Annotated in this window: 51 protein-coding genes (2 of these 51 running past the window's edge); 32 read left to right on the top strand and 19 right to left on the bottom strand. The window is 66.1% G+C overall.

The annotated features are described in order from the left end of the window. From JYP50_RS03210 to JYP50_RS03170, 9 genes are all read right to left on the bottom strand, one after another. Positions 1 to 261, bottom strand: partial view of a carboxylesterase/lipase family protein gene (locus tag JYP50_RS03210; protein WP_206559028.1) — the beginning only. It extends 1293 nt beyond the left edge of the window; only the first 261 of its 1554 coding nucleotides appear in the window; it begins with the start codon at positions 259 to 261; its stop codon lies off the left edge, out of view. Between the two features lie 163 nt (positions 262 to 424). Then, positions 425 to 832 carry a RidA family protein gene (locus tag JYP50_RS03205; RefSeq protein ID WP_206559027.1) on the bottom strand — a complete coding sequence of 136 codons (408 nt, stop codon included), beginning with the start codon at positions 830 to 832 and terminating at the stop codon, positions 425 to 427. A 20-nt stretch (positions 833 to 852) separates the two neighbouring features. Next, on the bottom strand, positions 853 to 3042 hold the full coding sequence (locus tag JYP50_RS03200) for a S9 family peptidase (protein ID WP_206559026.1): 2190 nt from the start codon (positions 3040 to 3042) through the stop codon (positions 853 to 855). Between the two features lie 16 nt (positions 3043 to 3058). Continuing rightward, a complete protein-coding gene (locus JYP50_RS03195) occupies positions 3059 to 3553 on the bottom strand; it encodes a VOC family protein (RefSeq protein WP_206559025.1) in 495 nt (164 codons plus the stop codon). Between the two features lie 20 nt (positions 3554 to 3573). Further along, a complete protein-coding gene (locus JYP50_RS03190) occupies positions 3574 to 4899 on the bottom strand; it encodes an NRAMP family divalent metal transporter (protein WP_241262774.1) in 1326 nt (441 codons plus the stop codon). A 363-nt stretch (positions 4900 to 5262) separates the two neighbouring features. After that, on the bottom strand, positions 5263 to 6834 hold the full coding sequence (locus tag JYP50_RS03185) for a GMC oxidoreductase (RefSeq protein ID WP_206559024.1): 1572 nt from the start codon (positions 6832 to 6834) through the stop codon (positions 5263 to 5265). Next, complete coding sequence (locus tag JYP50_RS03180) at positions 6828 to 7412, bottom strand: gluconate 2-dehydrogenase subunit 3 family protein (protein WP_206559023.1); 585 nt, start codon at positions 7410 to 7412, stop codon at positions 6828 to 6830. The genes JYP50_RS03185 and JYP50_RS03180 overlap by 7 nt, the downstream gene beginning before the upstream one ends. Next, positions 7402 to 9834: a TonB-dependent receptor gene (locus JYP50_RS03175; protein ID WP_206559022.1), complete on the bottom strand. Its 2433-nt coding sequence runs from the start codon at positions 9832 to 9834 to the stop codon at positions 7402 to 7404. Before JYP50_RS03175 ends, JYP50_RS03180 begins: the two co-directional genes overlap by 11 nt. Positions 9835 to 9836: 2 nt before the next feature. After that, a complete protein-coding gene (locus JYP50_RS03170; RefSeq protein WP_206559021.1) occupies positions 9837 to 10949 on the bottom strand; it encodes an LLM class flavin-dependent oxidoreductase in 1113 nt (370 codons plus the stop codon). Positions 10950 to 11121: 172 nt separating this feature from the next. Between JYP50_RS03170 and JYP50_RS03165 the strand changes: the two genes are divergently transcribed. The 5 genes from JYP50_RS03165 to JYP50_RS03145 all read left to right on the top strand — a co-directional run bounded on the left by JYP50_RS03165 (position 11122) and on the right by JYP50_RS03145 (position 14645). Next, positions 11122 to 11667: a winged helix DNA-binding protein gene (locus JYP50_RS03165; RefSeq protein ID WP_206559020.1), complete on the top strand. Its 546-nt coding sequence runs from the start codon at positions 11122 to 11124 to the stop codon at positions 11665 to 11667. Positions 11668 to 11730: 63 nt separating this feature from the next. Next, on the top strand, positions 11731 to 12195 hold the full coding sequence (locus tag JYP50_RS03160) for a MaoC family dehydratase (RefSeq protein ID WP_347136713.1): 465 nt from the start codon (positions 11731 to 11733) through the stop codon (positions 12193 to 12195). A 104-nt stretch (positions 12196 to 12299) separates the two neighbouring features. Next, complete coding sequence (locus JYP50_RS03155; protein ID WP_206559019.1) at positions 12300 to 12926, top strand: phosphoadenosine phosphosulfate reductase family protein; 627 nt, start codon at positions 12300 to 12302, stop codon at positions 12924 to 12926. Between the two features lie 7 nt (positions 12927 to 12933). Next, positions 12934 to 13386: a GAF domain-containing protein gene (locus JYP50_RS03150; protein ID WP_206559018.1), complete on the top strand. Its 453-nt coding sequence runs from the start codon at positions 12934 to 12936 to the stop codon at positions 13384 to 13386. A gap of 53 nt (positions 13387 to 13439) precedes the next feature. Further along, positions 13440 to 14645: a tetratricopeptide repeat protein gene (locus JYP50_RS03145; protein WP_206559017.1), complete on the top strand. Its 1206-nt coding sequence runs from the start codon at positions 13440 to 13442 to the stop codon at positions 14643 to 14645. Positions 14646 to 14649: 4 nt separating this feature from the next. Here JYP50_RS03145 and JYP50_RS03140 read toward each other — a convergent pair whose 3' ends face one another. Next, complete coding sequence (locus JYP50_RS03140) at positions 14650 to 15039, bottom strand: PPOX class F420-dependent oxidoreductase (RefSeq protein WP_206559016.1); 390 nt, start codon at positions 15037 to 15039, stop codon at positions 14650 to 14652. 198 nt (positions 15040 to 15237) lie between these two features. Here JYP50_RS03140 and JYP50_RS03135 point away from each other — a divergent pair, with 198 nt between their 5' ends. The 4 genes from JYP50_RS03135 (at position 15238) to JYP50_RS03120 (ending at position 19098) form a co-directional block, all read left to right on the top strand. Beyond that, positions 15238 to 16233 carry an SDR family NAD(P)-dependent oxidoreductase gene (locus JYP50_RS03135; RefSeq protein ID WP_206559015.1) on the top strand — a complete coding sequence of 332 codons (996 nt, stop codon included), beginning with the start codon at positions 15238 to 15240 and terminating at the stop codon, positions 16231 to 16233. Further along, positions 16233 to 16787: a hypothetical protein gene (locus JYP50_RS03130; RefSeq protein ID WP_206559014.1), complete on the top strand. Its 555-nt coding sequence runs from the start codon at positions 16233 to 16235 to the stop codon at positions 16785 to 16787. Before JYP50_RS03135 ends, JYP50_RS03130 begins: the two co-directional genes overlap by 1 nt. 147 nt (positions 16788 to 16934) lie before the next feature. Continuing rightward, entirely contained in the window at positions 16935 to 18332 is a 1398-nt protein-coding gene (asnS, locus tag JYP50_RS03125; RefSeq protein WP_206559013.1) for an asparagine--tRNA ligase, read from the top strand. A 454-nt stretch (positions 18333 to 18786) separates the two neighbouring features. Then, a complete protein-coding gene (locus tag JYP50_RS03120) occupies positions 18787 to 19098 on the top strand; it encodes a hypothetical protein (RefSeq protein ID WP_206559012.1) in 312 nt (103 codons plus the stop codon). 18 nt (positions 19099 to 19116) lie between these two features. On the opposite strand, the gene JYP50_RS03115 is transcribed toward JYP50_RS03120, so the two are convergent. Then, on the bottom strand, positions 19117 to 21141 hold the full coding sequence (locus JYP50_RS03115; RefSeq protein WP_206559011.1) for a ribonuclease R family protein: 2025 nt from the start codon (positions 21139 to 21141) through the stop codon (positions 19117 to 19119). Between the two features lie 436 nt (positions 21142 to 21577). On the opposite strand from JYP50_RS03115, the gene JYP50_RS03110 reads away from it, so the two are divergent. Both JYP50_RS03110 and asd read left to right on the top strand, forming a co-directional pair. Further along, the gene (locus JYP50_RS03110; protein ID WP_206559010.1) at positions 21578 to 23020 is read left to right on the top strand and encodes a PhoH family protein; all 1443 of its coding nucleotides are present in this window, start codon (positions 21578 to 21580) and stop codon (positions 23018 to 23020) included. 342 nt (positions 23021 to 23362) lie between these two features. Then, a complete protein-coding gene (asd, locus tag JYP50_RS03105; RefSeq protein WP_206559009.1) occupies positions 23363 to 24217 on the top strand; it encodes an archaetidylserine decarboxylase in 855 nt (284 codons plus the stop codon). A gap of 421 nt (positions 24218 to 24638) precedes the next feature. Here the strand turns inward: asd and rsgA are convergent, their stop codons facing one another. After that, positions 24639 to 25655: a small ribosomal subunit biogenesis GTPase RsgA gene (gene rsgA / locus JYP50_RS03100; RefSeq protein ID WP_206559008.1), complete on the bottom strand. Its 1017-nt coding sequence runs from the start codon at positions 25653 to 25655 to the stop codon at positions 24639 to 24641. A gap of 160 nt (positions 25656 to 25815) precedes the next feature. On the opposite strand from rsgA, the gene orn reads away from it, so the two are divergent. Continuing rightward, entirely contained in the window at positions 25816 to 26364 is a 549-nt protein-coding gene (gene orn / locus JYP50_RS03095; protein ID WP_206559007.1) for an oligoribonuclease, read from the top strand. Here the strand turns inward: orn and queG are convergent. After that, positions 26324 to 27475: a tRNA epoxyqueuosine(34) reductase QueG gene (gene queG / locus JYP50_RS03090; RefSeq protein ID WP_206559006.1), complete on the bottom strand. Its 1152-nt coding sequence runs from the start codon at positions 27473 to 27475 to the stop codon at positions 26324 to 26326. The genes orn and queG overlap by 41 nt on opposite strands. Positions 27476 to 27647: 172 nt before the next feature. Between queG and JYP50_RS03085 the strand changes: the two genes are divergently transcribed. The 14 genes from JYP50_RS03085 to JYP50_RS03020 all read left to right on the top strand — a co-directional run bounded on the left by JYP50_RS03085 (position 27648) and on the right by JYP50_RS03020 (position 43563). Next, positions 27648 to 29138, top strand: coding sequence for an NAD(P)H-hydrate dehydratase (locus JYP50_RS03085; RefSeq protein WP_206559005.1), 1491 nt, complete (start codon positions 27648 to 27650; stop codon positions 29136 to 29138). Beyond that, on the top strand, positions 29135 to 29617 hold the full coding sequence (gene tsaE, locus JYP50_RS03080; protein ID WP_206559004.1) for a tRNA (adenosine(37)-N6)-threonylcarbamoyltransferase complex ATPase subunit type 1 TsaE: 483 nt from the start codon (positions 29135 to 29137) through the stop codon (positions 29615 to 29617). Before JYP50_RS03085 ends, tsaE begins: the two co-directional genes overlap by 4 nt. Positions 29618 to 29703: 86 nt before the next feature. Further along, a complete protein-coding gene (locus JYP50_RS03075) occupies positions 29704 to 31017 on the top strand; it encodes an N-acetylmuramoyl-L-alanine amidase (protein ID WP_206559003.1) in 1314 nt (437 codons plus the stop codon). Positions 31018 to 31026: 9 nt separating this feature from the next. Further along, positions 31027 to 32937, top strand: a complete 1911-nt coding sequence (gene mutL, locus JYP50_RS03070; RefSeq protein WP_206559002.1) for a DNA mismatch repair endonuclease MutL — start codon at positions 31027 to 31029, stop codon at positions 32935 to 32937. A gap of 16 nt (positions 32938 to 32953) precedes the next feature. Continuing rightward, a complete protein-coding gene (gene miaA, locus JYP50_RS03065; RefSeq protein WP_206559001.1) occupies positions 32954 to 33931 on the top strand; it encodes a tRNA (adenosine(37)-N6)-dimethylallyltransferase MiaA in 978 nt (325 codons plus the stop codon). 152 nt (positions 33932 to 34083) lie between these two features. Further along, positions 34084 to 34335, top strand: a complete 252-nt coding sequence (hfq, locus tag JYP50_RS03060; protein ID WP_206559109.1) for an RNA chaperone Hfq — start codon at positions 34084 to 34086, stop codon at positions 34333 to 34335. 98 nt (positions 34336 to 34433) lie between these two features. Further along, positions 34434 to 35705: a ribosome rescue GTPase HflX gene (gene hflX, locus JYP50_RS03055; RefSeq protein ID WP_206559108.1), complete on the top strand. Its 1272-nt coding sequence runs from the start codon at positions 34434 to 34436 to the stop codon at positions 35703 to 35705. Positions 35706 to 35797: 92 nt separating this feature from the next. Beyond that, positions 35798 to 36955: an FtsH protease activity modulator HflK gene (gene hflK / locus JYP50_RS03050; protein ID WP_206559000.1), complete on the top strand. Its 1158-nt coding sequence runs from the start codon at positions 35798 to 35800 to the stop codon at positions 36953 to 36955. Position 36956: 1 nt separating this feature from the next. Next, positions 36957 to 37832, top strand: coding sequence for a protease modulator HflC (gene hflC, locus JYP50_RS03045; RefSeq protein ID WP_206558999.1), 876 nt, complete (start codon positions 36957 to 36959; stop codon positions 37830 to 37832). 91 nt (positions 37833 to 37923) lie between these two features. Then, entirely contained in the window at positions 37924 to 38190 is a 267-nt protein-coding gene (locus JYP50_RS03040; RefSeq protein ID WP_241262773.1) for a DUF2065 domain-containing protein, read from the top strand. Next, a complete protein-coding gene (locus JYP50_RS03035; RefSeq protein ID WP_206558998.1) occupies positions 38187 to 39356 on the top strand; it encodes an ATP phosphoribosyltransferase regulatory subunit in 1170 nt (389 codons plus the stop codon). Before JYP50_RS03040 ends, JYP50_RS03035 begins: the two co-directional genes overlap by 4 nt. A gap of 18 nt (positions 39357 to 39374) precedes the next feature. Further along, positions 39375 to 40682 (top strand): adenylosuccinate synthase, encoded by a 1308-nt coding sequence (locus tag JYP50_RS03030; protein WP_206558997.1) that lies wholly within the window; start codon positions 39375 to 39377, stop codon positions 40680 to 40682. A 178-nt stretch (positions 40683 to 40860) separates the two neighbouring features. Then, positions 40861 to 41631, top strand: coding sequence for an ElyC/SanA/YdcF family protein (locus JYP50_RS03025; RefSeq protein WP_206558996.1), 771 nt, complete (start codon positions 40861 to 40863; stop codon positions 41629 to 41631). 63 nt (positions 41632 to 41694) lie between these two features. Continuing rightward, the gene (locus tag JYP50_RS03020) at positions 41695 to 43563 is read left to right on the top strand and encodes a sensor domain-containing diguanylate cyclase (RefSeq protein ID WP_206558995.1); all 1869 of its coding nucleotides are present in this window, start codon (positions 41695 to 41697) and stop codon (positions 43561 to 43563) included. Positions 43564 to 43567: 4 nt separating this feature from the next. On the opposite strand, the gene JYP50_RS03015 is transcribed toward JYP50_RS03020, so the two are convergent. The 4 genes from JYP50_RS03015 to JYP50_RS03000 all read right to left on the bottom strand — a co-directional run bounded on the left by JYP50_RS03015 (position 43568) and on the right by JYP50_RS03000 (position 49006). Further along, positions 43568 to 43984 (bottom strand): helix-turn-helix domain-containing protein, encoded by a 417-nt coding sequence (locus JYP50_RS03015; protein WP_206558994.1) that lies wholly within the window; start codon positions 43982 to 43984, stop codon positions 43568 to 43570. A 125-nt stretch (positions 43985 to 44109) separates the two neighbouring features. Then, on the bottom strand, positions 44110 to 46122 hold the full coding sequence (locus JYP50_RS21950) for a M48 family metallopeptidase (protein WP_206558993.1): 2013 nt from the start codon (positions 46120 to 46122) through the stop codon (positions 44110 to 44112). A 50-nt stretch (positions 46123 to 46172) separates the two neighbouring features. After that, the gene (locus tag JYP50_RS03005; RefSeq protein ID WP_206558992.1) at positions 46173 to 46769 is read right to left on the bottom strand and encodes a LemA family protein; all 597 of its coding nucleotides are present in this window, start codon (positions 46767 to 46769) and stop codon (positions 46173 to 46175) included. An 89-nt stretch (positions 46770 to 46858) separates the two neighbouring features. Then, positions 46859 to 49006, bottom strand: coding sequence for a molybdopterin-dependent oxidoreductase (locus JYP50_RS03000; protein WP_206558991.1), 2148 nt, complete (start codon positions 49004 to 49006; stop codon positions 46859 to 46861). 171 nt (positions 49007 to 49177) lie between these two features. Between JYP50_RS03000 and JYP50_RS02995 the strand changes: the two genes are divergently transcribed. From JYP50_RS02995 to JYP50_RS02980, 4 genes are all read left to right on the top strand, one after another. Then, positions 49178 to 50626: a circularly permuted type 2 ATP-grasp protein gene (locus JYP50_RS02995; RefSeq protein ID WP_206558990.1), complete on the top strand. Its 1449-nt coding sequence runs from the start codon at positions 49178 to 49180 to the stop codon at positions 50624 to 50626. Beyond that, positions 50623 to 51561 carry an alpha-E domain-containing protein gene (locus tag JYP50_RS02990; protein WP_206558989.1) on the top strand — a complete coding sequence of 313 codons (939 nt, stop codon included), beginning with the start codon at positions 50623 to 50625 and terminating at the stop codon, positions 51559 to 51561. Before JYP50_RS02995 ends, JYP50_RS02990 begins: the two co-directional genes overlap by 4 nt. Next, a complete protein-coding gene (locus JYP50_RS02985) occupies positions 51558 to 52580 on the top strand; it encodes a putative zinc-binding metallopeptidase (protein WP_206558988.1) in 1023 nt (340 codons plus the stop codon). The genes JYP50_RS02990 and JYP50_RS02985 overlap by 4 nt, the downstream gene beginning before the upstream one ends. A 187-nt stretch (positions 52581 to 52767) precedes the next feature. Further along, the gene (locus tag JYP50_RS02980; RefSeq protein WP_206558987.1) at positions 52768 to 53841 is read left to right on the top strand and encodes a tetratricopeptide repeat-containing glycosyltransferase; all 1074 of its coding nucleotides are present in this window, start codon (positions 52768 to 52770) and stop codon (positions 53839 to 53841) included. Here the strand turns inward: JYP50_RS02980 and JYP50_RS02975 are convergent, their stop codons facing one another. After that, complete coding sequence (locus JYP50_RS02975) at positions 53842 to 54606, bottom strand: proteasome-type protease (RefSeq protein WP_206558986.1); 765 nt, start codon at positions 54604 to 54606, stop codon at positions 53842 to 53844. Positions 54607 to 54897: 291 nt separating this feature from the next. Between JYP50_RS02975 and JYP50_RS02970 the strand changes: the two genes are divergently transcribed. Continuing rightward, on the top strand, positions 54898 to 55263 hold the full coding sequence (locus tag JYP50_RS02970; protein WP_206558985.1) for a DUF454 family protein: 366 nt from the start codon (positions 54898 to 54900) through the stop codon (positions 55261 to 55263). A 74-nt stretch (positions 55264 to 55337) separates the two neighbouring features. Here the strand turns inward: JYP50_RS02970 and JYP50_RS02965 are convergent, their stop codons facing one another. Further along, positions 55338 to 56549 (bottom strand): helix-turn-helix domain-containing protein, encoded by a 1212-nt coding sequence (locus JYP50_RS02965; RefSeq protein WP_206558984.1) that lies wholly within the window; start codon positions 56547 to 56549, stop codon positions 55338 to 55340. 232 nt (positions 56550 to 56781) lie between these two features. Here JYP50_RS02965 and JYP50_RS02960 point away from each other — a divergent pair, with 232 nt between their 5' ends. Continuing rightward, positions 56782 to 57059, top strand: partial view of a TonB-dependent receptor gene (locus tag JYP50_RS02960; protein WP_206558983.1) — the 5' portion only. It continues 1951 nt past the right edge of the window; 278 of the gene's 2229 nt are visible here — the first part of the coding sequence; it begins with the start codon at positions 56782 to 56784; the stop codon falls past the right edge of the window.

Genomic DNA, 57059 nt, shown 5'->3' with positions numbered 1-57059 from the left:
GAAATTGGACGCCCTCAGTGGCCCACGGCGCGGAGGCGGTTCCTGCGGCCCACGAAAACGCAGTTTTCCCACGGGTGGGGCGGCAAAAGGGATGCCGTAGAAGGCGAAGCTGTCCGAAAGTTCGACTCCGATCACCGGGCCTTGGGCCGTGAGCCGCTGCAGTGGGGATTGTGCGGTAGCGCGAAATCCGGTGACGGAGATCAATGCCGTGGCTGCACCCAATTGCAACAGGCGGCGTCGGTTCACCTGTAGTGTGGCCATCATACTCCTTCGTCGCGGCGGTAGTTCTACTGTCGTTCAGAAGCCCAGGTAAAGCGGCTTTGTCGCAAACTCTCTATCCATTAATTGATGTCGGCGTCACTGGAATACGGCCGGTGTCGTATTGGAATACAGAGCTTGCGACAGAAGCAGATAGGAGGCGGGCTTATTCGTTTATTTCGGCCGTGGCCTCGATTTCAATCAGGAACTCCGGCATCGCCAGGGACTGCACGCCGATCCAGGTGTTGGCCGCCGGCGTGGTGTCGCCGTAGAACTCCGCCAGGGCCATGCCCACGGGTTCCAGGTATTCGGGCTTGTGGTTGACCACGTAGGTGCGCAGCCGCACGATGTCGTCGATACTCGCGCCAGCGTCCGCCAGCACGGTTTTGAGGTTGGACAGCGCCTGCCGCGCCTGCGCCGCGATATCGTCGCCGCCCACGATATTGTAGTCCTTGTCCCAGGCCACCTGGCCGGAGCAATGGACAGTGGTGGCGCGGCTGGATTTCACGGCGTGGGAAAAGCCGAACTGGGTGCTGCCGTACAGGGTCTCGGGGTTGATGGTTGCTTTACTCATGGGGCAAGGTCTCGTGCGGGTTAAAGGTTGTCGTTGAAGTAGCGCGTCATGGTGCTGAACACGTGCCGCCTGGCATCGGTAATGGTGTGCCGGCTGTTGGGGTAGACCACCATATCGAACTGCTTGTTCGCTTTGATCAGCGCGTCGGCGAACTGCAATGTAAAGGCAAACTTGACGTTTTCGTCGCCGGTGCCGTGCATCAACAGCAACTTGCCCTGCAGGCGGTCGGCGACATTCATCAGGTTGACGGCGGCGTAGCCTTCGGGGTTTTCCTCCGGCGTGCCCATCCAGCGCTCGACGCCCACCGCCTGGTAGCGGGTGAGGTCGATGACCGGCGCCACGCTCACCGCGGCCTTGAAGTGCGGGGCGCCCTTGGTCATCAGCGCCGCGGCGAGGTAGCCGCCGCCGCTCCAGCCCCAGAAGCCGATGCGCTCTTTGTCGACCCAGGGCAGGGTCTTGAGGTATTCCACCCCCTGCAGTTCGTCGAGTACGGCGTATTTGCCGTAGTGGCCGTAGGTCAGGTTCTTGGCGGCCTTGCCGCGCCCGGTGGTGGTGCGGTTGTCCATGGCGAAGATGACGTAGCCCTGCTGCGCCATGTAGCGGTGCCACAGGTCCTGGTTGGGGCCGCGCTGGGTGCCCCAGCGGTTGACCACGATCTGCGAGCCGGCGTTGCCGTAGGCGTAGCCAATCACCGGGTACTTTTTGGCCGGGTCGAAATCCACCGGTTTGATGAAGTAGCCGTTCAGCGTAACGCCATCGCCGGTCTCGAACTGGATGAATTCGGTTTGCGGCAGGATGTAGTCGCGCATGCCGGCGATGCGGTTGTCGGCCAGTGTCTCGCTAGCGCCGTCGGCGAGGTTTCTGACCCGGACCACGCGGGGACGGTTGGCCGTGGAGTGGGTGGCGACGGCGTGGCCGCCGTCCGGCGACAGTTGCCACTCGTGCCAGCCCGGTTGCTCGGTGACCCGGGTGACCTCGCCGCCGCCCAGGGGTACGCGGTACACGTGCTGGTCGATCAGCGAGTCTTTCTTGGCGTAGAAGTAGACCGCCCGCTCGCTGGCGGCGACGCCGACAATGGCATCGACGGACCAGTCGCCCCCGGTCAAGGGGCTGAGCCTGCCACCGCTGTAGCGGTAGATATGGCGATAACCGCTGCGTTCCGATGTCCACAGGAAATCACCCCGGGTTCCGGCCAGGGCGGTAAAATCATCGGTAATGTCGATCCAGGCCGGGTCGCTGTCGGTGATCGGGACCTCGCGGCCGCCGTTCACGAGATCGAAGCGCAGCAGGCGCAACTGTTTGTGGTCGCGGGTGAGGTGCTGCACGAACAGGAAGCGGCCGCCGCGGCCCCAGTCTACCCGGGGCAGGTAGTCGTCGGTGTCGTGCCCGGTATCCAGCCAGCGGGTGCTGCGTTGCTCGATGTCATAAACGCCGACCCGGTTATTCGCGTGGCGCTCGCCGGTGTTGGGATAGTGGAAACGCCGGACCTCGCTGTAGTCGCCCAGCTCATCGATCAGGGGAAAGGTTGGTACGTCGCTGGCATCGAGTTGCCAGAAGGCGATCTGGGTCCCGTCCGGGGACCAGTGCCAGGCCTTGCGCTGGCCGAATTCGCTACTGCCGTAGTCGAAGATGCCGTTGAAGATGTGTTCGCCGCCATCGCTGGTTACCGCCACAGTGGACACGCCATCGACCTGGGCAACATACAGGTTGTTGTCCCACACGTAGGCCACGCGCCGGCCGTCGGGGGAGAGTTCCGCGTAGCGCACGGTGTTGCCGTCTGCCAGGGCGCGCAGTGTCCCGCTATCGCGCGTGTAGATGTAGTAGGTCCCCTCGCGGACGCCGTCCCAGGTAACGCGAGCGTTGGTTTCGATCAGGGCAAAGGCGAGGTCGGGACTCCAGCTGGCGTCGGTGGCGGTCAGCACTCTGTCGCCGTCTAGCAGCTTGTCGGGCGCCAGCAACAGGGTGGCTTGGTCGCCGTTGGCCGGGCGTGACAGCAGCGCGCCGGACTCAGTATCGATATAGGTCATCGCCGCCCCGTCCCTACGCCAGTGCAGGCTTTTCGGTAGCGGATTGGCGAAGGCGTCGCTGTCAAAAATGGTGTCCAGTGTCAGCGGGCGCTCCGCTGCCGGAGCCAATGCCGGGGCCAGCAGGGCGAGGGCGGCCGCCGCCAGCAGGGGGCCCCGCGAGGGCTTCAGGTGTTTGTCGCGCATCGTTCGTCGTCCGTGTTCAGGTGTATTGGACCAGTTCCAGCTGGTTGCCAAAGGGGTCCAGCACGTACCAGGACAGGGAATCCGGGGCCGGTCCGTCCTCGGAAACGATGGGGCCGGCGAGGGCCCGGCACTGGTGCCGTTGCAGGTAGTCCACCGCGGCCTGGACGTCGGCGACTTCCAGGCACAGGTGGCGGGCGCCGATATCGCAGTTGCGCGGCGGGGTTTTCGCGGTGTCGGCGGGCCGTTCGTACTGGAACAGCTCCATGCCCAGGTTGTCGGTCAGTTGCAGCATGGCGATGTTCAGGCGGGCGCCGGGGACGTTGACGTGGGCCTCGGTCCAGTCCCGGCCGTCGTCCATCGGCGGAATCTCGGCGGCGTCGAAGGGCCCCATGCGGTAGCGCAGCGAGGCGCCGAATACCTCGGTGTAAAAAGCGACGGCCGCGTCCAGGTCGGCCACGGTCAGCGACACATGGTCGGCGCGCTTGAACTGGGGGCGTTGGGTATCGTTCATGGCGGATTCTCCGGCGGGTTTCAGGGCAGCAAAAGCGAAAGGTAGTGGGGCACCTTGTCCACCGCCAGGGCGATGGAGGTGGCCAGTCCCGCCGCCAGCAGCGCGTTGCGCCACCACTCGGCGGTGTGGCCGCCGACCACGCTGCGGCGGTTGACCAGGTAGATGACGATGACGAACACCAGTGGTATGACCACCACGTTGATGCCCATCAGCAAAATGACCTTGAGTAGCGCGGGGAAGCTCCAGAAGGGCGCGAGTGCCGCGGCGCCCATGACAAAGGCGATCAGCACCCGGTGGTAGAGCCGGTTGTCGGTGGTGAAACGCCAGTTGCGGCCCAGCATGTCGAGGCTGAAGTACACGGACAATTGGGCGGCGACCACCAGCGTGGTAACCGCCGCCATGAACACGCCCAGAGAGAAAATCGTCGGGCCGGCGAAGGCGAGCGCCTCGGGGAAGGCGCCCTGCAGGACGCCGCTGGCCTGGTGGACGGCTTCGATCTCCGCGTGATTGGCCAGGGGGTGCAGCGCGAACCCGCCCGCGATAACGATGAAGATGGCGTAGGCGCCGAAAATCACCCCGAGATTCACCACCGAGTTGCGCAGGTCGCGACCGAGGTCGCGGTCGGGGCTGTCGTCGTCCGCCCGCAGGTAGGGCATGCCCAGCAGTGCCGCCGGGGCGATGGCCGCGCCGACCATGGCGATAATGGAGCTGGTGGCCACGCGGGGTTCGGCGCCCCCCGAGCGGGGCAGGTCGTCCGGCATTTGCGGGATGAACCCGGCGAGGATGTCGGGCAGTTCCGACAGGCCCCGCAGGGCCACGGTCAGGAAGCAGATGAACATCAATACCATGAGCAGGCTCATGGCCTTTTGCATGCGTTCATAGCCCTGGGCCAGGACCAGCCAGAGAATGGCGGCGCCGCACACCAGGCTGAGTACGATTTCCGCCACCCGGTAGCCCTGCACGTAGTCCGCGCCGGCCTCGACGCCCGGGGGATGGAAGCCAAAGACGGACATCAGCGCGGAGGTCATCACCGACATCTGGCCCATGACAATCAGGAAGTGTACCGGCACGTTCACCAGCAGCAGGAACCAGGCCACCCCGGGATGCACCTGGCGGCGGATCAGGGAGAACATGCCCTCGCGCGCGTTCAGAAAGCCGATGCGGGAGGCGGTGTCGGTGCTGACCACGAACACCGGCAGCATCAGCAGGATGACCCACAGCAGGTCGTAGCGGAACCAGGCCCCCGCCAGCAGGAAAGACGCCACGGCCCCGGCGCCCATGGTGCCCGCGGCGATCACCGCGGTGGGGCCGACAATGGTGCGCATCAGAGTGATCAGGCTGTTCATATAGTGATTGGGCCCCCGGGTGCCCGACTGGCACCTTGTTAGAATGAGTCGTGTGCAGGCAAACGTTAGGGCAGCATATCGCCCCACGGTGTTGATTCAATAACACCAAACAAAAAAGAACGTTGTCTCAAAGACAAACTCCGGAGATCGGGGGGACGGATACCTTTTCCGAAATGGGGGACGGATACCTATTTCACACGCGAAACAGGTATCCGTCCCGAATGGCAATTGCATCCGTCAAAAACAGGGTGTTTTGCCCTCTGTAGGGCCGATTTCATTCGACCAAATGCGGTGCTCACGGCATCAATGGCCGAATAAATTCGGCCCTACAACAGATCGGATAGCGCCATTCGTAACCGTCCCCTATTTTTGCAGCAGATGTTCGGCGGTGCGCAGCGCCAGGGCGTGAACGGTGAAGGTGGGGTTGACCGCACCGCTGCTGGGGAACACACCGGGTCCGGCGATGAACAGGTTGTCCAGCTCGTGGCAGCGCCCATAGCTGTCGGTGACCGAGGTCGCGCTGTCGCGTCCCATCACGGTGCCGCCCAGTATATGCATGCCGGCGGTGGGACCCGCCCAGGCCTCTTCCGCCCCGGCGGCCCGGAAGATGGCGAGCCCTTCCTCGGTGGCCGCCCGGGTCATGGCGGCGGTCTGCTCGCCAATATTGTGCGTGCAGTGGGCCAGGGGCATGCCATGGGCATCGCGCTGCCGGGACAGGCTCACCCGGTTGTCGGCCAGGGCAATGTCCTCGCCCACCGCCACCATGGTGCCGTAGTGCCGCGCGGCTCGTTGCATGAAGGGCTCGAGGGCCGCCCCGACCAGGTCCGGTCGCGAGTTGGCGATGCCCAACAGGTCGTTGGGTTTGACCGCGTTGGCGATCAGCCACTGGTAGGAGCCGAACCGTTCCGGCGCCGGGCGCTTGTCGGCATAGCGGTCGTGGCAGATTAGCTGCCCGCCGGTGATGCCCAGTGCCGGCTGGGTTTCCTCCTTGAACAGCCCGCTGATCGTGGTGGCGGGGTGGGTCATCAAATAGCGCCCCACCCGATCGTTGTGGTTGCCGAGGCCCGCCGGGTGCTGGTCGCTGCGGGAATTGAGCAGCAGGCGCGCGGTCTGCACGGCAAAGGCCGCCAGCACCACCTGATCCCCCCGCGCCTGCTGGCGCGCGCCGGCCGCGTCCACGTATTCCACCGCGGTCACGCGCCGCCCGCTGGCATCGTGCAACACCCGCAGTACCTCCGCCCGGTGGCGGATTTCGGCGCCGGCCTTCAGCGCGCGCGGCAGGTAGGTCACCAGGGGGTTGGCGAGGGCGCCGATGGGGCAGCCGGCGTCGCACCAGCCGTCGTACAGGCAGGCGCGGCGCTCACCGGAGGGGGTCGAATTGACGGCGACCGGAATGGGCGCCGTGTGCATCTCCAGGGCCTCGAAGCCCCGGCGAATGACCTCGCCCTGGGAGAACACCGGCAGCGGCGGCATGGGATAGGGCTCCCCCGGCGGACGCCAGGTTTCGGCCCGGGCGTCGCCGCTGATACCCACCTGCGCCTGGATGCGGTCGTAGAACGGTCTGAGGTCCGCGTAGCCGATGGGCCAGTCCAGGCCCACGCCGTAATCCGAGTGGACGCTGAAATCGTTTTCGTGCAGGCGCGGCCACACGGCGTAGTGGTGCAGCGCCGCGCCGCCGGTGCCGAAGCCGGCGTTGAAGTTGTGGCCCACCCGCAGGTTGCCCTCCTCGGTAACCGGTGCGCCGGACCACTTGAGCTTGCGCGCCCAGATCTGCGAGCTGTACAACTGCCCCAGTTCCCGCTCCGGCCCGGCTTCCAGGATCAACACCCGCTTGCCGGCTTCCGCGGCGACCGCGGCGACTACGCTGCCCGCCGCGCCCGCGCCGACAATCACCAGGTCATAGGATTTCGCGGATGCATTTGCTGTACCTACCATGGCGAGGGTGCCTCGATGTGGGTTATGGCCGGCATGCCCAGTGCGGTCATGCCGGCGGCGGTGCCGTAGACAACATCGACGCCGTCGGCGCGCAGGGCAAAGTGGCACAGGGAGGCCGGCGCCCCCGTCCAGTCCGGGATGTCATCCCCGGCCATGGCTGCCACCAGGCGCTCGGCCCGCTCCGGCGCCAGCCCTGCGGCGGGGCTGTCGAAATGCGCGCGACTGAAACGCTCGATATTGGACAGGGCCTCGCGGTAGAAACCGGCGTGCCCGGCGGGGTCGAAGCCCAGGTATTTGAGCATCAACAAGTTGTCTTCGGCGGCGGCGCCGAGTTGCTGGTCGACGAAATGGGCGATGCCAGCCTGGCGAGCACCGGGCACCAGGGCCTCGACGACCACCTCCAGCGCGGCGGCCTCCGCTTCGTCGAGCACGGTCAACGGCAGGCCCCGGGCCCGGGCCTCGGCCGGCGTGGCGACGATGCGCGCGCCGCCCGCCGCCACAAAGCCCAGTGCTAGGGCCGAGCCCTGCAGGAAGCGGCGGCGTGTCGCCGCCGCCGGAGCCCAGCCGCTAGAACTCATAGCGCAAGCCGACGCTGTAGAACCGCGGCGCCCGGTAGGAGACCTCGTTGCAGCCGCAGAGCGTGGCCAGGTCGAAGCCCTGGACGCCGGCGCGCTCGTCGGTGATATTGCGCACCGCGAGGGTGGTGGTCCAGGCCGCGCTCGGGCTCTGCCAGCTCAACTGGGCATTGACCATCGTATAACTGTCGAACTTGTCGGCGTCGAAGTTGCGCAGGTTGTAGTAGAACTCGTCGGAGTAGCTCAAGTCCCCCTGTAGCGCCATGGTGCCGCCGAACATGTCCCAGGCGTAGCGCGCCAGGGCCGTGGCCTGCAGTTCCGGCGCATAGGTGGGCTTGACGTCCCGCGGCGGCAGCGGCGAACCGAAGCGCAGGGGAATGTCCTTCACCGTGGCGTCGAAGTAGGCGGCGTTGAACATCAGGTCCAGACCGTCGATCGGGGAGGTGGTCAATTCCAGCTCGGCGCCGTAGGTTTCCGCATCGGCGTTGATCACCACGCCGCCGACCCCGACAAACAGGAAGGCCTGGTAGTCGGAATAGTCGTAGTAGAACACCGAGCCGTTGAGGCGGGTCAGGCCATCTCCCAGCGTCGCCTTGAAGCCGCCCTCGTAGGAAATCAGCACTTCTTCGTCATAGGCAATGGCGGAATTGCCGCCCGAGCCCAGGTAGGCGCCCAGCAGGGGGGCGTTGAAGCTGCCGGCCTTCACCCCGCGATTGACCCCGGCGTAGATCATCAGCGTGTCGCTGGGATGCCAGTCCAGTTGCAGTTTGCCGGTCCATAGCGGGTCGGAGGTTTCATCCTCGTAGAAGTAGGGAGAGCCGGCGCCGAAGGCGTTGGGAATGAAATCCCCGCGATTGACGCTGTAGTTGTCAAAGGAGGGGAAAACCCCCAGTGCCATGTCGTAGTCCTTCTCCTCCCGCATCAGCCGCAGGCCCGCGGTGGCGGTCAGGGTGGGCGTCAGGTCGTAATCGAGCTGGCCGAACACGCTGTAGGAGTTGGTTTCGAGTTCCGCCACGACGCCGATGTCGACCGGCGCGAAGGGAGCGCCGCCGGCGATGCTGTTGGCGGGCGCCTTGAGCCCGTTGTCGGACTGGTTGTCGATGTTGAGGTAGTAGAGCCCCGCGACCCAGCGCATGTTGTCGCTTTCCCCGGTCAGGCGCAGCTCCTGGCTGAAGCTGGTGGCGTCCACGCCGGCGTAGTTGGCGAGCTGGTTGGCCGGTGCCGAGTCGACGTCGATGAACAGCAGTTTTTCGTAGCGCTTCCAGTCGGTGATCGCGGTAAAGCTGGTGTTGGCACTGAGATCCCAGGCCACCCTGGCGTTGAGGCCGCTGCTTTCGGTATAGCCCTGGTCCTTGAAGGCGAAGTCACCGGAAAAGGTGAAGTCGTCGCCGTCGGGATCGAGGTAGCCGAAAAAGTCCGCCCCCGGCGCCAGTCGGCCGGGCAGGCCGATGCCGCCGCCGGGAAGGAACTGGTCACCATCGATGGCGTCGGCGCCGCCGTCACCATCGCCGTCGATGGTGAGTCGCGTCTCGCCCGGCGGGGTGTCGATGACGTTGACCAGTTCCCCGCCCTCGATCACGCCGATCGTTGATTTCGACTGGAACGGTCCGGTGCTTACCTCGGAATCGGCGTAGTTGGCGGACAGGTCGATTTGCAGGGTGTCCGTGGGCTGGAAGGCGAGGGACAGGCGGCCGGCGATGGTGTCGTCATCGCCCAGGTCCGCCCCCGCGCCCTCGCCCGGCGCCGGCAGGAAAGCCGTCTCGGGGTAGCGGTTTTCCAGGTAGGGATCCTGGCGGTTGTAACGCAGGGCCGCCCGCGCCGCCACCTTGTCGCCCAGGGGGCCGCTCAGCGCGGCCTCCAGGGTGTGGCGGTTGGCGTTGTTGGGGGTGTCGAACTGGCCCGTGGTGAGGTCGACGTAGCCGGTGGTTTCGTCGAAGGTCGGCTTGTTGGACACGTAGTGCACCAGGCCGCCAGTGGCGTTGCGTCCGAACAGCGTGCCCTGTGGGCCCTTGAGAATTTCCACCCGGGCGATGTCATAGACGGCAAATGTCTGCGCCTGGGCGACCGCGATATAGCCCTCGTCGAGATAGACCGCGTTGGGCGCCTCGATAATGTCGTTGAAATCGTTCTGGGTGACCCCGCGAATCGAGAACTGGGTGTTCTGCCCGGCGAGGTTGCCGCTGATGTGTACGCCGGGGCTGAAGGCCGCGATATCAAAGCTTTCCTGGACCCCGAGGGCAGACATCTGCTCGCCGGTAAAGGCGGTGACCGCAACCGGCACGTCCTGCAGGTTCTGCTCGCGCTTCTGCGCGGTCACAATCACTTCTTCGAGCAGGCTCTGCGCCGCGGCGGATTGGGCGATGGCGATGCCGATGGCGATGGCCAGCGGTCGCCGGATATTGCGTCTCTGATGTTTGGTTTTCATTATTATTCTCCTTGGTTGAATGACTGTCCGGTAAACGGTTGGCGCAGGCCCTTGCGCTCCAGGCGCGGCAGGACCTCGTCCCGGAAGTATGGAAACTCCTTGGCATAATCGACAAACGCAAGAGTTGTACCTGCAATGCCTGCCTTGCTCAGCAGTTCCAGTTGGTCCGCGACATGGTCGGGGGTCCCCACGAGCGGGAATCCGCCGTGGCCGGCGGCAAAGCGGTCGCGGAACCTGGCTAGTGCATCGGGGGTGAAGGACTGTGCGTGCATTCCTTGTAATTTCATCAGGTAATCCACGGCCTCCCAGTCGGCGTTCTGGTTGGCGTAGTAGTCCAAGTAGTCCTCCGCCTCTTTTTGTGTGGGGCGACAGACTACGGAACTAAAGGTGAAAACCCCGACGTCGCGCCCCTGCTCGCGTGACATTCCGCCTATGTCCTCGACGGTGGCGCGGGCTTGGTCGAAATCGAAAACCGGCGTGAACAAAAAGTCGGCATTGCGCATGGCAAATTGGCGGCCTTCTTTCGAGGCGGCGGCGTTCAGGACGGGTATGCGCGACTGGATGGGGCGCGGGTTGCTGTAGACGCCCGAGCCTTGGAAATAGTCACCATGCCAGTCAAACGCACGTTCTTCATGCCATAGCTTCTGAACGAAATCGAACCATTCTTGTGCCCTGGCGTAGCGCTCCACATGTTCCGTAGGTAGGTCTACACCGAAGGCGTCGTATTCAGGCTTGTTCCAGCCGGCAACGACATTCAGGCCTACCCGGCCCCCTCCCAGATGGTCAATTGAGGCCAGTTGTTTGGCGATAACGACGGGGTGATTAAAGGCAGTGTGAACCGTGGCAAAGATCTGCATATGTCGGGTATGCGCCGTCAGGCCTGTCGCCCATGTCACGGTTTCCAGCACGCCGCCATGAAAGTCGGTATCGCCGCCATAGCCTATCCAGCGCGCGATGGGCAGCATGAACTCCAACCCGGCCTCGTCACACAGACGAGCCAGTTTTAGGTTATTGTCCCAGGTGTTTTCCCAGCGTTCGGGAATTTTCGTTACGGCCATGCCGCTAGAACAATTGGCGGAAAAAATGCCAAGTTTGAGTTTGTTGTCGTTATGCATGGGACTGGGGGCTGACATAGTCGTACCTCTCTCATAGTTATTAAGATTCTGCTAGGTATAGGTTTAGGTCGGTATGTAGGTATGATGCTGTATTGTTATCATTAAATTCATGATCAATTTAAGCGTAAAAATTTTAGGTTTCAAGTATGGTGGAAGAATTATGGGAAAAAACATGAAAAAGGAGCCTGAAGAGCGCTTCGACAAGCACTGGCACCTGGCGACCGATGATCATGAAATCGCTGTGGCGGAAGTGGAGTTTTCCATTTTCAGGATTTTCTCAGCCTTCAATCGCTGGATGGACGATTTGACCCGTTGTTGCCAGGGCGACGCGGCCCAGGCCTGCAGCGGCATTGATTTTTCCCTGCTCAATGTGATCCGCATGCACGACCGCCCCAAGGGTATTTCCGAGCTGGGGCGCCTGATGAACCGGGACGATATGTCGAATCTGCAGTACAGTATCCGCAAGTTGATCAAGGCGGGGCTGATCGAGAAACTGGGCGCCCAGGGCCACAAGAAGGGTGTCACCTACCGCACCACGGCGCAGGGCGACCGCGCCACGGACCTCTACGCGAGCTACCGTCGGGAGATACTGGTTCCGCTCACGCGTTCGGTGTCCGCCGGGGACGAGCGCATGATTGAGTTGGCCAACCTGCTTACCCTGCTATCGGGTATCTACGACCAGGCGGCGTGCGTGGCCGCCACGCACCGGGAAATCTAGGAGGCCAGGCCACCGCGGCCCGGTTGCGGTGAACAAGTGCCATATTAAAGCGGAGCAATAGAAGTGACGACCACACAACACTGGGCATTCGAGGACTTTCGCGAGGGCGTCTCCATCGAACTCGCCCCCTACCGGGTGAGCGAGGCGGAAATCGTGGCTTTCGCGCGGCAATACGATCCGCAGTCCTTTCACGTGGACCCCGAGGCCGCGCGGCACTCCATCTTCGGGGGCCTGGTCGCCAGCGGCTGGATGACCACCGCGGTGTTCATGCGCATGCAATACGACAGCTTTATCGGCCACTCCACCTGCCTGGGCTCTCCCGGCGTGGATGAGATCCGCTGGCTGCTGCCGGTCCGGCCGGGCGATACATTGCGCGGCGCCTGCCGGGTGACCGAGGCGCGTCCCTCGCGGTCCAAGCCCGACCGTGGCGCCGTGTTTTACCACTGCCACCTTGAAAACCAGGCGGGGGAGGTGGTGATGACGCTGCAGTCGCGGGCCCTGTTCGGGCGCCGTGAAGCGCAGCCGTGAGCGAGGGCTTCCGCCGCTATAACCATATAAGGGATTGTTATTTGTCAGCCACCTTTTGATTCTCTAAAGTGCCCACCTCATTTGGATTGAAGGGATGCATCCCCGTGGAACTCGACCTGGACAGCGCCAACGCCGCCCTGCGCGACGCCTCCCCGGCGGAGATCGTGCGCTGGGCGCTGGACCAGGGCGGGCGCACCATCGCCACCACCAGTATGGGGCGCAACGCCGCGGTGATGCTGCACCTGGTCAGCCGGGTGGACCCCTCGGTGCCGACGATCTGGGTGGATACCGGTTACAACCTGCGCGATACCTACATCGTCGCCGAGCGCCTGATCCGTGATCTCGACCTGAATATCCATGTCTACTCGCCACAGATGACCTCGGAGCGGCGCAACGCCATCATGGGCGGCATTCCCACGGTGGACGAGACCGAGCGCCACGCGGAGTTCACCCGCCAGGTGAAACTCGAGCCCTTCGACCGGGCGCTGGCGGAGTTCCAGCCGGATATCTGGCTGACCGGTATCCGCCGCGAGGAGACCGAGCATCGCAAAACCCTGGATATCGTCTCCCGGGATGCCCGCGGCGTGATCAAGGTGGCGCCGATCTTTCACTGGTCCGACACCGACGTGGCCGAGTACATGGCCCGTTTCGACTTGCCCACCTGCAAGCACTACTTCGACCCCACCAAGGTGCTCGACGGCCGCGAGTGCGGGTTGCACACCGCGGCCTGAGCGGTCCATGCTGCCCCTCGAGGAAGCCCGCCTGCAGCTTCGCGGCCTGATGGCCGGGGAGCCGGACCTGGTGGCCAACGCCGCCAATTTCTCCGCCTTCCTCAATGAGCAGCTGGACAACATCAACTGGCTGGGTTTTTACTTCCTGCGCGGCGACGAGCTGGTGCTGGGCCCGTTCCAGGGCCGTCCGGCCTGCGTGCGCATCCCCGTGGGCAAGGGCGTCTGCGGCGCGGCGGTGGCCAGCGGGAGCACCCAGGTGGTGGCGGATGTGCACCGTTTTCCGGGCCATATCGCCTGTGATATCCGCTCGCGTTCCGAGGTGGTGGTGCCCTTGTGGCGCGCCGGCGAGATCGTGGGGGTGCTGGACGTCGACAGTCCGGTGACGGATCGATTCAGCGCGGCGGAGGTCGAATACATCGAGGCCCTCGCCCGGCACTTCTGCGAACTGCAATTCGGTTGAGCGGCCGCGATACACTTTGACCCTGGTCCCGCGACGCGGGAGGGGAGGTCGCCATGGCGCCGGAGTCCGGCACCGCCAGCAGGGGCATTCGCGGGTCGCGGCTGCGGGCCGGCGCGGCCTGTTGCCTGCTCGCCGCCTGCCTGGTGTCCGCCTGCGCCCGGAATCCGCTCCACCGCGCCGCGGTCGACCAGTTGCCGCCGCTGCAGTGGGATGGGAACGTGGTGACGGTCGCCGAGGTGGCGGCCACCGTGCCCTCGCCGGACCTGCTCGGGCTCAGCCAGGAGATGCGCGACTTCGTCGCGCGCTACGCCGCCACCAGCAGCCAGCCCCGCCAGCGCCTGGTCAACCTCCATCGCGCGGTGAAGGGCGCCGGCATGCTGGACCTGCAGTACGACCCCTTTGCCGACGGCACCGCCGCCGAGGCTTTCAACCGCGCCAGCGCCAATTGCCTGACCTACGCCCACCTGTTCGTGGCCCTGGCGCGAGAGGCGGGGCTCGACGCCCGCTACCAGTGGCTCGAGGTGAGGCCGCAGTGGACCCGAATGGGGGAGCGGGTGGCCCTGCGCATGCACGTTAACGTGCTGGTCGATCTGCCCCGCGGCGAATCGTTCATGGTCGATATCGACCCCCTGCAATCGCGCGATATCGCCGATTCCCACCCCCTGCGGGACAGCGATGGCGCGGCGCTCTACCACAGCAATCTGGCGGTGGATGCCCTCGCCGGTGGCGATCTGCCCACGGCCTGGCGGCAGTCGGTGCGCGCGCTGCAGCTGAGTCCCGCGATGGCCCAGCTGTGGGTCAACCTGGGCGCGATCTATCGCGGCGCGGGCCAGCTCCAGGCCGCCGAGGACAGCTATTTCCGCGCCCTCAAACTGAATCCCGGTGACCGCTCGGCGATGAACAACCTGGTGGTGCTCTACGCCCAGCTCGGGCGGGAGGACGAGCGCGCCTATTGGGTCGAGCGGGTGGAGCGGCACCGCGAGGCGAATCCCTTCTACCACGCCTGGCTGGGAGACAACGCGGCGGACGAGGGTGCCTGGGACGAGGCCCTGGCGCACTACCGGCGCGCCTTGAAATTGCGCCCCCAGGACAGCCGCCTGCTCTACGCCGAGGGTATCATCCACTACCGCCGGGGCGACTTCGACGCGGCCACCGCGCGCATCGGCGAGGCCATCGACAGGGCGACCCTGAAGGGGGATATCGACCAGTACCGCCTGCAACTGGAGGCGGTGCGGCGCGAGGCCACCGCGGCGCTGTGAGGCCTCAGCCGGGGAGATCCACCCGGATATAGGCGCGCCGCTGGTAGCGCCCGGTCAGGCGCGCGAACAGGTCGCCGATACGCATCTGCAGGAAGTATTTGCGCCGCAGCGCTCCCAGCGCGGTGGCGCGATCCTCCTCCGAGTCCAGCAGGTGGGCCGTTGCGTCGATCCAGTCCCCGGTCAACTTGCCGGTCACGGTGCAGGGGGCGATGCGGGCCTCGCTGAAATTGCGCAGGCGCTTGACCTTGCCCGCCTCCCCGGCGGAGAACAGGTAGTAGCTGCCGGCGTAGGGGGCAAACCACACCGGGGTGGGCACAAAGTCCCCGTTGCGCTTGCGCGTGGCGAAGCTGATGTAATCGCCGGCCTCGAGTTTTTGCCGTGTTTCCTCGCCCATGGTTTCCCCCTGTAAACCCCTAGAGATGTCCACCGCCGTCCGGTAGGTCTATGCTGATTCTCCAACACTATTGATCCGGCATTCAAATAGATATCCCTATCTATTTGAATGCGGAGCCTGCCCCATGAGCATAGCGAATGCTTTGGGGGCATCCGTGTACCGCTTTTTTGCGAACTGACTCAATCAGGGGAACTCACTATGTCGGCATTTGGATTCGCGTCCACCACGGACGAGGTGCTCGCGGAGGTAAGGTTGGAGGGCCGCGTGGCCCTGGTCACCGGGGCGTCCTCGGGCCTGGGGCTGGAAACCGCCCGCGCGCTGGCGGCCCGGGGCGCCACGGTGGTGATGCTGGGGCGCAACCGGGCAAAGCTGGAGGGGGCCGCGGCGGCCCTCGCCGAGAGCGAGCCGCCCGGGCGCCTGGATACGGCGCGGCTGGACCTCGCGGACCTGGACCAGGTGCGCGGCGCCGCCGCCACCCTGCTCGACCTCTACCCCCGGGTGGATTTGCTGATCAACAATGCCGGGGTCATGGCGTGCCCGCTGTCGCGCACCGCCCAGGGCTTCGAGCAGCAGTTTGGCACCAACCACCTGGGTCACTTCCTGTTCACCTGCCTGATGGCGCCGGCCCTGATTCGGGCCGCGGCCGAGGGGGAGGGCGCGCGCGTGGTCAACCTCAGTTCCGGCGGCCACCGCTTCGCCCCGGTGGATTTTGACGACCCCAACTACTTGCGCCGCGATTACGACAAGTGGCAGTCCTACGGCCAGTCAAAGACCGCCAATATCCTGTTTTCGGTGGCCCTGGACCGGCGCCTGGCGCCGCGGGGCGTGCGGGTGTTCGCGGTGCACCCGGGCATGATCATGACCGAGCTGGGGCGCCATCTGGACGCGGCGGATATCGAGTCCATGCGCGAGCGGGCAGCGGCCATTGCCGCCGGCGATGGCGGCGGTGAGGCCCCGGGAGGCTTCAAGACGATTCCCCAGGGGGCCGCCACCACCGTCTATGCCGCCACCTCCCGTGAGCTCGACGGTCTCGGGGGGCGCTACCTGGAGGACTGCCAGCTGGCGGCAAAAGCCGGCGAGGGCGTCGCCGGTGGTGTAGAATCCTATGCAGTCGACCCCAACGCCGCGCAGCGGCTGTGGCAGCTGTCCGAGGAGCTGGTGGGTCAATCGTTCGATTTCCAGGGGGAAGCGTGATGGCGACACGGATAACAAGGGCCCTGCGGGCCGTGGCGGTACTGTGCCTGGGCGCGGTACTGGCGGGGCCGGCCCTGGCCGACCATCGCAGTGAAATCGAGAGCAAATCCGCGACCGCCCTCGACCAGCTGCGGGGCCACGCCCGGGAAATGGAAAAACTGCTCAAGCGCGCCAGCGGCGTGCTGGTGTTCCCCGACGTGGTGGAAATGACCTTCGGCGAGGGCGGGCGCTACGGCGAGGGCGCCCTGCTGATCGAGGGCAAACCGGTGGCCTACTACGCCACCGCCGGCGCGCCCCACGGGGTGGCGGTGAACGAGGGCCGCAAGGCCGAGGTTATCCTGTTCATGACCCGGGAGGCGCTGATCAAGTTTCGCAACACCATCGACTGGAGGGTCGGCGTCAGCGAGGGCGTGACCCGGGTGCGCATGGACGAGCGCGGGCGTCTGGAAACGCCCCGCACCGTGCCGCCGGTGCTGGGTTTTACGTTTTCCGACCGCGGCCTGATGGGCCACCTGGACCTCGACGGCACCAGCATCAACCGCATCGCGCGGTAGGCCACCGCGCCCGCCCTGGCGGGCGAAGCGCGGTTTCGGTATTCTCCGCGACTTTCCCGGGTGGGCCGCGGCACGAGGGCCCCGACAGGCCGCTGCAAGCCCGCCTGAGCCATACCCTGTTCAAGCACCACTGGAGACCGTTCGATCATGTCGCAGTTCACCCCTGTTTCCGCCGCCCTGCGGGGCGATATCGCCATCGGCGCCACCGTGGAGGTTCGCGGCTGGCTGCGCAGCAAGCGCGACTCCAAGGCCGGGATATCCTTCCTCGCGGTCCACGACGGCTCGGCCTTCGACGCGATCCAGGCGGTGGTGCCCAGCAGCCTGCCCAACTACGGCTCGGAAGTGCTCAAACTGTCCACCGGCTGCGCCGTGGTGGTGACCGGCGAGCTGGTGGCCTCCCAGGGCAAGGGCCAGAGCGTGGAGATCCAGGCCAGCGCCGTGGAGGTGGTGGGCTGGGTGGACGACGCCGAGGCCTACCCCATCGCCAAGAAGCGGCACACTTTTGAATACCTGCGCACCCAGGCCCACCTGCGTCCGCGCACCAATACCTTTGGCGCCATCACCCGGGTGCGCACCACCCTGGCCAACGCCATTCACAACTATTTCTTCGAGCGCGGTTTCCACTGGATCAACACGCCGATCATCACCGGCAGCGACTGCGAGGGGGCCGGCGAGCTGTTCCGGGTCAGTACCCTGGACGCGGTCAACCTGCCGCGCGGCGCCGACGGCCAGGTGGATTACAGCCAGGACTTCTTCGGCGGCGACGCCTTCCTCACCGTGTCCGGGCAGCTGGAGGTCGAGTCCTACTGCCTGGCGATGAGCAAGGTCTACACCTTCGGGCCCACCTTCCGCGCCGAGAATTCCAACACCAGCCGCCACCTGGCGGAGTTCTGGATGGTGGAGCCGGAGATCGCCTTCGCCGACCTGGGCGACAACGCCGACCTGGCCGAGGATCTGCTGCGGCATGTGTTCACCCGGGTACTGGAAGAGCGCGAGGACGACATGGCTTTTTTCCGCCAGCGCATCGACGACACCGTGATCGACCGCCTGCGCGGCGTGATCGACAACCGTTTCGAGCGCATGGACTACAGCGAGGCCATTCGCATCCTGGAGAACTGCGGCGAGTCCTTTGAGTTTCCGGTGCGCTGGGGCATCGACCTGGCTTCGGAGCACGAGCGTTACCTGTCGGAGCGGCACATCGGTCGCCCGGTGGTGGTGATGAATTACCCCAAGGACATCAAGGCCTTTTACATGCGCCTCAACGACGACGGCGAGACCGTCGCCGCGATGGACGTGCTGGCCCCGGGTATCGGCGAAATCATCGGCGGCAGCCAGCGCGAGGAGCGCCTCGACGTCCTCGACGCGCGCATGGACGCGCACCTGCGGGAGGAGCTGTGGTGGTACCGCGACCTGCGCCGCTACGGCACCGTGCCCCACGCGGGTTTCGGCCTCGGCTTCGAGCGCCTGCTCAACTACGTCACCGGCATGGACAACGTGCGCGACGCCATCCCCTTCCCGCGCACGCCGGGTAACGCGGCGTTTTAAGCCGGTTTGCAGGTGGGCTGATTGCCGCGGGCCCGGTCGAATGAATTCGACCTTACAGCGGTGGTGGTTGTCGGGGGGAGTGGTCGAATGAATTCGACCCTACAGGAGGGTGGTTGTCGGGGGCTCGGTCGAATGAATTCGACCCTACAGGAGGGTGATTGCCGCGGGCCCGGTCGAATGAATTCGACCCTACAGGAGTGTTGGCGCAGTCCCCTGTAGGGCCGAATTCATTCGGCCAAACCCGGAAGCGGGGCCCCGGTAGGGCCGGCAGCGGCCCCCTCTTTATCCGGCGCATTCATTCGATCGTTCCCGCCTGACATGCAAAACCGCACAAATTTTAAGCGCCTTCTGTGAATATTGCCTAGAATTTAACCTGAGAGCGGTCGCGGTGCCGGGTCATACTGGGGTGAATCGTCAATGCGATGCCCTGCGGGCGGGCATCGGAGTGGGAGCTATGAAACACAGCGAGTCGGGCCGGGCGGCCTCCGGGCCCAGTGAAATGGTGATCGTCGATACCTTCACGCGCCTTATCTTCGGCGAGGGCGGCGATTTCAGCAGCGCGGAGCTGGAAGTGATCGAGGCGCTGCGCTACGCCGAGCCCGATGTCGCTGGCGACGACCTGGGTGCCATGGGGGATTACCTGCGGGCCCTGGGCGTGGCGGAAATGGTGGAGCTGGTGTCCCGTGTGCAGCACTGCAGCGCCGCGGGCCTCCCGCCAAAGGCGGGAGGGGGAGGCGGCGGCACCGCCGCCTCGCGCGCCCACTAGCGGCGCCGCCGCGGACAACTAGTCCGCTGGCGGTGCTTGCTCGGCGCTGTCCTCGTCGTCCTGGCGCGAGGCGCCGGTCTTGGGTGGTTTCAGGCCGCAGCCGTCCACCAGTGAGAACTGCACCTGGAAGCCGTTGTCCCGATCGACCCCCTCGAAACACACTTCCACCTTCTGCTCCAGCTGGAAGCGCCGCGTGGTGCTGGTGAGGCTGGCGGTCCATTTGTCATAGCTGAACTTTTCCGGGTCCTTGCGCAGGTCCACGAAGCCCTCCAGGCCGCAATCCGCCAGCCGCACGGTGAAACCGGAGCTGTTGATGTGGGCCGCGGTGGCGGCGAGGCGGCGACCGGGTTCGGCCGCTGCCTGGCGCTCCAGATAGCGGCTCGCCAGCCAGCGTTCGGCCTCGTTGGTGGCGCCGCGGGCAGTGGCCAGCTTGTCCCGGAGCTGGTCCAGGGCGTCCTGCTCGGTGATCTTCGGCTCCTGGCCCGCGAGGATGGCCTTGATCTGCAGGTGCGCCAGGAAGTCCGCGTACTTGCGCAGCGGTGAGGTGCAGTTGGTATAGCAATCCAGGGCCATGCCCATGTGCAGGCCCGGAGTCCGGGTCAGTTCCGCCCGGGTGAGCAGGCGGTTGACCATCGCACGCAGCGGCAGGCCGCTGGCCGAGGCCCCCAGGGCGCGCATGATATTGCGGTAACCGGATTTGCTCCCGGGGTCGAGCTCCGCCGTCTCCGGGGCGTGCATGGCCAGGAACTTGCGGGTTTCGTCCAGGCGGTCGCCGCGGAAGCCCGGGTGGCTGACAAAGGGCCCGCTGGCTTCGTGCTCGGAGAGGAAGCGCGCGGCGCAGCGATTGGTGGCGACCATGCACTCCTCCACCAGTTTCTGCGATAGCAGCTTCTCGTAGGGTTCGATGTGGTCGATCTGCTTGTCGTCGCCCAGCACCCAGCGGTACTCCTGGCGATCTTCCATCACCAGTTCCTGGGCCTCCCGGCGGGCCCGCAGGGCGCGGTATACCTGGTACAGGGCCTCCAGGGGGCTGGCGTGGCTCATCAGCTCGTCGGCCTGGCCGTTGAGGTAGCGGTCCACCGCGAAGTAGGACAGCTTGGCCCGCGAACGGATGGTGGCCTCGATGAATTCGGCGCTGCCCACTTCGCCGCTGTCGCTGACCGGTATCCGGCATACCAGCGCCGGGCGGTCGACACCCTCCGACAGGGCGCAGGTGTCCTGGGACAGGGCCTCGGGCAGCATCGGCAGGACGTCGCCGTGGAAGTACACCGACGTGCCGCGCGCCGCGACGTCCCGGTGCAGCTGGGAGTCCCGCGGGATATAGGCGGTGGGGTCGGCGATGGCCACGAACAGGGTCCAGCCATCGTTGCTGATTTCGGCGTAGAGGGCGTCGTCGATGTCCTGGGTCTTGGCCGCGTCGATGGAGATGAATTCGAGGTCGGTCAGGTCGCGCCGGGTGCCGCTCTCCAGCGGGCTGGTGGCCGCGAGGCACTGCTCGAGGTCCTTCTGTGCCGCGCTGCCCCACTCCGCCGGCAGGCGGTACTTGGCCATGCAGTACAGATTCTCGATGCCCGGGGTGTCGTCGTTGCCCAGTACCGTCAGGATCTTGGCCTGCGGTTTGCCGTCGCGGATCGGGTGGCGGAGGATGGCGCAGCGCACGTAGTCCCCCTCCTTGACGCCGTTGCGGGCATGGGGCGGGATGAACAGCCAGCGCTTGAGGTGCGGCAGGTCGGGCTGGACGAAAAAGGCCTTGCCCTTGCGCACGCAGCGTCCGGTGAAGTCCCCCAGGGGACTGTCCACCAGTTTCTCGATGTCGGCGACGGTCTTGTTGTCGCGGGTGGGGCGGATACAGACCCGCACCCGGTCGTCGGGGAAGGCCTTGAGCATCTCGTCCGGTGGAATGAAGATTTCCCGGCCGTCATCCAGGACAGCGAAGCCGTAGCGGGCCTGGGTACCCTTAACCACCGCCTCGGCCCGCTCTTTCTCGGCCTCCATCTGCGACTTGAGGCCCTTGAGCTGGGCGAGTGAGTCCTGATTGAGCATTATAAATTCAGAGTCTTACAATAAGAGTGCATAAGCGCTTTATCGTAGCGGAAATGGTCCCCCGTGTCAGTGTGCATTCGCCACAGTGCACGGAATCGGTCATTTGATTGACAGGCGCGCGCGCCGGGTTTAATAATCGAGGGAACGCTGTTGCTTGTATCCGGGATGTGCCATTGAACCATTTCCGGGCCCTGGCCGGCAGCGGCGACCCGCCCGGCCAGGCGTCGACCACACCGCATCCGGCGGTCCCCGTGGGGGCCGCGCCACCGTCGAGCCCTGGCGCCAATGCCGCCGGCCACTGCCCGACACGCCCGCACGGGGCGGCCCGCGCCGCCACGGCTCACCGAGACTACACCTCCCTCCCACTCCAGACCCGGCCCTCCCGGCCGGCCCCGAAAGCACCCGTTCAGAGCTACCCATTTACGAGGAAAGCTATATGGAATCAGGCTCCGCCCTGCGAGTAGAGAAACCGAACCTGAAACCCGTCGTCAAGAAGACCTACGTACTGGACACCAACGTTTTACTGCACGACCCCACGGCCATCGCGGCCTTCAAGGAACACCACGTGGTCATTCCGATGACCGTGCTCGAGGAACTGGATCACATCAAGGACCGCCGGGACAAGTCGGTCAGCCGGGAGGCGCGCATCGCCATCCAGATGATCGACAAGGTGGTGGACGCCGCCACGCCCCAGGAGATCCAGGAGGGCGTGGAGGTGCCCGGCAGCTGTATCGAGGGCGAGGGCACACCGGGCACCCTGGCCATCTACCCGGACCAGCTCCTTACCGACAGTTCCGAGGTGCCCTTCCTCGACGCCACCCAGGACCAGGCCAACGATAACCGGATCATCAATGTGGCCCTGCGCCTGCAGGCGGAGCAGCCGAAGGAGTTCGTGTGCCTGGTCACCAAGGACATCAATATGCGCATCAAGGCCAAGGGCTCCGGTCTGCTGCATGTGGAGGACTACCGCCGCGACCGGGTGCTGGACGATATCGACCTGCTGGCCAGGGGCTACGAGCACATCGAGGGCGACTTCTGGGCCGGTATTGCCGAGGTGGACACCCTGCGCGAGGGTGATTGCACCCTGCACCGGGTGCCGCGCAAGTCCCTGCCCCAGGCCTACCCCAATATGTTCCTGTTCGATGACTGCGAGTTCATGGCCTTCGTCAAGCGCATCGACAGCGACCACGTCTACCTGCGCTGCGACAGCCGCGACAACCTGATGCACAAGCGTTTCTGGGGCCTGACGCCGCGCAACCTGGAGCAGGCCATGGCCATGGCCCTGCTGGAGGACGACAATGTCGACATGACGGTAATGACCGGCCCCGCCGGTTCGGGCAAGACCTTGCTGGCGCTGGCCTACGGGCTGCACGCCATCCTCGAGCAGAAGCGCTACAACAAGTTGATCGTGGCGCGCTCGACGCCGCCCATCGCCGAGGATATCGGCTTCCTGCCGGGCACCGAGGAGGAAAAAATGGCGCCCTGGCTGGCGGCCTTCGACGACAACCTGGAGATCCTCCACGGCGCCGACGAATCCTGTCACGGCAGTATCGACTACGTGAAGGAGCGGGCCAATATCCAGTTCAAGTCGCTCAACTTCATGCGCGGGCGCTCCTTCAACAACGCCTACATCATCATCGACGAGAGCCAGGGCCTGACCCAGTTCCAGCTCAAATCGGTGATCAGCCGGGTGGGGGCGGACTCCAAGATCGTGGTGCTGGGCAACCTGGCGCAGATCGACAACAAGTACATCTCGCCGCTGACTTCCGGCCTCACTTACCTGGTGGAGAAGAGCAAGGCCTATCCCCACGCCGGGGTGATGCACGTGAACGGCATTGTGCGCTCGCGGCTGGCGGCCTTCGCCGAGGAGAATCTGTAGGGCGCCGGGTCGGCCTCTCTTTTGGGGTCGTTCATTCCGCCTTCGGTTGAATGAATTCGACCCTGCACGGTACGCCGCGCCTTCCCCTGCGGGCGGAGGGCCGGGCCGCCTTTTCGGGGGGTATCGGTGCCGTCATGGTCGTATCAATTCGGCCCTACGTGCCGAGGGCCCCCTGTAGGGCCGAATTTATTCGGCCACCGCCGGGCGGTGATTGTTTCCGCCCCGGGCGCCGGTCCTGCTTTATCGGGGCACGCATCCCACCAGGACTTTCCGCGGGTGCTACACTAGCGCCCGCGGAATCCCCGCGATACCCGAAACCCGATTGAGGAAGTGCCCGCCGCCATGGACTCGCTGTTTATACTGCTGCAACACCTTGTCCCCCAACAACTCCTGTCGCGCGCGGTGGGAGCACTGGCGCGGGCGCGCCATCCGCGGTGGTTGAAGAACTGGGTAATCCGCCGCTTCGTCAATCGTTTCCGCGTGGACCTGTCCGAGGCCGAGGAGCCCAACCCCGAGGCCTACGCCACCTTCAACGACTTTTTCACCCGCCCCTTGCGCGAGGGCGCGCGCCCCCTGGCGGACGCGGATATCGTGTGCCCGGCGGATGGCCGTATCAGCCAGATCGGCGACATCGCCGAGCACAGTATTTTCCAGGCCAAGGGCCGCAGCTATTCCACCTGGAGCCTGCTGGGCGGAGACGAGGGCTGGGCCGAGCGCTTTCGCAACGGCAGTTTTGCCACTATTTACCTGTCCCCCCGTGACTACCACCGCGTGCACATGCCCCTGGCGGGCAAGCTGCTCGCCAGCCGCTATATCCCGGGCGAGCTGTTTTCGGTCAATGCGGTGACCGCCGGGGGAGTGGAGCATCTGTTTGCCCGCAACGAGCGGCTGGTGTGCTATTTCGATACCGAAGCCGGGCCGATGGCGATGGTGCTGGTGGGCGCGATGATCGTGGCGGGGATAGAAACCGTCTGGGAGGGCCAGGTGGCGCCCCCGCCCCGGCGCATCCTGCACCGGGATTTCAGTGTGGCGCCGGCGCCGGTGGCGCTCGGCAAGGGCGAGGAAATGGGCCGTTTCAAGCTGGGCTCCACGGTTATCCTGCTGTTCCCCGAGGGGGCGATGGCCTGGGACGAGCGCTACGCCGCCGGTACGCCCACCCGGCTGGGCGAGTCCCTGGCTGCGCTATCCCCCCGGTAGGGCGGTATTTATTCCGCCGATGGTTGGTCGAATGAATTCGACCCTACAGGCTGTGCGATATCCTCCCTGTGGGGCGGCATGCACTCCGCCGGTGGTTGGTCGAATGAATTCGACCCTACAGGCTGTGCGCTATCCCCCTGTGGTGCGGCATTTATTCCGCCGGTGGTTGGTCGAATGAATTCGACCCTACAGGCTGGGCGATATCCTCCCTGTGGGGCGGCATTTATTCCGCCGGTGGTTGGTCGAATGAATTCGACCCTACAGGCTGCGCGATATCCTCCCTGTGGGGCGGCATTTATTCCGCCGGTGGTTGGTCGAATGAATTCGACCCTACAGGCTGGGCGATATCCCCCTGTAGGGCGGAATTCATTCCGCCGCTTTTGGGGCGAATCAATTCGACCCTACGCCGCAACGGCGCGGGCTAGCGGCCATCTTCCAGGCTGCCGACGATGCGGCGATAGCTGTCGAGGCGCTGGTCGCTGATATCGCCGCGCTCGGCGGCGGCGAGAATCGCGCAGCCGGGCTCGCGCTGGTGCCGGCAATCGCGGAACCGGCACTGGCCGAGGTGCTGGCGAAACTCCCGGAACCCCCATTCCACCTGGTCGCGGTCCATGTGCCACAGGCCGAATTCGCGGATGCCGGGCGAATCGATCAGGCTGCCGCCGCTGGGCAGGTGAAAGAGCTGCGCGGTGGTGGTGGTGTGGGTGCCCTTGGCGGTGAGCTCCGACAGGGCCCCTACCCGCAGGTCGGCCCCCGGCAGCAGGGCGTTGACCAGGGAGGACTTGCCCACCCCCGACTGCCCGACAAACACGCTGGTGTGTTCGCGCAGGGCCGCCAGCAGGGGGGCGAGGCCGCCCTCCCGGCTCGATACCTCGAGTACGCGGTAGCCCAATTGGGGATAGATCGCCAGCAGCGCCCCGATGTCCCGCCGCAGGGCCTCGTCGCCGGCGAGCAGGTCGGTTTTGTTCAGCACCAGCACCGGTTCGATGCCGGACACCTCCGCGGCCACCAGGTAGCGGTCGATGAGGTTGGCGTGGGGCTCCGGCAGCGGGGCGATGACCACGAAAATGCGATCGATGTTTGCCGCCACCGGCTTCAGTTTGCCGTAGGGGTCGGGGCGGCACAGCTGACTGTCGCGGGGGGACTGCGCCACCACCACGCCGGTGGGGTCGCCGTCGCACCAGATAACGCGGTCGCCGGTGACCAGGGCTTCCAGGTTGGCCCGCAAGTGGCAGCGCCGGCGCGTGCCCGGCGCCGCTTCCACTTCCACCTGGGTGCCGAAGTGGGCGACCACCAGCCCCTCCCGTTCCGGGCCCAGGGCGCCGCCCTCCAGCGCCTGCTCGGCGGCGACGTCCCGCCGCCGGGCGCGCTCTGCGCGTTCCTTGTGGATTTTCTCGACGCGCCAGGCCTGCTGCCGGCTGAGTTTGCGTTTGCTCATGCGGGCATTATTGGCGGCCCCGGCGAGGGGCGCAATCGTCGCCGGCAGATTTGTTACACTGAGCCCTGAAATTTGATTGCGCCGGCAATCGGCATTGCCGGCTTGAAAGCGGCTGGATACAGGGCAATCTGCCCGACGGCCGGACACTAAGGAGCATGGCATGCAGGACCCGGGGAACCTGATCTGGATCGACCTGGAAATGACGGGGTTGGACACAGAGCGGGACGTGATCATTGAAATCGCCACCATTGTCACCGACAGTGATCTCAACACGGTCGCCGAGGGGCCGGTGCTCGCCCTGCGCCAGAGCGACGAGCGCCTGGCGGCGATGGACGAGTGGAACACCACGCACCACACGGCCTCCGGGCTGGTGGATCGCGTGCGCGCGAGCCGGGTCGACGAGGCGATGGCGACCCGCGAAACCCTGGAGTTCCTGCGCCAGTGGGTGCCGGCGGGAATCTCCCCCATGTGTGGCAACAGTATCTGCCAGGACCGCCGTTTTCTGGCCCGGCACATGCCGGAACTGGAGGCCTATTTCAACTACCGCAACCTCGACGTCAGCTCGCTGAAGATTCTCATGTTGCGCTGGCGCCCCGATCTGGCGGCGGGGTTCTCCAAGTCCGGGGCCCATCTCGCCCTGGAGGATATCCGCGAATCGATTGACGAACTCAGGTACTACCGCGATCACTTTCTGCGCCTGAAGCCGTGAGGCGGCTCTCGCCGTGGCGCTCCAGGGCCCAGGCCACGTGCTCGCGCACCAGCGGCGAGGGGTGGTCGCGGCGCTGGCGCAGTGCCGCGATCACCGCGGCGCTGCCGGGTGCATTGCCAAGGGCCACGGCGATGTTGCGCAGCCAGCGCTCGTGGCCGATACGCCGCAGCGCCGAGCCCTCGGTGCGCGCCAGGTAGGTGGCCTCGTCCCACAAAAACAGCTCCACCAGGTCGGGCGCCTCCAGTTGATGGCGGGGCTGGAAGTCGCCCTCCGCGGTGGGGTGGGCGAACTTGTTCCAGGGGCAGACCAGCTGGCAGTCGTCGCAACCGAAGATGCGGTTGCCCATGAGCGGACGCAGCTCGGGGTCGATGCTCCCCCGGTGCTCGATGGTGAGGTAGGAAATGCAGCGCCGCGCGTCCAGCTGGTAGGGGCCGACAAAGGCATCGGTGGGGCAGATGTCGAGGCAGGCGGTGCAGCTGCCACAGTGTTTGCTCTGCTGGGGCTCGCTGGCGGGGAGGGGCAGGTCGGTGTAGATCTCGCCGAGGAAAAACCAGGAGCCGGCGCGGCTGTTGATCATCATGGTGTTCTTGGCGATCCAGCCCAGGCCGGCGCGCTCGGCGATGGCCCGCTCCAGTACCGGCGCGCTGTCGACGAAGGCGCGGTAGTGGCCGCCGCCGGCCTCCTCGGCGATGCGCCGCGCCAGCTGCGCCAGGCGTTTGCGCATCAACTTGTGGTAGTCGCGGCCCAGGGTGTAGCGGGCAATGTAGCCCCGCCGCGGTGAGTCCAGCACCTCCAGCGGGCGAGTGTCCGCAACGAGGTAGTCCATGCGCAGGCTGAGCACCCGGCAGGTGCCGGGCACCAGCTCCTCGGGCCGGGCCCGCTTGTCGCCGTGGCGCGCCATGTAGTCCATGCTGCCGTGGTAGCCCGCGTCCAGCCACTTGCGCAGGTAGTCGCGGTGCTCGCCCAGGTCGACATCGGTAATGCCCATCTGCTGGAAGCCCAGTTCCCGGGCCCAGTCGCGAATGCGCTCGGCGAGCTCGGCCCGGGCGCGCGGCGACAGGGCCGGCGGCGGTCCCGTCTCTATGTGCTGCTTGTGCAAATGCTCGCTCATGGGGCTGTGATGGGGCAGGCCGGGGGCCTATACTCTTGGGTTTTGCCGCTGCCCGTGCGCGGTGCGCGCGTGCCGTCGCCGTGTATGTATGAATGCAGCCGTGTACGAATGCACGTGTGTACGGGCCCCGATTCTACCAGACATGCCGCCCAAACACGCCCCAGAGGAGACCATGTTCGATTTTACCCAGATGCAGGGGCTGTACACCGCGCGGCAGGTCCGCGCCCTGGACGCGCGCGCGATCGGGGGGGCGGGGATACCCGGCCCGATCCTGATGGCGCGGGCCGCGGCGGCGGCCTGGGACCAGCTGCTCGCGCTGTGGCCGCGGCCCGAACTCGTACAGGTGCTGTGCGGCACCGGCAACAACGGCGGCGACGGCTTCCTGCTGGCGGAGCTGGCGCACAAGCGCGGCTACCCGGTGGCGGTGTACCAGCTGGGCGATCCCGCGCGCATTGGCGGCGACGCCCTGAAGGCCCGGGAACAGGCCCTGGCCAGCGGCGTGCCGGTGGCGCCCTACACCGCCGGCTGCCTGGAGTCCCGGGGCGTGGTGGTCGACGCCATGCTGGGCACCGGTCTAGGCGGCGAGGTGCGCGACGCCCAGCGGGGGGCCATCGAGGCGGTCAACACCCTCGACCTGCCGGTGTTGGCGGTGGATATTCCCTCGGGCCTGTGCGCCGACAGCGGGCGGGTGCTGGGCGCCGCGGTGCGTGCCGCGACCACGGTAACCTTTATCGCCGCCAAGCGCGGCCTGTACACCGGGGATGGCCAGGATTGCGCCGGCGCTGTGTCCCTGGCCACGCTGTCGGTGCCGGCGGCTGTCTATGCCGTCGAGCCACCGGACTGCCGCCGGCTGTCGCTGGACGCCATGCTCGCGGCGCTGCCGCCGCGTCCCGCCAATGCCCACAAGGGCCTGTACGGGCGGGTGCTGGTGGCCGGCGGGGACCTGGGCATGGGCGGCGCGATCGCGCTGGCCGCGGAGGCGGCGCTGCGCTGCGGCGCCGGCCTGGTCAGCGCCGCGACGCGCGCGGAACACGTGCCGGCGATACTCGCCCGCAGCCCCGAGGTGATGGCCCGCGGGGTGGCCTCGGGCCAGGAGCTGGCGTCGCTGCTCGATGGCGCCGACGTGGTTGCCCTGGGCCCCGGTCTCGGGCAGTCGCCGTGGTCAGAGCAACTGTTCCAGGCGGCCTGTGAGCATCGCGTGCCGCTGGTGCTGGATGCCGACGCCCTCAACCTGCTGGGTCGGCGGGTCGGGGGCGTGGTTCCGCCGCGAGGCAACTGGATTCTCACCCCGCACCCGGGGGAGGCCGCGCGGCTGCTGGGCTGCTCAACGGGCGAGGTACAGGCGGATCGGTTTGCCGCCGCCCGCGAGCTGCAACAGCGCCTGGGCGGCGTGGTCGTGCTCAAGGGCAATGGCACCCTGGTGTGCGATGGCGAGCAAGTGCTGCTGGGCGACTACGGCAATCCCGGCATGGCCAGCGGCGGCATGGGCGATGTGCTCACCGGGGTGATTGCCGCGCTGCTGGCTCAGGGCCTGGCGCCGGTGGAGGCCGCCGCCCTGGGGGTTTGCCTGCACGGCGCCGCGGCGGATCGCGCCGCCGGGGCGGGCCAGCGCGGGCTGCTGGCCTCGGACCTGGCGCCGCACATGCGCGAGCTGCTTGCATGAGCGGCACGCAGTGGCAGGTGGAGGCCGCCGACGAGGCGGCCATGGTCGCCCTGGGTCGCGGCCTGGCGGCGGTGGCGCAGCCCGCCCTGGTGGTCCACCTGGAGGGCGACCTGGGGATGGGCAAGACCACGTTCAGCCGCGGTTTCATTCAGGGCCTGGGTCACGAGGGGGCGGTTAAAAGTCCCACCTACACCCTCGTTGAGCCCTACCAGCTGGGCCAGCTCGAGGTCTTTCATTTCGACCTCTACCGTCTCGGCGACCCCGAGGAGCTGGAGTTTATGGGTGTGCGTGACTACTTCCGGGAGGATGCCGTGTGCCTGGTGGAATGGCCGGGACGCGGCGCCGGGATTTTGCCCCCGCCGGACATAGGGATTAACATAGTTCCCGCGGGGTTGGGGCGCCGGCTCGATATCCGTGCCGCGACGGTGTTGGGGGATACCGTACTGGGACGCTGGCGTCGTCGCCATTTGTCGCATTAGCGCGGCGGCCGGCCGGGGAGCAACTTGCCCGCAACCGGCACGCATAATGAGTGCGTCCACAAGAACGACAACGGGATTGGAGTGATATGAGCAGGGCTTGCTGGATCGGAGTGGTCCTGGGGTGGCTGGTGGCGTCCTCCGCGCAGGCCGTGGAGGTGCAGGACGTGCGCCTGTGGCGCGCCCCCGATCACACCCGCGTGGTATTCGACCTCAGCGCTCCCGTCGAGCACAAGCTCATCGCCCTCGACAATCCCGCCCGCATCGTGGTGGATATCGCCGATATCGAATTGAAGGCGAGCCTCGCCAGTCTCAAGCTCGACGACACCCCGATCAGCCAGATTCGCTCCGGCATCCGCGACGGCAATGACCTGCGGGTGGTGTTCGATATGAGCGCGGCGGTCGATCCCCGCAGTTTCGCGCTGAAAGCCAATGCGCAGGCCGGTGACCGCCTGGTGGTGGATCTCTACGACCGGGGCGCGGCTACCGCCGAAGAGGCTCCCAGCGTCAAGAAAAGCGTCGATAGCGGCGGGCGCCGCGACATTGTCATCGCCATCGACGCCGGTCACGGCGGCGAGGACCCGGGAGCCTCGGGCCCGAACCGCCTGCGGGAGAAAGACGTGGTGCTGGCGATAGCGCGGGAGTTGAACGCGCTGCTGGAGAAGGACAGCGGATTCCGGCCCACCCTGGTCCGCAGCGGCGATTACTACGTCAGCCTGAAGGGGCGCAGGGACATCGCCCGCAAGCGCCAGGCGGATCTGTTCGTGTCCATTCACGCCGACGCCTTTACCCGGCCCCAGGCCAACGGCGCCTCGGTGTACGCCCTGTCGACCAAGGGCGCCACCAGCACCACCGCCCGCTACCTGGCCCAGCGCGAGAACGCCGCCGACCTGGTGGGGGGCGTGCGCCTGTCCGACAAGGACGACGTGCTGGCGGGGGTGCTGGCCGACCTGTCGATGACCTCCACCCTGGACACCAGTCTCAAGCTGGGTGGGCGGGTGTTGACGCGCATGGACACCATCGCCCGCCTGCACAAGCGCAATGTGGAGCAGGCCGGCTTCGCGGTGCTCAAGTCGCCGGACATCCCCTCGATCCTGGTGGAGACCGGCTTCATCTCCAACCCCGGCGAGGCGCGGCGCCTCGCCACCCGCAGCTACCAGCAGCAGATGGCGCGGGCGATCCACGCGGGCATCCGCGACTGGTTCACCGCCCACCCGCCCGCGGGGACGCTGCTGGCCTGGCAGAAGCAGCAGGGCGGCCAGCAGTACACCATCGCCAGAGGTGATACACTGTCGGATATTGCCCAGCGCTTCAACGTCTCCGTGAATGAGCTCAAGAACGTCAATGGCCTGTCGAACTCGCGCATCGTGATCGGGCAAACGCTCAAAATTCCTGCAACCTGACAGTTTTCCATGTCCCAGATACACCGCCTCAGTCCGAGGCTTGCCAACCAGATCGCCGCCGGTGAGGTGGTGGAGCGCCCCGCCTCCGTGGTCAAGGAGGTGCTGGAAAACGCGGTCGACGCCGGCGCCACCCGCATCGATGTGGAAGTGGAGGCCGGCGGCAGCAAGTTGATCCGGGTGCGCGACAACGGCTCCGGCATGTCGGCGGACGACTTGCCCCTGGCCCTGGCGCGCCACGCCACCAGCAAGATTCACTCCCTGGAGGACCTGGAGCGGGTCGGCAGCCTGGGCTTTCGCGGCGAGGCCCTGGCCAGTATCGGCTCGGTGTCCCGCCTGACCCTCACCTCCAATCACCGCGACGACAGCAGCGAGGGCTGCAGCGCCCTGAGCGAGGGGCGCGAGATGGAGGTCACGGTAAAACCGGCGCCCCACCCCCGCGGCACTACCGTGGAAGTGCGCGACCTGTTCTTCAATACGCCGGCCCGGCGCAAGTTCCTGCGCACCGAGAAGACCGAGTTCAACCACCTGGAGGAGGTGGTCAAGCGCCTGGCTTTGTCGCGCTTTGACGTCGGCTTCAGCCTGCGCCACAACGGCCGCGGCATCCACAACCTCAAACCCGCCGACAGCGACGCCGAGCGCCGGCGCCGGGTCGCCTCGATCTGCGGTCCCGCGTTCATGGAACAGGCTATCCATATCGAGCACGACAGGGCGCCCCTGCGCCTGTGGGGCTGGGTGGGGCTGCCCACGTTTTCCCGCAGCCAGGCGGATTTGCAGTACTTCTTCGTCAACGGCCGGGTCATTCGCGACAAGCTGGTGGCCCACGCGGTGAAGCAGGCCTACCGGGACGTGCTGTATCACGGCCGCCATCCCGCCTTCGTGCTCTACCTGGAGCTGGACCCGGCCCAGGTCGATGTCAACGTGCACCCGACCAAGCACGAGGTGCGTTTCCGCGACGGTCGCACCGTGCACAACTTCATTTTCAGCAGCCTGCACCGCGCCCTGGCGGACGTGCGCCCGGGACAGGACAGCCCCGCCCAGGCGGGTTCCGAACCGGTGGCGGCGATGGCCGCTGGCTGGGCCGCCCAGGGCGAGACCGTGGATCCCCGCACCGGGGAAATCCGCACCCAGCACGGGTTGCTGGGCGGGCTGCCGTCCTCGGGGGCGGCAGCCGCGGGGACGCCGGCCGGGGATGGGTTGCCGCCAGCAGCCCCGCCGGCATACTCCGGCCAGCGTCCCGTGTCGGCCGCTCCCGGCCACGCCGGGGAGCAGGTGCGCGCCTACGGGCAGTTGCACCCGCCGCGGCCGGGGATGCCGGAGGCGTCCGCGGACGAGGAAGTCCCGCCCCTGGGCTACGCCCTGGCCCAGCTCAAGGGCATCTATATCCTGGCTGAGAACGCCCAGGGCCTGGTGTTGGTGGACATGCACGCCGCCCATGAGCGCATCACCTACGAGCGTCTCAAGCTGGCTCGCGACGCCGAGGGCATTCGCAGCCAGCCGCTGCTGGTGCCCCAGCCGATAGCGGTGAGCCAGCGCGAGGTGGCGATGGCGGCGGAGCACGAGGCGCTGTTCGCCCGGCTTGGCCTGGCGGTGGACGTGGCCGGGGAAGAGAGCCTGATGATCCGCCAGATTCCCGTGGCCCTGCGGGACTCCAATGTGGAGCAACTGCTGCGCGACGTGCTCTCGGACCTGATCGAATACGGTAGCTCCGACCGCATCGAGGCCCACATGGATGAAATCCTGTCGACCATGGCCTGCCACGGTTCGGTGCGCGCCAACCGGCGTCTCACGGTGCCGGAGATGAACGCCCTGCTGCGGGACATGGAGGCCACCGAGCGTTCGGGCCAGTGCAATCACGGCCGTCCCACCTGGACCCAGTTGCGGCTCGACGAACTCGACAAGCTGTTCCTGCGCGGTCGCTGAGGCGGCGAGTATAGCGATGGCCGCCAAACCCCTGCTTATCTGCCTGATGGGACCCACCGCCTCGGGCAAGACCGACCTCGCGATCGACCTGGCGGGGGTGCTGAATTGCGAGCTGGTCAGCGTCGACTCCGCCCTGGTATACCGGGGGCTCGACATCGGCAGTGCCAAGCCCGACTACCCCCACCACCTGGTGGATATTCGCGAGCCCGATGACCCCTATTCCGCGGCGGATTTTGCCGTCGATGCGCGACGGGTGGTGGCGGATATCCTCGAGCGCGGTCGCACCCCGCTGCTGGTGGGGGGCACCATGCTCTACTTCCGCGCCTTCCTCGAAGGCCTGGCGGAGATGCCGGCGGCGGAGCCGGCGCTGCGACAGGCGATCGAGGTCGAGGCCGCCGCGCGCGGCTGGCCGGCGCTGCACGCCGAGCTCGAGCGGGTCGACCCGGACGCGGCGGCGCGCATCCATCCCAATCATTCCCAGCGCCTGGCCCGGGCGCTGGAAGTCTACCGCGCCAGCGGCGTGCCGATCTCCGAGTGGCAGCGCCGCCAGGACGTGGAACCGGCGGCGTCGCGCTATACCCTGCGCCAGCTGGCCATCTGCCCCCGGGACCGCGCCGTGTTGCATCGGCGTATCGAGCGGCGTTTTGAGCAGATGATGGCGGCGGGCTTCCTGGAGGAAGTGCGCGCCCTGCACGGGCGGCCCGGATTGCACGCCGGGCTGCCGGCGATCCGCGCGGTGGGCTACCGGCAGCTGTGGCACTACCTGGACGGCGAATGCAGCCTGGAGGAGGCGGTACAGCGGGGCGTTGCCGCGACCCGGCAGCTGGCCAAGCGCCAGCTCACCTGGCTGCGCAAGTGGCCCGGGCTCGACTGGCTGGAAACCGGCGCCGCGGGGAACGTTCTGCCCGGGGCGCGGTCACATTCGGCGGTGGATACCTGCATGGATGATTTGCTCCAGCGGGCCTTGAATTATATCGGGCCCGCCCCCAGTTAGATTTGCCGGAGTGATCTATACTATGCCGTGTAGGACCCGAGGAAGGCCCGATGTCTTCCCGGCGGGGGGCAACCAGCAATACCGCCGGGTTTATCAAGAGGTCATTTATTCATTTTTTGGCTCGTGTTGAGCCGGCCGAGGAGAGAGCTGCTATGTCAAAAGGGCACACTCTACAAGACCCTTACCTGAATATTCTGCGTAAGGAACGCGTCCCGGTTTCGATCTACCTGGTAAACGGCATCAAGCTGCAGGGCCAGATCGAATCCTTCGACCAATTCGTGGTGTTGCTGAAAAACACCGTCAGCCAGATGGTGTACAAGCACGCCATTTCCACTGTTGTACCGTCCCGCGTGGTGCGTCTGCCGATGCAGAACCCGCCAGAGGAAGATGGTGGCAGCAGCTAAGACCCCACACCGCGGCGCGCCCCGTGTTCGCCGCGGTCCCTTCTCTTGCGCGGGAGGCCTCCTCGAGGGCGGCCCCGCCGTAGTGTTCCGAGGTGCCTTTGTTCTTTGAGCGACCCGAGTCGGGCGAGCGCGCCGTGCTCGTTCATCTCAACCTGGCGAGCGAGGCGGAACGCGAAGACCCGCGTGAATTCGAGGAGCTGGTGCTGTCCGCCGGTGGCGATCCCGCCGCCTTCATTATGGGGCAGCGTGATGCACCGCACCCGCGCACCTTCGTCGGCAAGGGCAAGCTGGAGGAAATCGGCGCCGAGGTAAGGGCCGCCGATGCCGAGGTGGTGATGTTCAATCACGCCCTCAGCCCCAGCCAGGAGCGCAACCTCGAGCGCGAGCTCAAGTGCCGGGTGCTGGACCGCACCGGCCTGATCCTCGATATCTTCGCCCAGCGCGCCCGCACCCACGAGGGCAAGCTGCAGGTGGAGCTGGCCCAGTTGCAACACATGAGCACCCGGCTGGTTCGGGGCTGGACCCACCTCGAGCGCCAGAAGGGCGGTATCGGCCTGCGGGGCCCGGGGGAAACCCAGCTCGAGACCGACCGCCGCCTGCTGCGCGCGCGAATCAAGTCGATCACCGCCCGCCTGGCCCGTGTACAGCGACAGCGCGATCAGGGGCGCCGTTCGCGGCGGCGGGCCGAGGTGCCCACCGTGTCGTTGGTGGGTTACACCAACGCCGGCAAGTCGACCCTGTTCAATCGTCTCACCGACGCCACGGTGTACGCCGCCGACCAACTCTTTGCCACCCTGGACCCGACCCTGCGCCGGCTGGAGCTGGAGCAGGTGGGCCCCGTGGTGCTGGCGGATACCGTGGGTTTCATTGCCCACTTGCCGCACAACCTGGTGGAGGCCTTCAAGGCCACGCTGGAGGAAACCCGCAGCGCCGACCTGCTGTTGCACGTGATCGACGCCGCCTCCGGCGAGCGCGAGGACAACATCCACCAGGTGGCGGAAGTGCTGGAGGACATCGGCGCCCGCGACATCCCCCAGTTGCAGGTCTACAACAAGCTCGATCTGTTGCAGCAGCCGCCGCGTATTGATCGCGATGAGAACGGCAAGCCCGAGCGGGTGTGGCTCAGCGCCGTCAGTGGCGAGGGCTGCGACCTGCTGTTGCAGGCCGTCGCCGAACTGGTGGGCGAGGACATGGTGGAAGAGAAATTGCAGCTGGCGCCCGACCAGGGCGGCCTGCGGGCCGCGCTGTACCGGCTGGGCGCGGTGCAGTCCGAGGACTATGGCGACGACGGCCGGGCCCACCTCCAGGTGAGGCTGCCCCGGGCCGACTGGAATCGCTTGATGAAGAAGGGGCCGGCCCCCCTGTTTTAAGCGTTCGCGGCATGACCCGCGGGCGCGCGGATTCTCTGACCATGGGGCGGAATGATGTTAAACTGCCCCGACTTTATTGCTAGGAGCGACGTATGGCCTGGAATGAACCGGGTGGCGGCAACAACAAGCCCAAGGACCCCTGGGGCGGCGGCGATCAGGGGCCTCCTGATCTGGACGAGGCGCTGAAAAAAGTGCAGGAAAAACTGGGTGGCCTGTTCGGTGGCCGCGGTGGCTCTGGCGGTGGTCGCGGTAGCGGCGCCGGTATTTCCGGATCGCTGATTTTGGTGCTGCTCACCGGTGCGGTGCTGGTGTGGGCCCTGATGGGCTTTTACCAGATCGACCAGCAGGAGCGGGCGGTGGTGCTGCGCTTTGGTGAGTATCACTCCACGGTCCAGCCCGGCCTGCAGTGGAACCCGCCGCTGATCGACGAGGTGATCAAGGTCAATACCACGCGGGTGCGCGCGGTCAGCTTCCGCGAGATCATGCTGACCAAGGACGAGAACATCGTCGAGGTGCGCATGTCGGTGCAGTACGTGATCGACGACCCCACCAAGTTCGTGCTGGAAGTTCGCTCGCCGGAGAACTCCCTGCAGCACGCGGCCCAGAGCGCCATCCGCCACGTGGTGGGTGACACCCGCATGGATCTGGTGCTGACCGAGGGCCGCGCGCAGATCGCCGCCGACGTCAGGACCCGCCTGCAGACCTACCTGGACAATTACCAGACGGGTATCCGCGTGTCCAAGGTCAACGTCGATGAATCCAAGCCGCCGAGCCAGGTGCAGGCGGCCTTCGACGACGTGATCAAGGCCCGCGAGGACGAGGAGCGCCTGAAGAACGAGGCCCAGTCCTACGCCAATGGCATCGTACCCGAGGCCCGCGGTCGCGCCCAGCGCGAGATCGAGGAGGCCAGCGCCTACAAGGAGCAGGTCATCGCCAACGCCGAGGGTGAGGCCGACCGTTTCGAGAAACTGTTGACCGAGTATCGCAAGGCGCCGAAGGTGACCCGCGAACGTCTCTACCTCGAGGCGGTGCAAGGTGTCTACGCCAATAGCAGCAAGGTGATGGTCGATGTCGAGGGCGGCAATAACGTGATGTACCTGCCATTGGACAAGTTGGCCGAGCGCTCCGCCAGTGGCGGCCGGGGCCGTTCGCCGCTGGACAGTAACGAGCTGCGCGAGCTGGCCAACCGCGTTGCCGACCAGCTGAATATCGATCAGGCCAACTCCGGTACACGCAGGGGAGGACGCTGATATGTCGGGTCGCAATATGACGTTTATTCTCGCCGCGGTGCTGTTGTTGTTCCTGGCGAGCAACTCCCTGTTCGTGATCAAGGAGACCGAGCGCGCGGTAATGCTGAAGTTCGGTGAAGTGGTCAACCCGAATATCCAGCCCGGGCTGCACTTCAAGATCCCCTTTGTCAACAACGTGCGCAAGTTCGACGGCCGGGTACTCACCGTGGATTCCCAGCCGGAGCGCTTCTTCACCCAGGAGAAGAAGGCGCTGATCGTGGACTCCTACGCCAAGTTCAAGGTGGCGGATACTTCCAAGTTCTACACCGCCACCAACGGCGACGAGTCCCGGGCCATGGGGCTGTTGTCCCAGCGCATCAACGACGGCCTGCGCAACCAGGTGGCCGTGCGCACCATCCAGGAAGTGGTGTCCGGGGAGCGTGACCAGCTGATGGAGGACATCGCAACCCAGCTGAACAAAGTCGCCCTGACGGAGCTGGGTGTCGAGGTGGTCGACGTGCGGGTCAAGCAGATCGACCTGCCGCCGGATGTGTCCGACTCGGTGTACCGGCGCATGAACGCCGAGCGCGAGAAAGAGGCGCGGGAGCACCGCTCCCAGGGCCAGGAGCTGGCCGAGGGGATTCGCGCCGCCGCCGACCGCGAGGTGACCGTGATCGAGGCCAACGCCTACCGCGACGCCCAGCAGATCCGCGGTGAGGGCGATGCCCGGGCCACCGCCATTTACGCCAGCGCCTTCGGCCAGGATCCGGAGTTCTACTCCTTCACCCGCAGCCTCAAGGCCTACCAGGACGCCTTCGGCGACAAGGGCGATATCCTCTTGCTGCAGCCGGACAGTGACTTCTTCCGCTACCTCAAGGGGCCCGACGGCGGCAAGTAGGGGGCTTTTCAGCGCCCCGGGAGAGCCCAAATAATCACAGGTGCCATCCCCGGCGTCTGTGGTAGAATTCCGCAACCGTGGGATTCGGCGTTTGCTGCGCAAACTCTGGACTCACGGTTTTTTTGTGCACCGCCATCGCCGCGGCCCGGCGGGGGAGTCGATTGTGGATTTCTGGCAGGTACTTCCGGTGGCCCTGGCACTGGTGTTGATCATCGAGGGCATGCTGCCTTTTGTCAGCCCCCGTCGCTGGCGCGAGATGCTGGCGCTGGTGGGGCAGATGGAGGACGGCGTGATTCGAAGAATTGGTCTCGGCAGCATGCTGCTGGGGCTGTTGTTGCTGCATTGGGTGAACGGATGACAAGCGTCGATCGCTGGCAACTCCCCGACGGGGTCGAGGAAGTACTTCCGGCGCAGGCCGCGGTGGCCGAGCGCCTGCGCAGGCAATTGCTGGATATGTACCGCAGTTGGGGCTACCAGCTGGTGATTCCGCCACTGGTGGAATTCACCGAGTCCCTGCTGATCGGCCTCGGCGCCGACCTGGACCTGCTCACTTTCAAGATGACCGACCAGCTGAGCGGCCGCACCCTGGGGGTGCGCGCGGATATCACCCCGCAGGTGGCGCGAATCGACGCCCACAGCCTGGGCCAGTCCGGCGTCACCCGCCTGTGCTACGCCGGCTCCACCCTGCACACCCGGCCCAAGACGCCCGCCGGCTCGCGTTCACCGATCCAGCTGGGGGCCGAACTCTACGGCGACAGCAGCCTGGCGGCGGACGTGGAGATCATCCGCCTGATGCTGGCCACCCTGGAAACCGCCGGGCTCGACCACATTACCCTGGATCTCGGGCACGTGGGGGTCTACGGCGCGGTGCTGGCCGCCGCGGGGCTCGACGACGAGCAGGAACAGACCGTGTTCGACGCCCTGCAGCGCAAGTCCCTGCCCGACCTGGAGCAGGCCCTGGCGGATGCCGACCCGCGCGCCCGGGAGCTGATCGTCAGCCTGGTGGACCTGAATGGCGACGACAGCGTGCTGAGCGCGGCCCGGGAGCTGTTCGCCGAGCGCGCCCCCGACGCCCTGGCCGCCATCGACGCCCTGCAGGACGTGGCGACGGATATTCGCCGGCAGCGGCCCGGGGTGGCAATCTACTTCGACCTGGCCGAGTTGCGCGGCTACCACTACCACACCGGTATCGTGTTCGCCGCCTATGTGCCCGGCCACGGCCAGGCGCTGGCCAACGGCGGGCGCTACAATGATGTGGGCGGGGTCTTTGGCCGGGCGCGCCCGGCCACCGGTTTCGCCACCGATTTGAAGGCGCTGATGGCGCTGTTGCCCGCCGAGGAGACCGGGCGCGGCGCCATCAGTATGCCCGATATCGATGACCCGGCCCTGCAGGACCGGGTCGACGCGCTGCGGGCGGCGGGGGAGGTGGTGATCAACTGCCTGTCCGCCGCTCCCGACCCGCGCTGTGACCGCCAGCTGGTGGAGCGGGACGGCGACTGGGTCGTGCAGCCCCTCAATACCTGAACAACGAGTTGATTCCGCATGAGCAAGAACGTAGTGGTCCTGGGCACCCAGTGGGGTGACGAGGGCAAGGGCAAGATTGTCGATCTGCTGACCGACCAGGCCAGCACCGTGGTGCGCTTCCAGGGCGGTCACAACGCCGGCCACACCCTGGTCATCGACGGCGAGAAAACGGTGTTGCACCTGATTCCCTCCGGCATTCTGCGGGAGCATGTCCAGTGCCTCATCGGCAACGGCGTGGTGCTGGCCCCCGACGCGCTGCTCAAGGAGATCGCCGAGCTGGAAGCCAAGGGCGTGCCGGTGCGCGAGCGCCTGCGTATCTCCCCGGCCTGTCCGCTGATCCTGCCCTACCACGTGGCCCTGGACCAGGCCCGGGAGGCGCGCCGCGGCGAGGACAAGATTGGCACCACCGGCCGCGGGATCGGCCCCGCCTACGAGGACAAGGCCGCGCGCCGCGGCCTGCGCCTGGGCGATTTGCAGGACGAGGGCCGCTTTACGCGCAAGCTGCGCGAGGTCATGGAGTACCACAACTTCCAGCTACAGCACTACTACCAGGTGGAGCCGCTGGACGTGGACCAGGTGCTGGCCGACACCCTGGCCATGGGCGAGCAGCTGCTGCCGATGATGGCCGATGTCACCGCCATCCTGCACCAGTGCCGGCAGACCAACGCCAAGATCCTGTTCGAGGGCGCCCAGGGCTCGCTGCTCGATATCGATCACGGGACCTATCCCTTTGTCACCAGTTCCAATACCACCGCCGGCGGTACCGCCACCGGTTCCGGTTTTGGCCCCCTGTACCTGGACTACGTACTGGGCATCACCAAGGCCTACACCACCCGTGTGGGTTCCGGCCCCTTTCCCACCGAGCTGTTCGACGCCACCGGGACCCACCTGGCGGAAAAGGGCCACGAGTTCGGTGCCACCACCGGCCGGCCCCGTCGCTGTGGCTGGTTCGACGCGGTGGCCCTGCGCAACGCGGTCAACATCAACTCGGTGTCCGGCCTGTGCCTGACCAAGCTGGACGTGTTGGACGGGCTGGAGAGCATCCAGATTTGCGTCGGCTACGCCGACGAGGATGGCAACCCGGTGCCCAACCCTGTCGACTCCGACGATTACGCCGGCCTGGTGCCGGTGTACGAGGTGGTGCCCGGCTGGAAGGAGTCCACCCTGGGCGCCAAATCCCTGTCGGAGCTGCCGCAGGCCGCACTGGACTATATCCACAAGATCGAGGAAGTGGTGGGGGCGCCGATCGACATCATCTCCACCGGGCCGGACCGGGTGGAGACCATCGTGCTGCGCCACCCCTTCGGCAGCGGTGACGCCGCCTAGGAGAATGGTACTTACTTAAGTCAAAAACAGGGTATGTTGCCCTCTGTAGGGTCGAATTTATTCGATCAAAATCGGTGCTCACGGCATCAATGGCCGAATAAATTCGGCCCTACAACGGTTAAGTAGGTGCCATTGCACACAGGCACACCCTATAGATTCCGGGAACTGAGCGAGGGAGGTGCCGATTTCCTTTGAACTAACCAAATGGCTGTCGCTGCTGTTGTTCCCCTTGCAGCAGTCGATGCTGCTCATGGCCCTGGCGCTGCTCGCCCTCTTCCTGGGGTGGCGGCGCACCGCCGGCACCGCGGTGGCCGTAGCTTTGTGCTGGCTCTATTTCTGCGCCACGCCGATCACCGCCGATTACCTGATGGGCCGCCTGGAGGCGGACTACCCGCCGCTGGAAGCCCGCGCCCTGCCCGCTGCGCCGGCCCTGGTGGTACTCGGTGGCAGTACCCGCGGCGATACCTCGGCGGAGCAGGGCGCCGACCTCAATGCCCAGGCCGATCGCCTGGTGTTCGCGGCTCAACTCTACCATCTGGGGAAAGCGCCGCTGGTGCTGTTGAGCGGCGGCAGCGCCGGCCATGCGCGTACCGAAGCCCGGGAGCTGGCCGATATTCTCCAGGTGATGGGCGTGCCCGAGCGCGCCATGCTGCTGGAGGGCCACAGCCGCAACACCTACGAGAACGGCTACTATGTTGCGCAACTGCTGGCGCAGCGGGGTGTCCGCCGGGTGTTGCTGGTGACGTCAGCCTTCCATATGCCCCGCGCCAGCGCGGTGTTCGCGGCTCAGGGTGTCGAGGTCATCCCCGCGGCCACCGATTACCAGCGCCTGACCCACGATAGCCTGCTGCCGCCGTTGTTGCCCTCGCTCAGCGCCCTGCAGCGCACCACCTACGCCATTCACGAGATCGTCGGACTGGCTGTGTACCGGGCGCGCGGTTACCTGTGAACCCGGTCAAAGTTTCGCCGCGGCGATGCGGCAGGTGCTAGTCCGGGGCCTATAATAGGCCCCATGCATCCAAACTTCCCCGGCAGCGGGAGCCGGGGCGCGAGTCTGGCGGCCCGCCCTTGCTGCCTGTTGCTCATTGTCGCCCTGCTGGCCGCCTGGCCAGGGTTGTCTACCGCCCGTGATTCCGCGACCCCGTCGCCGCCCGCCGTGGTCACCGTCCAGCAGGTGCTCGATGGGCTGACGTTGCGAGACGGTTGGAAGTTTCGCGCCGGCGACGAACGGCTTTGGGCCGACCCCGCTTTCGATGACAGCGGCTGGCAGCAGGTGCGGTTGCCCCACCGCTGGTACCCCGGGCCGGACGCCGGCCCCGAGGCGGGTTTCGGCTGGTACCGCCTGCGTATTTCCCTGGCGCTGGCGGACGGTGCCCAGCGGGAACAGCTCGGCCACCTCGGGCTGCAGCTGGGGACCGTGCTCAGCGCCTACGAGCTCTACGCCGGCGGCGAGCGGGTGGGCGGGGTAGGCGTGCTGCCGCCGGCGGCGAAGCCCGCCATCGACTACGGCCGGCAACGCATCCTCGACATTCCCGTGTCCGCCATCTCCGCCGACGGTGAGTTGGTACTGGCCCTGAGGGTCTGGGGCGGTAGCGAGACCCTGACGACGCGCTGGGGTGCCGGGCCCTACCGTGGCGATGTTCGCCTGGGGCGTTTCGAGAACCTGCTAATCGCGCGCGTGATCGCCGAGATGCCGGGCCTGTTGATCGGCTTTATCTATCTGGTATTCGGTGCCTACCACCTGTACCTGTACTCCCGCAATCGCCACCTGGAGGGCTTCCTGTGGTTCGGCCTCACCGCCCTGGCCATCGGGATTTACAGCCTGGTGCTCAATGGCTGGCGCTACTACCTGGGCTGGGAGTTCCTGACGTTTAAAAAAATCGAGTTCGGCGTGGTCTATGTGGTGCCGGCGCTGGCCCTGCAGACCGTCTGGTCCCTGCTCGACGCGCCGGTGGGTCGCTGCTTGCGCCTGTACCAGTTTACCTTTGTCGCGATGGCGCTCGTGTGCGTGTTGATACCGGGCCTGGATATTCACGTGCTGACGCTCGGCCCCTGGCAGGTCTGGACCCTGCCGGCGCTCGGCCTCACCAGCTGGTTGATCGTGCGCAAGGCGCGCGACGGACACGACGAGGCGCGCACCATCTTTATCGGCGGTACGATTTTCATCGTCGCCTGTCTGCACGACATTCTGTCCGACCAGTTTCGCTTGGGCGCCACGCGAATGATTCCCTGGGGTTTCCTGGCCTTTTTGCTGTCGATGGCGGTGTCGCTGGGAAACCGTTTTACCGCGATGATCAACCGCCTCGAGGAGGAGGTGACCGAGCGCACGGCGGAATTGAGCGAGGCCAACCGCCAGCTGTCCGAGGCCGCGCGCATCGATCCACTCACCGGCCTGTACAACCGGCGGGGTTTCACCGAGGCGGGCGAGGCGGAAATACAGCGGGTCTTTCGCAGCGGTCGTTCTTTTTGCGTGGTGCTCGCCGACATCGATCATTTCAAATCGATCAACGACCGCCACGGCCATGCCTGTGGTGATCATGTGTTGGCCCGGGTGGCCGCCAAGTTGCGGGACAGCGTGCGCGATGTCGATCGGGTGGCGCGCTGGGGCGGAGAGGAATTCATTCTCCTGCTTCCGGAAACCGACGGTGACGGCGCCGCGGTGCTGGCGGAAAAATTGCGGGTACTGGTCGAGGAGAACATGTTCCAGTGCGAGGGCGGGCGCCTGCAGGTCACCATGACCTTCGGGGTGTCGGCGTTTCGCAAGGGCGAGAGCCTGGACAGTTGCATTGACCGGGCGGACCGCGCCCTTTACCAGGGCAAGGACGAGGGCCGCAACCGGGTGATGGTCGGCAGCTACCGGGGGCTCACCCTCATCACTTGAATGGTCAGTGCCGTAGCGCCGTGCCGCCGTATTCGCGCCGCAGCTTGTACTCGCTGTAGCTGATCCCGGTCCAGCGCCGAAAGGCGCGGTAGAAGCTGTTCACCTCGAGGTAGCCGAGTTCGTCCGCCAGGCACTTGCCCGGCAGCCACGCCGACCGCAGCTTCTGCTCACAGCGGTACTGCCGCGCGCGGTCCAGCAGGAACTGGTAGTTGGTGTGGTCCGCCCGCAGGCGGCGCCTGAGGGTGGTGCCGCTCATGCCCAGCTGATCCGCCACCGATTCCGCCCGCAGACGGGCGAGATCGCCGCGCAGGAGAATCTGCAAGACGCGGTCGGTGGTACGTGACAGGGCGAAATAGGGTGGTTTATCCGGCGGTGGGGAGACACGGCTACCCCGCGCGCCAATAGCGGTATTGAGTTCCATGGCCAAACGTCCTTGTTCGGTTCATTGCAGCGGGTTGCGGCCGGCGCCCGTCCCTGGGCGCCGGGCCTGTGTTCACCTTAGCAGCTCCCGGCCGGGTCGCCAGCGCCCGGCGGTGTTCTGGCCGCTTATGGTGAATTGCCGGCGGAGGGGTTTGCCCGGGTGTTTTGGGCCGGTGGCGGTGTGGCCAGTGGCCAGTCCGCTTCCGGGGCCAGGGGGCAGTCCATCACCGCCGCCACCGCGTGGACGATCTCGCGTTCGGCGGCACTCAGCTCGCCGTCCGCCCCGGCCACCAGGGTCATGGCCTTGAGCACCTTGGGCTTGAGCAGGGGGTAGCAATCGGCGAGTTCGTGCACCGCCTTGCTGAAAGCGGCCACCCCGCACTGCTCCGGGCGCGGCGGTTGCAGCTTTGGCAGGCCGAGCTCCCGGACCGCGAGGGCAAAGGCCGCCCCGGGATCGCCGCCGGACTCGCGGGCGAGCACCCACAGCACCACCCCCAGGTGGAAACGCACCCGGGCCAGCTTGCGGTAGCGCGGGCGGCTGGGCTTGACCCGGTAGTACTCCGGGTCCAGGTAGTGGCGCAGCAGCTGGAACAGGCACCATTCGAACAACTCGGTGCGCCGGTCCGCCTGGATCGTCGCCAGCAGCGTGTCCTTGAACACCCGGTACTGGCGCGGCGACATCGTTTTCAGCGCCGGCAGGCACAGTTCGATCAGCGGCAATCGCTGCTGCGGACCGAGGGTCTGCATGCCGGGTGTGAGCGTGGTCACCAGCTCCTCGAGGCCGCGGACCCCGGTTTCCCCGATAATCCCCAGCTGCCGCTGGCGCACCGCGTCATCCGCGCTGGCCAGCAGCGCCAGGGCCAGGGCCTGGGCGCCCACCGGGTCGTGGCTGTGATCGATAAAGGCGCGTGGCAACGCGTAGTGGGTGGCAATGGCGGCCTCCCATTGCCCGGAGTCGGGGCCGAATCCGGCATCACTTGCCGCCGCTTCGTCGCCGTCTGCGTGCGCGGCGGCGATCGCCGCGGTTACCAGTGCCGCGCGGCCGACGCCCACCTGTCCCTCGCCCGGGCGGCCGGGACGTTCGCCGTAGTGGCGCACCTTGCGCTCGATATACTGTCCGTCCCAGGCCGGGTCCAGCTTGCGGATGCGTTGCGCCAGTGGCGGATGGGTGGCGAACACCTGCCACAGGCGGTGCTCGATCTGGCCAAAGAATATATGCGACATCTCCGAGGCGCGGGCGGCATGCACCAGGGTGCCGGGAAGATAACCGCCGATGACCCGCAGGGCGTCGCGGATGCCGGTGGGGTCGCGGGTGAATTGCACCGCGCTGGCGTCCGCCAGGTATTCCTTCTGGCGGCTGATGGCCGCCTTGATGAAGCCCGCCGCCATCTCGCCCAGCCAGCCCAGGATCCACAGCGCCAGGCCCAGCACGGGCAGGGCCGCGCCCTTGTTGGAGCGGCGGTTGCCGAGGCCGGTGCGGGCGTGGCCGGAGCTGCGTAGCAGGAAGTGACCCACGTCGCCGACGAAGGTGATGCCCTTGAGCATCGCCGCCAGGCGGATGTTCAGGCGCATGTCGCCGTTGAGGATATGGCTGAACTCATGGGCGATCACGCCCTGCAGTTCGTGGCGCGTGAGATGGTCAAGAGTGCCCCGGGTCACGGCTACCACGGCATCCGCGGGCGTCGACCCGGCGGCGAAGGCGTTGATGCCCCGCTCGTTGTCGAGGGCGTAGACCGCGGGTACCGGCATGTTGGCCGCCAGGGCCATTTCCTCGACCACATTGAGGCAGCGCCGCTCGAAGCGGTCGTCGGTTTGCGGCAGGATGCGGCGGCCACCCATGGACTCCGCCACCACCTTGCCCCCCGCCGACAGCTGCATCCACTTCAGCGTCACCACCAGGGCAATGGTGGCGGTGACCGCGAGGCCGATAAAACCAAAGCGCTCCCAGCTGAAGTGGGCGAGAAAGCCGCGCAGGCCCTCGCGACTGCCGGCGTAGATGTTGTAGTCCTGGCTGAACCAGAGGTAGCCCGCGATCGCGGCGTTGGCCAGTACGATCAGCAGCAGTACCGCCAGCAGAAACAGCACCACCAGCAGGCGCGCGTTGCGCCGGGCGATGTCCTGTTCCTGGAAAAAATCCATGCCGGGCTACCGTCGACCCGCGGCGCGCGCCGCGGGACTGTCCCCAATCCCTAGAAGGAGACTTTCGGTGCCGCCTGGATCTGGACCGTGTCGTCGAACTCCAGCAGTTCGGCGTTCCGCGGGTGACCGAAGCGGGCGGCGAAGAACACCGGCGGGAAGGTCTGGCGATAGGTGTTGTAGGCCATCACCGCGTCGTTGTAACCCTGGCGGGCAAAGGACACGCGGTTTTCGGTGTTGGTCAGCTCCTCGGTGAGCTGCTGCATGTTCTCGCTGGCCTTCAGGTCGGGGTAGGCTTCCATGGTCACGTTGAGTTTGCCCAGCGCGCCCTGCAGGGCGTTTTCCGCGCTGGCCAGTTTGCGCATCGCCCCGCCGTCGACATTGCTGTCGCTCACCGCCTTGAGGATGGCGGCGGCGTCGTTGCGCGCGGTGGTGACGGCTTCCAGGGTTTCGCGCTCGTGGCCCAGGTAGCCCTTGGCGGTTTCCACCAGGTTGGGGATCAGGTCGTAGCGCCGCTTCAGCTGCACCTCGATCTGGGCAAAGGCGTTCAGGTAGCGGTTCTTCAGGGTTACCAGCTTGTTGTAGATGGCGACGACGTAGATCACCAGTCCCAGCAGAACCAGCCAGAATACGATGGTGGAAATGTCCATGTAAGTGCCCCCGTTTATGTTGCCCCGAGTTTAGCGAACTCCGGCGACAGCACAAAGTCCTCCGGCGCGCGGTTGCGTGCCGGACGGCATCAGGGTGCGGCCACAGTGACCGGCACGCCGTTGACCGCGGCATTACCCGATAGCGCATCCAGGGCCAGCTCGTCGGTGACATCGTTGCAACTGATGCCGGCGTGCTCGCGGGCGGTGCCCAGGCGCACGCCGTCGCGGTGGTGGCCGAAGCCGTGGGGCAGGCTCACCACCCCGGGCATGATGTCCTCGCTGCGTTCCACCTGGACCCGCACCGCGCCCGCGCGCGAGCGCAACTCGACTTCCATGCCGTCCGCCAGCCGGCGGCTGTCCATGTCGCGGGGGTGCATCAACAGGGTACAGCGGTCCGGCCCTTTCACCAGGCGATGGTAGTTGTGCATCCAGGAGTTGTTGGAGCGCAGGTGGCGCCGCCCGATCAGGCGCAGTTCCTTGTCGCGGTCGGTGTCGAAGTCCCGCAGCAGGCGGGCGAGGTCGGCCAGTGGTTCCGGGGTGGCGCAGTGAATCCGCTGGTCCGCCGTGCGCAGGCGCGCGGGCAGCTGTGGTTGCAGCTCGCCCAGGTCGATTCCCGAGGGTTGGGCCCGCAGCTGCTGTAGGTCCAGGGCGTGCTCGCTGGCGTTGCCGTAGGGCCCCGCCTGCAGGGCGAAATCAATCATCTGCGCCGGCGGCACCGCCGGAGGCGTTTCCTGTCCCCGCGCGGTCGCAACCCGCTCGGCCAGTGCCTGGAAAATTTCCCAGTCGTGCAGCGCTCCGTCGGGCTTGTCGAACACGGCCTCGCTGAACCGCGTGGTATTGCGCATTGCGTTGACGTGGAAGGCGAGGTCGTAGTGGTCATGTTCCAGGGGCGAGGTCGGCGGCAGGATGATGTCGGCGTGGCGGGTGGTTTCGTTGATGTAGGGGTCCAGCGACACCATGAAATCCAGTTGCGCCAGCGCCGCGTCCAGCTGCCGGCCGTTGGGTGTGGACAGCACCGGATTGCCCGCGCCGGTGAACAGGGCGCGAATTTGCCCTTCCCCTTCGGTGGTGATCTCCTCGGCCAGGGTGGAGGCGGGCAGTTCCCGGTCAAATTCCGGTAGCCCCCGCACCCGGCTGTGGTGGCGGCCGAAGCCGCCCGGGCCGGTGGTCGCCACCTGGTCCACCGCCGGCAGGGTGAACAGGGAGCCGCCGGGTTTGTCCAGATTGCCAGTGGCGATGTTCAGCAACTGGATAAGCCACTGGCTGAGGGCGCCGTAGGCCTGGGTCGAGACGCCCATGCGGCCGTAGCAGATAGCGGCTTTCGCATCCGCGAAGTTGCGCGCCATCTGGCGGATGGTGTCGGCGTCGATACCGGTGTGCGTCGCGGCGAAGTCGGGGGTAAAGGGCGCCATCGCCTCCGCCACCGCGTCCAGCCCGGTGGTGAAGGGCGCCAGCGGGCCGGGGTCCACCAGGCCCTCCGCGAACAGCGTATGCAGCAGTGCCGCCAACAACAGGGCGTCGGTCCCCGGCGCAATGAAGTGGTGCTCGCTGGCCAGCGCCGCGGTCTCGGTGCGCCGCGGATCGATCACCACCAGCCGGCCCCCGCGGGCCTTGAAGTCCTTGATCCGGCGGCGGATGTCGGGCACGGTCCAGATGCTGCCGTTGGAGGCCACCGGGTTGGCGCCCAGCATCAGGAAATAATCGCTGCGATCGATGTCCGGGATCGGGAACATCAGTTTGTGCCCGAACAGCCACAGCGCCGCCAGGTGGTGGGGCAGCTGGTCCACCGAGGTGGCGGAAAAACGATTGTCGGTGCGGAAATAGCGAAACAGCTGGCCCTGGTGGGTCATCATCCCGTAGTTGTGCACGGTGGGGTTGCCCATGTAGATGCCGAGGGCGTTGACGCCGTGTTCATCGACCGTTTCCAGTAACTTCTCGGCGGTGGTATCCAGGGCCTCCTGCCAGGTGATTTCCTGCCAGTGGCTGCCGCCCTTCGCGTCCGCGACCTTCTTTACCGGCCCGCGCAGGCGATCCGGGTCCTCGTGGATGTCCTTGAGGGCGATGGCCTTGGGGCAGATATGCCCGCGACTCAGGGGGTCTTGCGGGTCGCCCTTGATGCTGACCACCTCCTCGCCCCGGGTTTCGATCAACAGGCCGCAGATGGCCTCGCAGAGGTGACAGGCACGGTAGTGGGTGCGGGTATCGGCGGCGCCGGGAGAATCCTGGGTCAGCGGCATGCGGGGCTCCATCGTTATGTTATCGCATGCAGGAGAGTGTAGACCGCATGTCGGTCGAGGTGAACCACTGGCGGCGCGGGGCCTTATTCGTTACTCTCGAAGGTATCCAAGCAGCGCGGGCATTGTCGGCGGTTCACTGTCGGGGTGTCCCAGATGGGAAAGGCGGGCGCGATGAACAACAACTGGTCATCCTACGATCCCGGTGGTTTTTACGACGAGCTCATTACCGAGCGCGGCGCGCCGCGTGTCGCGGCCCGGGGCGCGGTGGGCCTGCTGCAGGGTCTGTCACCGGAAGACATGGCTTCCCGGCGAGAAGCGGCGGAGCTGGCCATCCGCGAGATGGGCATCTCGTTTACCGTGTATACCGAGGGCGGCAACATCGATCGCGCCTGGCCCTTCGATATCATCCCGCGGGTCATCTCCGCCAGGCAGTGGCAGCAGGTGAGTCGCGGCCTGATCCAGCGCAGCCGCGCACTCAATCGCTTTATCGACGACATCTACAACCGGCAGCGTATCCTGGCGGACGGCGTGGTGCCGGCGGAAATCGTGCTGGAGTCGGGCAACTACAAGCCCCAGTGCCGGGGCATGTCGCCGCGCTACGGGGTGTGGGCGCACATTTGCGGTTCCGACCTGGTGCGCGACAACGACGGCAGGTTCTACGTGCTGGAGGACAACCTGCGGGTGCCCTCCGGGGTGTCGTACATGGTGGAAAACCGCGAGATCACCAAGCGCGTACTGCCCGAGCTGTTCGAGAACTACAGCATTTTACCGGTGGACGACTATCCCTCGCGGTTGTACCGCACCCTGGCCTCCCTCTCGCCCCGGGAGCGCAAGCGCCCCTGTATCGTGGTGTTGACGCCGGGCATCTACAACTCCGCCTACTTCGAGCACGCCTTCCTGGCCCAGGGCATGGGCGCCGAGCTGGTGGAGGGGCCGGACCTGATGGTGGGGCCGGACGAGTGCGTGTATATGCGCACCGTGGACGGCCCGGTGCGGGTGGATGTGATTTACCGCCGTATCGACGAGGACTTCATGGACCCGGAGGTGTTCCGCGAGGACTCGGTGCTCGGCGTGCCGGGCCTGATGCGGGCCTGGAAGGCCGGCAAGGTCGCCATCGCCAACGCCCCGGGCAGCGGGGTGGCCGACGACAAGGTGGTGTACGCCTACGTGCCGGAGATGATCCGCTACTACCTGAAGGAAAAGCCCCTGGTGGACAGCGTGCCCACCTACCTGTGCATGCGCGAGAAGGACCGCGAGTACGTGCTGGACAATCTCGACAAGCTGGTGGTCAAGCCGGCCAACGAGTCGGGCGGCTACGGCATCATGGTGGGCCCCCATGCCAGCAAGGCGGTACGCAAGAAATTTGCCGGGCTCATCGCGAAAAATCCGCGCAATTATATCGCCCAGCCCACCCTCTCCCTGTCCACCGCCCCCACCTACTGCGACGGCGCCATCGAGCCGCGGCACCTGGATTTGCGCCCCTTCATTCTGCAGGGCCGCGAGAGCTGGGTGACGCCCGGCGGGCTGACCCGGGTGGCGCTGGTCAAGGGGTCGCTGGTGGTCAATTCCTCTCAGGGGGGTGGCAGCAAGGACACCTGGATCGTGGAGGGCAAGGCATGACCATGCTGTCCCGTGTGGCGGATCGCCTCTACTGGATGGCGCGCTACCTGGAGCGCGCTGAGGACACCGCCAGGCTGGTGGCCTCCTACCACATGCTGATCATGGATATCCCGCGGGGTTCGGAATTGGGTTGGGATGTGCTGCTGCGCATCCTCGACGCCGAGCCGCAGTTCTACAGCCGCTTCCGCGTGCCCAACGAACAGAACGTGGTCAAGTTTTTGCTGGCGGATATGGACAACCACGGCAGCGTGGCCTGCTCGATCCGCTACGCCCGGGAAAACGTGCGCACCACCCGTGACGTACTGCCCGAGGAAACCTGGGAGAAGGTCAACGAGCTGCACCTGTATTCCCGGGAGCTCGCGGAAAAATCCGTCGGGCGGCGCAACCGCCAGGCCTTCCTGGATGAAGTCGTGGGCCGCTGCCAGATGATCAACGGTATGCTGCTCACCACCCTGAGTCGCGACCACGCCCATCGTTTCAGCACCATCGGACACTTGCTGGAACGTTGCGATATGACCACCCGGGTGGTCGACGTCGGAGTGATGGAGATCATGGAGCGGGACGAGCGCTTCGCCGCCATCGACCCACTGCTGTGGAGCTGCATGCTGCAATCGCTGTCGGCGCTGGGGGCCTATCGCCGGGTGGTGGGCCCGCTGCTGGAGGGGGGGGCGATTGCGGAGTTCGTGCTGAAGGACCCGCTGCAGCCGCGCTCAGTGGCATTTTGCCTGCGCGGTATTCGCGAGGCCCTGAAACCCCTGGCCAACAACACTGAAGCCTTGCGCCAGCTGGATAGCGCGCGCCGCAAGCTGGGTCGGTTCAATGCCGAGGCAATGAACCCGGAACAAGTTCACCGTTACATCGATGACTTCCAGTCGCTGCTCAATCGCCTGCACCAGGCGATCAGTCGGGCCTGGTTCCAGCCGGAATCCCTGTGAAGCGTCTGTATTGCCAGTGCGGCAGCCAGGTCTTCTTCGACAGTGAGCAGTGCGTGCACTGCGGCAGCCTTCTGGGCTTCGACGTGGACAGTATGGAAATGCGTTCCGTTCGGTCGCTGGGAGGGGCGCTTTGCGAAACACCCGATGGGCAGCGCTTGCGTTTCTGTGACAACGCCCTGCGTTTTGATGTGTGCAATTGGTTGCTACCCGCCGACAGCGACCACAGCCGGTGTTTTGGCTGTCAGTTCAATCGCACCGTGCCCAACCAGTCGCTGCCCGACAACCAGCGGCGCTGGCGGGTGCTGGAGGAAGCCAAAAAGCGCCTGCTCTACACTCTGATCCGGCTGGGGTTGCCGCTGGTGGACGGTTGGCGCGACCCGAAAAACGGGCTGTTGTTCGACTTTATCGAAGATGGCCGCAGCCGGCTCGAGTTCGCCGAGACTTTTGTCAGTATCGGCTACCTCGGAGGCGTGATCACGATCAATACGCTTGAGGCGGATACTGTGGCCCGGGTCGAGGCGCGGGAAAAACTCAATGAGGGCTACCGCACCGTGCTGGGCCACCTGCGGCACGAATCCGGTCACTATTACTGGGCGCGCCTCAAGCCGGACCTCGTCCTGCGTCGTGACTTTGCCGATCTGTTCGGCGACGAGTCCGCGGATTACGGCGCCGCGTTACAAGGCTATTACGAACGTGGGCCGCGTCCCGACTGGCGTGAGCACCATATCAGCGCCTACGCCAGTGCCCACCCGGCGGAGGACTGGGCGGAGAGTTGGGGGCATTACCTGCACATCTATGACGCCCTGGAGACCGCCGCCGCGCACGGTGTGATTGCCAGCGCTCCGGCCGAGCTGGATATCCGTGGCCGCATTGATGCCTGGCAGGATCTCAGCCTCGTCCTGAACGAGTTGAATCGCAGTGTTGGTCGCGGGGATGCCTATCCCTTCGTGATCAATTCGCGGGTTGAGGAGAAATTGGTATTCGTCGACCGTGCGGTGTGCGCCCTGCGGCAGGCCTAGCGTCCAACTCCAACTCCGTAAGGCTTTATTTTCCGCATTCAATTTGAAGCGCGTCCTGTTGCTTCCCTGCCGCGCCGGGATAGGTGCTACAGAAGCAGGTAAATCCTTAATCATTGCGTTACCGCCGCTGACGCAATCTGCGTGGCATAGTGGTATAAACGTGTTCTTTGGGTAGAGGGGGGCGGCCTTGCAACCAACGGTTTGCCTGAACATGATCGTGCGCGACGAGGCGGCGGTGATCGAGCGCTGCCTCGCCTCGGTGCGGGCGCATATCGACTACTGGGTCATTGTCGACACCGGCTCCGTGGACGACACCCCGGCGCGGATCGAGCGCGCGCTGGCGGGCGTGCCCGGCGAGCTGCACCGCAGTCCCTGGCGGGATTTTGGCCACAATCGCAACGACGCCCTGCGCCGGGCCCGGGACAAGGCGGATTACCTGCTGTTCATCGATGCCGACGAGCAACTGGAGGTCGACGCCGGCCCGGCGCGGCCCGCGCTCGCCGCGGAGGCCTATTCCCTCGAAACCTGCTTTGGGGCGCTGCGCTACGACCGTGTTGCCCTGGTGTCCACGGCGCTGCCCTGGCGCTGGGTGGGTGTACTGCACGAATACCTGGAGGCGGACGCGCCGGTGGCGCAGCCGCGCCTGCCCGGTTTTCGCATCCGGGTCACCCCGGACGGGGCGCGCTCCCGCGACCCCGCCAAGTTCGACAAGGATGCGGCGGTCCTGCGCGAGGCGCTGGCGCGCGAGCCGGACAACGCCCGCTACGCGTTCTACCTCGCCCAGAGCTATCGCGACGCCGGCAAGCCCGAGTTGGCCTTGCGGTATTACCGGCAGCGCGCCGACATGGGCGGCTGGGACGAGGAGGTGTGGTACAGCCGCTTCCAGGTGGCCATCTTGAGCGAGCACCTGCAGGCGCCGCGCGAGACGGTGATTGATGCCTACCTCGCGGCCCACGCCTGCCGGCCACGGCGCGCCGAAGCGCTGACGGCCCTGGCCACCTACCTGCGCGGCCGCCAGGATTGGGAGCTGGCCTACCTGTTTGCCCGCGCGGCCAGTGACATCCCGATGCCCGGGGACCGCCTGTTTGTCGATGCCACCGTTTATCGTTGGCGGGCCAGCGACGAACTCGCCCTGGCGGCGTTTTATTCGGGTCGCGCCGAGCGGGCGGGGCGGCTCTGGCGGCAACTGCTGGACAGCGGCGAGCTGCCGGCGTCGGAGCGCGATCGCGTCCGCCAGAATCTTACCTATATCGCCCCCTGATCAGTGGCGCCCGGCTTCCGCGTCGAATACCTCGCTCAGCGTCGGCAGATTGTCGAAGGCCTGGCGGATATTGTCGTCCCAGGCCTTGCGCAGCCGCGCCAGGTAGGGGTGGTGCTCCTCGAGTTTGAAGTAGCGGGACTGGGGCTGCAGGCTGTCGGCCCGGTAAAACAGGCACTCGATGGGCGGCCCCACGGTGGCGTTGGAGCGGACGGTCGAGTCCATGGATACCAGGGCGCAGCGCATGGCGGTTTCGGCGGGGGTGTCGGGGCGAATGATCCGGTCGAGGATCGGCTTGCCGTACTTGGTTTCGCCGATCTGCAGGTAGGGGTGCTGTTCCGAGGCGGTAATGTGATTGCCCTCGGGGTAGACCAGGTACAACTCCTGGGGCTGGCCCTTGACCTGCCCGCCCAAGATGAAGGTGGCGCCGGCGTTGAAACCGGCTCCGGGGGCGTTGTCGCCGGAGTACTTGGCCTGCTCGCGCACGCTGAGCTCGCCCACGTATTCGGCCACTTCCGACACGTACTTGGCCTTGAGCAGATTGAACCTGCCCTTGTCGTCCCCCTCCAGGTCGCGCTGGATCTGCGCCACCACCGCCTGGCTGGTGGCCAGGTTGCCCGCGCTGAGCAGCACCAGGGAGCGGTCGTAGGGCACTGAAAAACGGTGCATTTTGCTATAGGTGCTGACCCGGTCCGGGCCAGCGTTGGTCCGGGAGTCCGAGCAGAATACCAGCCCCTCATCGAGGGCGATGGCCAGGCAGTAGGTCATGGGTGATATCAGTGGCCCCGGGGGCGCGATGAAGTGGTACAGATGCAGCGAAGCATAATGGCTCTCCCGGTGGATTGCCACTACCGGTGCCCCGGGGTTGGCGCCGCGGTTGGTGGGCTTGCGAAGATGCCGCCGCGCGTGCGTATCTTCATTGCGCTCGCTACACTGGCGGGCAAAGTCCCCGCCCCGTGGGCGGTCGGGAGGATGCACCATGGGCAGGCGGGTCGCTGCTACTGACAGGTTTGGCGCGCGCCGCTTTCGCGGGCTGGCTCTTGGGGTGGGGCGCTAGCCGTGGCCGGTCTCGTGACGTTGGTCTGGCGCCTGCTGGCCCTGGGGGCGCTGGCGCTGGGTTTTATCGGGGTGGTGGTTCCCGGTTTGCCCACGGTGCCCTTCCTGTTGCTGGCGGCGTGGTGCGGCGGCCGCGGTTGGCCGGCGATGGAGCGCTGGCTGCTGGCCCACCCGCGCTACGGCGACACCATCCGTCACTGGCGCGAGCACCGGGCCATTCCGCGCAAGGCGAAATGGGCGGCCAGCGCGATGATGGTCCTGAGCGCCACCTCGGTCTTGGTATTCCCGGCTCCCGTCGCGGTGCGGGTGATATTGCCCGCTTTCCTGCTGTGCGTCGCAATCTGGGTGTGGCGGCGGCCCGATGTGTAATGTCGCTCGCCATCCGCGCTGATAGTCCGCGCTAGAATTTCCCGAAGGTCTTTCCCACACCGTCCCGCCTCGCATTAGCTCCCGCTAGCCAACTCGGTGGTGTGAGGTTTGGAATTGGCGGTTCCGGCCAGCCCCCCGAGCTCGCGATACTTGGCCGGTGTGAGCCCGGTGACCCGTTTGAAGCGGTTGTAAAAAGTGGACTGGCTGACAAAACCGACGGACAAGGCGATGTCCAGCAATTTGCGCTGCTTCGAGGCAGGGTCGGCCAGCAACGTTTTTGCGGCCTCGACACGGTGGAAATTGATCAGGTCGTAGAAACTGCCGCCGTATTCCTGGTTGATTGTCTCGCTCAGCTCCTGGGGGCGAATCGCCAACATTTTCGCCAGCTTCGGCAAGTCGAGGGTCGGTTCGAGATAGGGTTTGTCCGCGGCCAGCAGGCCCTGCAATTGTTTCCACAGTTCCGTCCGGCGTTCGATATCCATCCCCGATTTCTGGTATTTGCCGCTATCGGTATCCACTTCCGCGGGCGCCGCCACGTGGCCGCTATGTACACCGTCCAGCGCGGCCCGCACATGATCGCTAAAAATCTGTGGCTGCCGCAGGCCGCCGATGGCGATGAAATAGACAAGCAACGCCGTCACCGACAGGTTGATCACCGCCTTCACATCGCTGCTCATCCAGCCCAGCCAGCGGAATCCGTCGCAGGCAATGTGCAACAGGCTGACCAGCACCATGCACAGCAAAAGCCAGCGCAGCCAACCCAGGCCCAGGCTGTCCACCGCGGAAAGCGCCTGTTTGACCCGGTGGCGGTGGCGTTCGACCTGCCGCAGCGACAGCAGGGCGTATACCATCACAATCAGGCTCTGCATCGCCGATGCCAGTACCGTGCTGGGGAGGACTTGCAGCGCCTGCGTGTTCAGCCGCAGCCAGCCGGGGGAGCTGGCCATATAGGCGAACCAGGCCAGCCACACCAGAAGCACCGATGTGTGCGCCAGTTCCCGGGGCCGGAGGCGAAAATCCGGATCGGTCAGCGCCTTGACGTACAAAAACAGGACCGGACCATCGAGGTAGCGCAGGCCGAAGACCATGCGCAGGGTGTAGGAGGGGGCGCTGAACTCCGCGAGCTGAACCAGGTACAGGTAGAAGAGGTGCAGTGACTCGAGCCCGATATACAGCACCAGCAGGTTATTGGCGCGGCGGTTGCCCGACGGGACGCTGAGCAGGACCGCGCACAACAAGGCGCCCTGCGCGGAGGCAACCAGCAATGCCTCTCTCAGGAAAGTCATTGCCGCGATGTCACCGTAGCCGAAAGCCGCATTGTTATTCCCGCCTCCCCCGATTCTCTTCGAGCCTGGTTATTTAAGCCTCGCCGATCGGCTCGGAATCCCTGCCGAGGCGCGCGGAGGCGGTTGTGGGCCCAACGTTTCAGGATTATGCCGTCATTGAGGTTTCGAGTGCCAGCGTGAGGCCCCGGGGCTCAGTGGCTTCGTACTGATTGGTATAAATAGAAGGAAAGCTATGAAAAAACGTACAGTTGCCACCGACGCCCAACTATCCCGATTCACCTGGCAAAGGGCTGTCTGTGTCCTGGGTCTGATGTCGCCACCGTTGACGGTGTCGCCGCTCGCTTTTGCCCAGCAAGTTGATGCCCGGCCCGTCACCCAGGGGATGCTGGAGGAAGTCATCGTGACCGCGGAGAAGCGCAGCGAAAGCCTCCAGGACACGCCCATTTCGCTGGTCGCGCTGGGATCGGGCGAGCTGGAGACCCTGTCGATTGGCGATATCGACGATATCGG

Origin of the sequence: Parahaliea mediterranea, assembly GCF_017255185.1 — a bacterium.
Lineage (GTDB): Bacteria > Pseudomonadota > Gammaproteobacteria > Pseudomonadales > Halieaceae > JAFKCZ01.
Note: the sequence above shows the minus strand (reverse complement) of the source record. Positions and strands in the feature narration are given on the sequence as shown.

Bases quoted from the DNA above. Each gene is read 5' to 3' on its own strand.
- JYP50_RS03205 (WP_206559027.1), bottom strand. From the start codon at position 832: ATGAGTAAAGCAACCATCAACCCCGAGACCCTGTACGGCAGCACCCAG.
- JYP50_RS03200 (WP_206559026.1), bottom strand. From the start codon at position 3,042: ATGCGCGACAAACACCTGAAGCCCTCGCGGGGCCCCCTGCTGGCGGCG.
- JYP50_RS03195 (WP_206559025.1), bottom strand. From the start codon at position 3,553: ATGAACGATACCCAACGCCCCCAGTTCAAGCGCGCCGACCATGTGTCG.
- JYP50_RS03190 (WP_241262774.1), bottom strand. From the start codon at position 4,899: ATGAACAGCCTGATCACTCTGATGCGCACCATTGTCGGCCCCACCGCG.
- JYP50_RS03185 (WP_206559024.1), bottom strand. From the start codon at position 6,834: ATGGTAGGTACAGCAAATGCATCCGCGAAATCCTATGACCTGGTGATT.
- JYP50_RS03180 (WP_206559023.1), bottom strand. From the start codon at position 7,412: ATGAGTTCTAGCGGCTGGGCTCCGGCGGCGGCGACACGCCGCCGCTTC.
- JYP50_RS03175 (WP_206559022.1), bottom strand. From the start codon at position 9,834: ATGAAAACCAAACATCAGAGACGCAATATCCGGCGACCGCTGGCCATC.
- JYP50_RS03170 (WP_206559021.1), bottom strand. From the start codon at position 10,949: ATGCATAACGACAACAAACTCAAACTTGGCATTTTTTCCGCCAATTGT.
- JYP50_RS03165 (WP_206559020.1), top strand. From the start codon at position 11,122: ATGAAAAAGGAGCCTGAAGAGCGCTTCGACAAGCACTGGCACCTGGCG.
- JYP50_RS03150 (WP_206559018.1), top strand. From the start codon at position 12,934: ATGCTGCCCCTCGAGGAAGCCCGCCTGCAGCTTCGCGGCCTGATGGCC.
- JYP50_RS03145 (WP_206559017.1), top strand. From the start codon at position 13,440: ATGGCGCCGGAGTCCGGCACCGCCAGCAGGGGCATTCGCGGGTCGCGG.
- JYP50_RS03140 (WP_206559016.1), bottom strand. From the start codon at position 15,039: ATGGGCGAGGAAACACGGCAAAAACTCGAGGCCGGCGATTACATCAGC.
- JYP50_RS03135 (WP_206559015.1), top strand. From the start codon at position 15,238: ATGTCGGCATTTGGATTCGCGTCCACCACGGACGAGGTGCTCGCGGAG.
- JYP50_RS03130 (WP_206559014.1), top strand. From the start codon at position 16,233: ATGGCGACACGGATAACAAGGGCCCTGCGGGCCGTGGCGGTACTGTGC.
- asnS (WP_206559013.1), top strand. From the start codon at position 16,935: ATGTCGCAGTTCACCCCTGTTTCCGCCGCCCTGCGGGGCGATATCGCC.
- JYP50_RS03120 (WP_206559012.1), top strand. From the start codon at position 18,787: ATGAAACACAGCGAGTCGGGCCGGGCGGCCTCCGGGCCCAGTGAAATG.
- JYP50_RS03115 (WP_206559011.1), bottom strand. From the start codon at position 21,141: ATGCTCAATCAGGACTCACTCGCCCAGCTCAAGGGCCTCAAGTCGCAG.
- JYP50_RS03110 (WP_206559010.1), top strand. From the start codon at position 21,578: ATGGAATCAGGCTCCGCCCTGCGAGTAGAGAAACCGAACCTGAAACCC.
- asd (WP_206559009.1), top strand. From the start codon at position 23,363: ATGGACTCGCTGTTTATACTGCTGCAACACCTTGTCCCCCAACAACTC.
- rsgA (WP_206559008.1), bottom strand. From the start codon at position 25,655: ATGAGCAAACGCAAACTCAGCCGGCAGCAGGCCTGGCGCGTCGAGAAA.
- orn (WP_206559007.1), top strand. From the start codon at position 25,816: ATGCAGGACCCGGGGAACCTGATCTGGATCGACCTGGAAATGACGGGG.
- queG (WP_206559006.1), bottom strand. From the start codon at position 27,475: ATGAGCGAGCATTTGCACAAGCAGCACATAGAGACGGGACCGCCGCCG.
- JYP50_RS03085 (WP_206559005.1), top strand. From the start codon at position 27,648: ATGTTCGATTTTACCCAGATGCAGGGGCTGTACACCGCGCGGCAGGTC.
- tsaE (WP_206559004.1), top strand. From the start codon at position 29,135: ATGAGCGGCACGCAGTGGCAGGTGGAGGCCGCCGACGAGGCGGCCATG.
- JYP50_RS03075 (WP_206559003.1), top strand. From the start codon at position 29,704: ATGAGCAGGGCTTGCTGGATCGGAGTGGTCCTGGGGTGGCTGGTGGCG.
- mutL (WP_206559002.1), top strand. From the start codon at position 31,027: ATGTCCCAGATACACCGCCTCAGTCCGAGGCTTGCCAACCAGATCGCC.
- miaA (WP_206559001.1), top strand. From the start codon at position 32,954: ATGGCCGCCAAACCCCTGCTTATCTGCCTGATGGGACCCACCGCCTCG.
- hfq (WP_206559109.1), top strand. From the start codon at position 34,084: ATGTCAAAAGGGCACACTCTACAAGACCCTTACCTGAATATTCTGCGT.
- hflK (WP_206559000.1), top strand. From the start codon at position 35,798: ATGGCCTGGAATGAACCGGGTGGCGGCAACAACAAGCCCAAGGACCCC.
- hflC (WP_206558999.1), top strand. From the start codon at position 36,957: ATGTCGGGTCGCAATATGACGTTTATTCTCGCCGCGGTGCTGTTGTTG.
- JYP50_RS03035 (WP_206558998.1), top strand. From the start codon at position 38,187: ATGACAAGCGTCGATCGCTGGCAACTCCCCGACGGGGTCGAGGAAGTA.
- JYP50_RS03030 (WP_206558997.1), top strand. From the start codon at position 39,375: ATGAGCAAGAACGTAGTGGTCCTGGGCACCCAGTGGGGTGACGAGGGC.
- JYP50_RS03020 (WP_206558995.1), top strand. From the start codon at position 41,695: ATGCATCCAAACTTCCCCGGCAGCGGGAGCCGGGGCGCGAGTCTGGCG.
- JYP50_RS03015 (WP_206558994.1), bottom strand. From the start codon at position 43,984: ATGGAACTCAATACCGCTATTGGCGCGCGGGGTAGCCGTGTCTCCCCA.
- JYP50_RS21950 (WP_206558993.1), bottom strand. From the start codon at position 46,122: ATGGATTTTTTCCAGGAACAGGACATCGCCCGGCGCAACGCGCGCCTG.
- JYP50_RS03005 (WP_206558992.1), bottom strand. From the start codon at position 46,769: ATGGACATTTCCACCATCGTATTCTGGCTGGTTCTGCTGGGACTGGTG.
- JYP50_RS03000 (WP_206558991.1), bottom strand. From the start codon at position 49,006: ATGCCGCTGACCCAGGATTCTCCCGGCGCCGCCGATACCCGCACCCAC.
- JYP50_RS02995 (WP_206558990.1), top strand. From the start codon at position 49,178: ATGAACAACAACTGGTCATCCTACGATCCCGGTGGTTTTTACGACGAG.
- JYP50_RS02990 (WP_206558989.1), top strand. From the start codon at position 50,623: ATGACCATGCTGTCCCGTGTGGCGGATCGCCTCTACTGGATGGCGCGC.
- JYP50_RS02975 (WP_206558986.1), bottom strand. From the start codon at position 54,606: ATGACCTACTGCCTGGCCATCGCCCTCGATGAGGGGCTGGTATTCTGC.
- JYP50_RS02965 (WP_206558984.1), bottom strand. From the start codon at position 56,549: ATGACTTTCCTGAGAGAGGCATTGCTGGTTGCCTCCGCGCAGGGCGCC.